Source organism: Paenibacillus alginolyticus DSM 5050 = NBRC 15375, assembly GCF_000422905.1.
Lineage (GTDB): Bacteria > Bacillota > Bacilli > Paenibacillales > NBRC-103111 > Paenibacillus_E > Paenibacillus_E alginolyticus.
This window is the reverse complement of sequence record NZ_AUGY01000009.1, coordinates 57,672-115,342: the sequence shown is the minus strand read 5'-3', so window position 1 is coordinate 115,342 and position 57,671 is coordinate 57,672. Positions and strand designations below refer to the sequence as shown.

The 57,671-nt window shown below is 45.3% G+C and carries 58 protein-coding genes, 3 pseudogenes and 1 riboswitch (2 of these 62 cut by a window edge); of the genes and pseudogenes, 43 read left to right on the top strand and 18 right to left on the bottom strand.

The window, feature by feature from the left end:
- Nucleotides 1-513: the 3' portion of an SDR family oxidoreductase gene (locus G519_RS0104295; protein WP_029193635.1), read on the top strand. The gene continues 330 nt to the left of window position 1, outside the view; 513 of the gene's 843 nt are visible here — the last part of the coding sequence; its start codon lies beyond the left edge, outside the window; it ends in the stop codon at nt 511-513.
- A 47-nt stretch (nt 514-560) separates the two neighbouring features.
- Nucleotides 561-1,070 (top strand): hypothetical protein, encoded by a 510-nt coding sequence (locus tag G519_RS0104290; protein ID WP_029193634.1) that lies wholly within the window; start codon nt 561-563, stop codon nt 1,068-1,070.
- Nucleotides 1,071-1,211: 141 nt separating this feature from the next.
- Here the strand turns inward: G519_RS0104290 and G519_RS0104285 are convergent, their stop codons facing one another.
- The gene (locus tag G519_RS0104285) at nt 1,212-1,523 is read right to left on the bottom strand and encodes a hypothetical protein (protein ID WP_029193633.1); all 312 of its coding nucleotides are present in this window, start codon (nt 1,521-1,523) and stop codon (nt 1,212-1,214) included.
- 173 nt (nt 1,524-1,696) lie between these two features.
- Nucleotides 1,697-2,704, bottom strand: coding sequence for a LacI family DNA-binding transcriptional regulator (locus G519_RS0104280; protein WP_029193632.1), 1,008 nt, complete (start codon nt 2,702-2,704; stop codon nt 1,697-1,699).
- A 123-nt stretch (nt 2,705-2,827) separates the two neighbouring features.
- Here G519_RS0104280 and fucU point away from each other — a divergent pair, with 123 nt between their 5' ends.
- The 9 genes from fucU to G519_RS0104235 all read left to right on the top strand — a co-directional run bounded on the left by fucU (nt 2,828) and on the right by G519_RS0104235 (nt 12,895).
- Nucleotides 2,828-3,253: an L-fucose mutarotase gene (gene fucU, locus G519_RS0104275; protein ID WP_029193631.1), complete on the top strand. Its 426-nt coding sequence runs from the start codon at nt 2,828-2,830 to the stop codon at nt 3,251-3,253.
- Nucleotides 3,254-3,340: 87 nt separating this feature from the next.
- A complete protein-coding gene (locus G519_RS0104270; protein WP_029193630.1) occupies nt 3,341-5,131 on the top strand; it encodes an L-fucose isomerase in 1,791 nt (596 codons plus the stop codon).
- A 29-nt stretch (nt 5,132-5,160) separates the two neighbouring features.
- A complete protein-coding gene (locus G519_RS51235; protein WP_154669532.1) occupies nt 5,161-5,316 on the top strand; it encodes a hypothetical protein in 156 nt (51 codons plus the stop codon).
- A 47-nt stretch (nt 5,317-5,363) separates the two neighbouring features.
- Entirely contained in the window at nt 5,364-6,023 is a 660-nt protein-coding gene (locus G519_RS0104260) for a class II aldolase/adducin family protein (RefSeq protein WP_029193629.1), read from the top strand.
- 241 nt (nt 6,024-6,264) lie between these two features.
- Complete coding sequence (locus G519_RS0104255; protein ID WP_029193628.1) at nt 6,265-7,587, top strand: response regulator; 1,323 nt, start codon at nt 6,265-6,267, stop codon at nt 7,585-7,587.
- Nucleotides 7,588-7,698: 111 nt separating this feature from the next.
- Nucleotides 7,699-9,120 (top strand): ABC transporter substrate-binding protein, encoded by a 1,422-nt coding sequence (locus G519_RS0104250; RefSeq protein ID WP_029193627.1) that lies wholly within the window; start codon nt 7,699-7,701, stop codon nt 9,118-9,120.
- Between the two features lie 63 nt (nt 9,121-9,183).
- Nucleotides 9,184-10,095, top strand: coding sequence for a carbohydrate ABC transporter permease (locus G519_RS0104245; RefSeq protein WP_029193626.1), 912 nt, complete (start codon nt 9,184-9,186; stop codon nt 10,093-10,095).
- Nucleotides 10,092-10,973 carry a carbohydrate ABC transporter permease gene (locus tag G519_RS0104240; protein ID WP_029193625.1) on the top strand — a complete coding sequence of 294 codons (882 nt, stop codon included), beginning with the start codon at nt 10,092-10,094 and terminating at the stop codon, nt 10,971-10,973. The genes G519_RS0104245 and G519_RS0104240 overlap by 4 nt, the downstream gene beginning before the upstream one ends.
- 149 nt (nt 10,974-11,122) lie before the next feature.
- Complete coding sequence (locus tag G519_RS0104235) at nt 11,123-12,895, top strand: sensor histidine kinase (protein WP_029193624.1); 1,773 nt, start codon at nt 11,123-11,125, stop codon at nt 12,893-12,895.
- 5 nt (nt 12,896-12,900) lie between these two features.
- Here the strand turns inward: G519_RS0104235 and G519_RS48395 are convergent, their stop codons facing one another.
- Entirely contained in the window at nt 12,901-13,452 is a 552-nt protein-coding gene (locus tag G519_RS48395; protein WP_051253053.1) for a helix-turn-helix transcriptional regulator, read from the bottom strand.
- Nucleotides 13,424-13,777, bottom strand: coding sequence for an AraC family ligand binding domain-containing protein (locus G519_RS48715; protein WP_051253052.1), 354 nt, complete (start codon nt 13,775-13,777; stop codon nt 13,424-13,426). Before G519_RS48715 ends, G519_RS48395 begins: the two co-directional genes overlap by 29 nt.
- Nucleotides 13,778-13,904: 127 nt before the next feature.
- Between G519_RS48715 and G519_RS51550 the strand changes: the two genes are divergently transcribed.
- Both G519_RS51550 and G519_RS41655 read left to right on the top strand, forming a co-directional pair.
- Entirely contained in the window at nt 13,905-14,123 is a 219-nt protein-coding gene (locus tag G519_RS51550) for a hypothetical protein (RefSeq protein WP_127527856.1), read from the top strand.
- Nucleotides 14,102-14,965: a hypothetical protein gene (locus G519_RS41655; protein WP_244280003.1), complete on the top strand. Its 864-nt coding sequence runs from the start codon at nt 14,102-14,104 to the stop codon at nt 14,963-14,965. The genes G519_RS51550 and G519_RS41655 overlap by 22 nt, the downstream gene beginning before the upstream one ends.
- 154 nt (nt 14,966-15,119) lie before the next feature.
- Here G519_RS41655 and G519_RS0104220 read toward each other — a convergent pair whose 3' ends face one another.
- On the bottom strand, nt 15,120-15,314 hold the full coding sequence (locus tag G519_RS0104220; RefSeq protein ID WP_029193623.1) for a hypothetical protein: 195 nt from the start codon (nt 15,312-15,314) through the stop codon (nt 15,120-15,122).
- A 316-nt stretch (nt 15,315-15,630) separates the two neighbouring features.
- On the opposite strand from G519_RS0104220, the gene G519_RS0104215 reads away from it, so the two are divergent.
- The 8 genes and pseudogenes from G519_RS0104215 to G519_RS0104175 all read left to right on the top strand — a co-directional run bounded on the left by G519_RS0104215 (nt 15,631) and on the right by G519_RS0104175 (nt 23,319).
- Nucleotides 15,631-16,659, top strand: coding sequence for a LacI family DNA-binding transcriptional regulator (locus G519_RS0104215; RefSeq protein ID WP_029193622.1), 1,029 nt, complete (start codon nt 15,631-15,633; stop codon nt 16,657-16,659).
- A 215-nt stretch (nt 16,660-16,874) separates the two neighbouring features.
- Nucleotides 16,875-18,152: an ABC transporter substrate-binding protein gene (locus G519_RS0104205; protein ID WP_029193621.1), complete on the top strand. Its 1,278-nt coding sequence runs from the start codon at nt 16,875-16,877 to the stop codon at nt 18,150-18,152.
- 79 nt (nt 18,153-18,231) lie between these two features.
- On the top strand, nt 18,232-19,101 hold the full coding sequence (locus tag G519_RS0104200) for a carbohydrate ABC transporter permease (protein ID WP_029193620.1): 870 nt from the start codon (nt 18,232-18,234) through the stop codon (nt 19,099-19,101).
- Complete coding sequence (locus G519_RS0104195) at nt 19,098-19,922, top strand: carbohydrate ABC transporter permease (protein ID WP_029193619.1); 825 nt, start codon at nt 19,098-19,100, stop codon at nt 19,920-19,922. The genes G519_RS0104200 and G519_RS0104195 overlap by 4 nt, the downstream gene beginning before the upstream one ends.
- A 1-nt stretch (nt 19,923) precedes the next feature.
- Nucleotides 19,924-21,318, top strand: a complete 1,395-nt coding sequence (locus G519_RS0104190; RefSeq protein ID WP_029193618.1) for a glycoside hydrolase family 32 protein — start codon at nt 19,924-19,926, stop codon at nt 21,316-21,318.
- A gap of 149 nt (nt 21,319-21,467) precedes the next feature.
- Nucleotides 21,468-22,475 (top strand): LLM class flavin-dependent oxidoreductase, encoded by a 1,008-nt coding sequence (locus G519_RS0104185; RefSeq protein ID WP_029193617.1) that lies wholly within the window; start codon nt 21,468-21,470, stop codon nt 22,473-22,475.
- A gap of 48 nt (nt 22,476-22,523) precedes the next feature.
- A pseudogene (locus tag G519_RS41650) lies at nt 22,524-22,985 on the top strand (Ger(x)C family spore germination C-terminal domain-containing protein); the annotation flags it as partial.
- A 112-nt stretch (nt 22,986-23,097) separates the two neighbouring features.
- Nucleotides 23,098-23,319: a hypothetical protein gene (locus G519_RS0104175; RefSeq protein WP_029193616.1), complete on the top strand. Its 222-nt coding sequence runs from the start codon at nt 23,098-23,100 to the stop codon at nt 23,317-23,319.
- Nucleotides 23,320-23,934: 615 nt separating this feature from the next.
- Here the strand turns inward: G519_RS0104175 and G519_RS41645 are convergent.
- Nucleotides 23,935-24,527 (bottom strand): annotated as a pseudogene (locus G519_RS41645) (DJ-1/PfpI family protein).
- Between the two features lie 62 nt (nt 24,528-24,589).
- Nucleotides 24,590-24,668: riboswitch (ZMP/ZTP riboswitch) on the bottom strand.
- Between the two features lie 150 nt (nt 24,669-24,818).
- Here G519_RS41645 and G519_RS0104165 point away from each other — a divergent pair.
- Entirely contained in the window at nt 24,819-25,292 is a 474-nt protein-coding gene (locus tag G519_RS0104165) for a GlcG/HbpS family heme-binding protein (RefSeq protein ID WP_029193615.1), read from the top strand.
- Between the two features lie 61 nt (nt 25,293-25,353).
- Here the strand turns inward: G519_RS0104165 and G519_RS0104160 are convergent, their stop codons facing one another.
- Genes G519_RS0104160 through kduI form a run of 4 tightly spaced genes read right to left on the bottom strand, consistent with a single transcriptional unit; the run spans nt 25,354 to nt 28,579 of the window.
- The gene (locus G519_RS0104160) at nt 25,354-26,184 is read right to left on the bottom strand and encodes a sugar phosphate isomerase/epimerase family protein (RefSeq protein ID WP_029193614.1); all 831 of its coding nucleotides are present in this window, start codon (nt 26,182-26,184) and stop codon (nt 25,354-25,356) included.
- Nucleotides 26,185-26,937 carry a 2-dehydro-3-deoxy-D-gluconate 5-dehydrogenase KduD gene (kduD, locus tag G519_RS0104155; protein ID WP_029193613.1) on the bottom strand — a complete coding sequence of 251 codons (753 nt, stop codon included), beginning with the start codon at nt 26,935-26,937 and terminating at the stop codon, nt 26,185-26,187.
- An 18-nt stretch (nt 26,938-26,955) separates the two neighbouring features.
- Complete coding sequence (locus tag G519_RS0104150) at nt 26,956-27,711, bottom strand: DeoR/GlpR family DNA-binding transcription regulator (RefSeq protein WP_029193612.1); 756 nt, start codon at nt 27,709-27,711, stop codon at nt 26,956-26,958.
- A gap of 34 nt (nt 27,712-27,745) precedes the next feature.
- Complete coding sequence (gene kduI, locus G519_RS0104145; RefSeq protein ID WP_029193611.1) at nt 27,746-28,579, bottom strand: 5-dehydro-4-deoxy-D-glucuronate isomerase; 834 nt, start codon at nt 28,577-28,579, stop codon at nt 27,746-27,748.
- Nucleotides 28,580-28,772: 193 nt separating this feature from the next.
- On the opposite strand from kduI, the gene G519_RS49905 reads away from it, so the two are divergent.
- Nucleotides 28,773-28,937, top strand: coding sequence for a hypothetical protein (locus G519_RS49905; protein WP_154669531.1), 165 nt, complete (start codon nt 28,773-28,775; stop codon nt 28,935-28,937).
- 317 nt (nt 28,938-29,254) lie between these two features.
- On the opposite strand, the gene G519_RS0104135 is transcribed toward G519_RS49905, so the two are convergent.
- The gene (locus G519_RS0104135; protein ID WP_244280008.1) at nt 29,255-30,130 is read right to left on the bottom strand and encodes a helix-turn-helix domain-containing protein; all 876 of its coding nucleotides are present in this window, start codon (nt 30,128-30,130) and stop codon (nt 29,255-29,257) included.
- Between the two features lie 139 nt (nt 30,131-30,269).
- On the opposite strand from G519_RS0104135, the gene G519_RS0104130 reads away from it, so the two are divergent.
- The 7 genes from G519_RS0104130 to G519_RS0104100 all read left to right on the top strand — a co-directional run bounded on the left by G519_RS0104130 (nt 30,270) and on the right by G519_RS0104100 (nt 37,746).
- Nucleotides 30,270-31,106: a phytanoyl-CoA dioxygenase family protein gene (locus G519_RS0104130; protein ID WP_029193609.1), complete on the top strand. Its 837-nt coding sequence runs from the start codon at nt 30,270-30,272 to the stop codon at nt 31,104-31,106.
- 99 nt (nt 31,107-31,205) lie between these two features.
- Nucleotides 31,206-32,021: a helix-turn-helix domain-containing protein gene (locus G519_RS0104125; protein ID WP_127527854.1), complete on the top strand. Its 816-nt coding sequence runs from the start codon at nt 31,206-31,208 to the stop codon at nt 32,019-32,021.
- On the top strand, nt 32,011-32,931 hold the full coding sequence (locus tag G519_RS0104120; protein WP_036632011.1) for an AraC family transcriptional regulator: 921 nt from the start codon (nt 32,011-32,013) through the stop codon (nt 32,929-32,931). The genes G519_RS0104125 and G519_RS0104120 overlap by 11 nt, the downstream gene beginning before the upstream one ends.
- A gap of 97 nt (nt 32,932-33,028) precedes the next feature.
- A complete protein-coding gene (gene melA / locus G519_RS0104115; RefSeq protein ID WP_029193606.1) occupies nt 33,029-34,534 on the top strand; it encodes an alpha-glucosidase/alpha-galactosidase in 1,506 nt (501 codons plus the stop codon).
- Between the two features lie 214 nt (nt 34,535-34,748).
- Nucleotides 34,749-35,066 carry a cupin domain-containing protein gene (locus G519_RS0104110; protein WP_029193605.1) on the top strand — a complete coding sequence of 106 codons (318 nt, stop codon included), beginning with the start codon at nt 34,749-34,751 and terminating at the stop codon, nt 35,064-35,066.
- A gap of 76 nt (nt 35,067-35,142) precedes the next feature.
- Nucleotides 35,143-36,987, top strand: a complete 1,845-nt coding sequence (locus G519_RS41640; RefSeq protein ID WP_051253050.1) for a sensor histidine kinase — start codon at nt 35,143-35,145, stop codon at nt 36,985-36,987.
- A gap of 6 nt (nt 36,988-36,993) precedes the next feature.
- A complete protein-coding gene (locus G519_RS0104100; protein ID WP_029193604.1) occupies nt 36,994-37,746 on the top strand; it encodes a response regulator transcription factor in 753 nt (250 codons plus the stop codon).
- Nucleotides 37,747-37,816: 70 nt separating this feature from the next.
- On the opposite strand, the gene G519_RS0104095 is transcribed toward G519_RS0104100, so the two are convergent.
- The 3 genes from G519_RS0104095 to G519_RS0104085 are packed head-to-tail and all read right to left on the bottom strand — an operon-like array spanning nt 37,817 to nt 40,720.
- On the bottom strand, nt 37,817-38,881 hold the full coding sequence (locus G519_RS0104095) for a TRAP transporter substrate-binding protein (protein ID WP_036632010.1): 1,065 nt from the start codon (nt 38,879-38,881) through the stop codon (nt 37,817-37,819).
- A gap of 43 nt (nt 38,882-38,924) precedes the next feature.
- Complete coding sequence (locus G519_RS0104090; RefSeq protein WP_029193602.1) at nt 38,925-40,217, bottom strand: TRAP transporter large permease; 1,293 nt, start codon at nt 40,215-40,217, stop codon at nt 38,925-38,927.
- A complete protein-coding gene (locus tag G519_RS0104085) occupies nt 40,217-40,720 on the bottom strand; it encodes a TRAP transporter small permease (protein WP_029193601.1) in 504 nt (167 codons plus the stop codon). The genes G519_RS0104090 and G519_RS0104085 overlap by 1 nt, the downstream gene beginning before the upstream one ends.
- A gap of 331 nt (nt 40,721-41,051) precedes the next feature.
- Here G519_RS0104085 and G519_RS0104080 point away from each other — a divergent pair, with 331 nt between their 5' ends.
- Complete coding sequence (locus G519_RS0104080; protein WP_029193600.1) at nt 41,052-41,369, top strand: hypothetical protein; 318 nt, start codon at nt 41,052-41,054, stop codon at nt 41,367-41,369.
- Nucleotides 41,370-41,417: 48 nt separating this feature from the next.
- Here the strand turns inward: G519_RS0104080 and G519_RS0104075 are convergent, their stop codons facing one another.
- Nucleotides 41,418-42,023, bottom strand: a complete 606-nt coding sequence (locus G519_RS0104075) for a LysE/ArgO family amino acid transporter (protein WP_029193599.1) — start codon at nt 42,021-42,023, stop codon at nt 41,418-41,420.
- 129 nt (nt 42,024-42,152) lie between these two features.
- Between G519_RS0104075 and G519_RS0104070 the strand changes: the two genes are divergently transcribed.
- Entirely contained in the window at nt 42,153-43,610 is a 1,458-nt protein-coding gene (locus G519_RS0104070) for an aminotransferase-like domain-containing protein (RefSeq protein ID WP_036632008.1), read from the top strand.
- Nucleotides 43,611-43,626: 16 nt separating this feature from the next.
- Nucleotides 43,627-44,052 (top strand): FosM family fosfomycin resistance protein, encoded by a 426-nt coding sequence (fosM, locus tag G519_RS0104065; RefSeq protein ID WP_029193597.1) that lies wholly within the window; start codon nt 43,627-43,629, stop codon nt 44,050-44,052.
- Between the two features lie 108 nt (nt 44,053-44,160).
- Here fosM and G519_RS0104060 read toward each other — a convergent pair whose 3' ends face one another.
- Nucleotides 44,161-44,505: a DUF1904 family protein gene (locus tag G519_RS0104060; protein ID WP_029193596.1), complete on the bottom strand. Its 345-nt coding sequence runs from the start codon at nt 44,503-44,505 to the stop codon at nt 44,161-44,163.
- Nucleotides 44,506-44,629: 124 nt separating this feature from the next.
- On the opposite strand from G519_RS0104060, the gene G519_RS0104055 reads away from it, so the two are divergent.
- Nucleotides 44,630-45,538, top strand: coding sequence for an aminoglycoside phosphotransferase family protein (locus tag G519_RS0104055; RefSeq protein ID WP_084160008.1), 909 nt, complete (start codon nt 44,630-44,632; stop codon nt 45,536-45,538).
- Between the two features lie 81 nt (nt 45,539-45,619).
- On the opposite strand, the gene uraA is transcribed toward G519_RS0104055, so the two are convergent.
- The gene (gene uraA, locus G519_RS0104050) at nt 45,620-46,888 is read right to left on the bottom strand and encodes a uracil permease (protein ID WP_029193594.1); all 1,269 of its coding nucleotides are present in this window, start codon (nt 46,886-46,888) and stop codon (nt 45,620-45,622) included.
- A gap of 140 nt (nt 46,889-47,028) precedes the next feature.
- Between uraA and G519_RS41635 the strand changes: the two are divergent.
- The 4 genes and pseudogenes from G519_RS41635 to G519_RS0104035 all read left to right on the top strand — a co-directional run.
- A pseudogene (locus G519_RS41635) lies at nt 47,029-48,230 on the top strand (TrkH family potassium uptake protein); the annotation flags it as partial.
- Between the two features lie 34 nt (nt 48,231-48,264).
- Entirely contained in the window at nt 48,265-48,621 is a 357-nt protein-coding gene (locus G519_RS48710; RefSeq protein ID WP_127527949.1) for an exonuclease/endonuclease/phosphatase family protein, read from the top strand.
- Complete coding sequence (locus tag G519_RS48705) at nt 48,618-49,064, top strand: endonuclease/exonuclease/phosphatase family protein (RefSeq protein WP_127527947.1); 447 nt, start codon at nt 48,618-48,620, stop codon at nt 49,062-49,064. The genes G519_RS48710 and G519_RS48705 overlap by 4 nt, the downstream gene beginning before the upstream one ends.
- Nucleotides 49,065-49,288: 224 nt before the next feature.
- Complete coding sequence (locus G519_RS0104035; protein WP_029193593.1) at nt 49,289-50,032, top strand: SDR family oxidoreductase; 744 nt, start codon at nt 49,289-49,291, stop codon at nt 50,030-50,032.
- 86 nt (nt 50,033-50,118) lie between these two features.
- Here G519_RS0104035 and G519_RS0104030 read toward each other — a convergent pair whose 3' ends face one another.
- Nucleotides 50,119-51,123 carry a LacI family DNA-binding transcriptional regulator gene (locus G519_RS0104030; RefSeq protein WP_029193592.1) on the bottom strand — a complete coding sequence of 335 codons (1,005 nt, stop codon included), beginning with the start codon at nt 51,121-51,123 and terminating at the stop codon, nt 50,119-50,121.
- 416 nt (nt 51,124-51,539) lie between these two features.
- Here G519_RS0104030 and G519_RS0104025 point away from each other — a divergent pair, with 416 nt between their 5' ends.
- The 5 genes from G519_RS0104025 to G519_RS0104005 all read left to right on the top strand — a co-directional run.
- Nucleotides 51,540-52,808 (top strand): ABC transporter substrate-binding protein, encoded by a 1,269-nt coding sequence (locus G519_RS0104025; RefSeq protein ID WP_029193591.1) that lies wholly within the window; start codon nt 51,540-51,542, stop codon nt 52,806-52,808.
- Between the two features lie 72 nt (nt 52,809-52,880).
- Nucleotides 52,881-53,774: a carbohydrate ABC transporter permease gene (locus G519_RS0104020; protein WP_029193590.1), complete on the top strand. Its 894-nt coding sequence runs from the start codon at nt 52,881-52,883 to the stop codon at nt 53,772-53,774.
- An 18-nt stretch (nt 53,775-53,792) separates the two neighbouring features.
- On the top strand, nt 53,793-54,665 hold the full coding sequence (locus G519_RS0104015; protein WP_051253046.1) for a carbohydrate ABC transporter permease: 873 nt from the start codon (nt 53,793-53,795) through the stop codon (nt 54,663-54,665).
- A 50-nt stretch (nt 54,666-54,715) separates the two neighbouring features.
- The gene (locus G519_RS0104010) at nt 54,716-57,343 is read left to right on the top strand and encodes a GH116 family glycosyl-hydrolase (RefSeq protein WP_127527945.1); all 2,628 of its coding nucleotides are present in this window, start codon (nt 54,716-54,718) and stop codon (nt 57,341-57,343) included.
- Nucleotides 57,344-57,412: 69 nt separating this feature from the next.
- Nucleotides 57,413-57,671, top strand: partial view of a nucleotidyltransferase domain-containing protein gene (locus G519_RS0104005; protein WP_029193587.1) — the 5' portion only. 575 nt of this gene lie beyond the right edge of the window; 259 of the gene's 834 nt are visible here — the first part of the coding sequence; it begins with the start codon at nt 57,413-57,415; its stop codon lies beyond the right edge, outside the window.

Sequence of the window (57,671 nt, the reverse complement as noted above, 5' to 3'; positions counted from 1 at the left end):
CAGCTGGAAACGAATGTATTTGGTGTCATTGCGACAACGAGAGCTGTCCTGCCGCACATGCGCACACAGCAATCGGGTTGTATCGTTAATGTAAGCAGTGTGAGTGGGTTATCCGCATTTCCTGGCTATGCGCCATATAGCACTTCGAAGTTTGCCATTGAGGGCTTTAGTGAATCGCTTCGTTTGGAGATGATGCCGCTAGGTGTGCGTGTCGTGCTCGTTGAGCCAGGTGCCTATAAGACAGAGATTTGGCGAAAAGGCTTCGAGGCGATCCATACTGCGGAAGCGTCTCCTTATTGGAAACGGCTTAGCAAAATGCTTGACTATTCAAGGAAAGCCTCAGCTACAGCACCCGATCCGCAGGAAGTAGCAGACCAAATTGCGCGAATTGTAGCCAACCCGCGGCCAAAGCTGCGTTATCCAATGGGACGCGGTGTGAAGGCGGGACTTTGGGCGAGAAGTCTGTTGCCATGGAGATGGTATGAAGGCGTTTTGAATCGAATATTAAAATGAAGAGGGATGTACTTGTATAAGTACGAATAAACCAAGGAGTGAAATGAATGTCTCGTAAGTGGGAAAGAATGGTAAGTAAAAATACGAAAACCGTAAACAAGAATCGCTCCAAACAGGGAATGGCTCCGATTTCTTCGGACCCGGATCGATCGGAAGTATTCAAGGGCAGAAGCATAATGTTAGCTTTATTCTTTGTTCTAATTTCCATCTTATTATTGGCTACTTTGACCAAAACAGAAGGGGACAAGATGTACTGGTATACGACACTCAGTTATCTGGCGGTTGGTCTGTTCGTTTATTTTATTCGCCGTCCGTATTTGAAGGTTAGTAAAACGAGTCTTTCGAAAAGAGGATTCGCTAGAGAGCTTGTTCTGAACGCCGATAAAATCAAAGAAATCGTATATTCTCCTGGTCAGGTCGTCATTGATCTGAATGGGAAGTCACCTCGCTGGGTGTACAACAAATCTCTGAATCGATTCGACGTAGCGGCTATGGCAGCTAGATTGAAAAAATTTGCTGAACAAAACCATATTACGTTTGTGGATAAAACGGTTTAAGTGCGGATGCACGATCTGAAGCTATAAAACGATGAAAAAGCCCAATTCGACATTGGGCTTTTTTTGCTGCTTGGGCATGATGAGCCAACTGAGATTAGACTGTTGAGTTAGAGAGGCGACATATTGTAATTATGGGACATTTTAATCATATTTATCGTCGTCGATTCTAACCACATTATCCATGATGAGCTCAACTTCCGTCTCGAAGTTCAAATGAAGAGGTGCTGGCAGTGCATCGAAGATTTCCTGCATCAACTCCATCTCTAATAACACATCGATGGTTTGAGGTCGCGGTTCTAACTCATCAACCCATTCACGGACAGCATCAATAAATAAATAGAAAGATGATTGGAATTGATCGGCAACAGCTTCCTGCTCATCACCACGGGATGCCGACATGGCATTCCAGTTTTTTAGCGTGGTTTGTAAGGCTTGTTTTACGTTTGGGTTCATTAGTAATCTCCTAAAAGCATACGGTGAAGGTGGAATGGTCATCTTCCTTAACTTTAAGCATGTTTTACATCGCTAAAGTGGCAAACTCCCGCATTTCTCATCAATTAACGATGAAAAACATCGTCTCGGGTAATAGAGTGAGTAGAATGGCCAACTCCATGTGTAATCAACCATCACTTCAACGCCCGCGTGGAAGCTCGGATAATCAACTCCGAAGGCAGAATGATCTTCCGATTCTCGTGAACGGCTTCGCCTTCGATGCGTTCGATCAACAGCTGCATGCCTAATAAGCCGAATTGATAGGCAGGCTGTGAAGCCAAGGTTAGAAAAGGGTTAATCGCACCTGCTGGGCCAAAATCATCAAAACAGACGACCGAGAGATCATCTGGCACCTGCAAGCCGCGCTGTCTCAGCGATTGAATGACGCCGACGGCGAGCATGTTGTTAGCCGCAAAGATCGCTGTTGGCGGATCTTCTAGATTGAGTAGTGCGTCTAACGCGGATTCATCGTGGAAATCACGATAGTTCAGATGTGCGACGAGCGAGTCATCTACGGTTAATCCGCTAAGCAAATGCGCCTCGCAGTACCCTGTGTGACGCAAGCGGGCCGTAGAGACATCCTGGGAACCGTTAATCATCGCGATACGGCGATGCCCCAGTTCAATTAAATGCTCAACAAGCTTCCGCGCGCCTTCCTTGCTGTCCCCGAGTACCACATCCGCCTCGATTCCCGGAATTTCACGGTCAAGCACAACGAAGGGGATATTATGCTTTTGCAATTGCCCAAGACTCTGGGCAGAATGATCACCCGTCGGGGCGAATAGAACGCCATCCACACGGGTTGATAGAATCATATCAACGTAGTCTTTCTCTTTCGCATAATCCTCGTCGCTATTCGCAAACAGAAGCCGATACCCAGCACGTTTAGCAGCATCTTCTGCGCCGCGTGCAAGCGTAGTATAGAACGGATTTGTAATATCCGTAATGAGGAGTGAAAGAATCTTGGTCTTCTGAAGTACCAGACTGCGTGCCATCGAGTTCGGAATATAGTGGAGATCTTCCATCACTTTACTTACCCGTTTGCGCGTTGCTTCGCTGATACGACCTGTATTATTGATAACCCGTGAAACGGTCATTGCCGAAACACCGGCTTTTTCAGCGATATCATAAATTGTAATCACGTTGAGTCACCTTTTCATCTCATCCTATTCGTCTATTGTATAGAAATTAAGGATTGACAGCAAGGCTTGAAATTGATATTTTTGAGTTATCGGTAACATTCATTTTTAGAGGAGGTTTTGAATATGCTAAAAGGTATTCCTTCCATCCTGTCGCCGGAGCTTTTGAAGGTGTTGATGGAAATGGGGCATGGGGATGAAATTATTCTAGCGGATGGCAATTTCCCTGCTGCCAGTCATGCGAATCGTTTGCTGCGCAGCGATGGCCATGGCGTACCGGAATTGTTGGAAGCGGTTTTATCGTTATTCCCACTGGATACTTACAGTGAATACCCTGTAGCGTTAATGGCCAAAGTACCAGGGGATCAGGTGGATACACCAATCTGGGAAGTATACGAAGAAATCATTCGTACCCATGCACTGCCACAAATTGAGCATGTGGAGCGATTCGCTTTTTATGAGCGAGCGAAGAAGGCCTATGCAATCGTGGCAACGAGTGAAAAAGCTTTATACGCGAATATTATTTTGAAAAAAGGTGTCATTAGCGAGTAGTTTGAATTATCGATAACCCTAAAATCAACCCTGTTTAAAGGCATAATTCCTATTATTCCCATACATAACAAGGAGGATGAAATAAAAATGGCAAACAGTGATTACAGATGGAACCAAGAATTCCCGAAGATTGGGATCCGACCAACGATTGACGGCAGAAGAAAAGGTATTCGTGAATCACTTGAAGATCAAACGATGAATATGGCTAAAGCTGTAGCCGCTTTACTGAGTGAAACACTGAAATATCCAAACGGCGAGCCTGTAGAGTGCGTAATTGCTGACACCTGCATCGGAGGTGTAGCAGAAGCTGCAGCAGCAGCGGATAAATTCACGAAATCCGGAGTAGGCGTTTCCATCACTGTTACTCCTTGTTGGTGTTACGGAACGGAAACGATGGATATGGACCCATCCACACCGAAAGCCATTTGGGGCTTTAACGGTACGGAGCGTCCGGGTGCGGTTTACTTGGCGGCTGTTTTATCGGGTCATGCACAGAAAGGCATTCCGGCATTTGGTATTTACGGCAAAGATGTTCAAGATGCAGGTACAACAGATATACCGCAGGACGTTCATGAGAAGCTGATTCGTTTTGCTAAGGCAGGACTTGCTGCCGCTTACATGAAAGGGAAATCATACCTCTCAATCGGCTCTGTATCCATGGGGATTGCAGGATCAATTGTGAATGAGGAACTGTTCCAGAACTATTTGGGAATGCGCAACGAATATGTCGATATGTCCGAATTAGTGCGTCGGATTGATGAAGAGATTTTCGATCCTGAAGAGTATCAATTGGCGCTGAACTGGGTCAAAGAGAACTGTACGGAAGGCCCGGATAAGAATCCGCCTGAGATTCAAACAAGCCGTGAAAAGAAAGATAAAGATTGGGAAACCGTTGTGAAAATGTCCTTGATTGTCAGGGACCTAATGGTTGGCAACCCGCGTCTGGCTGACATCGAGTTCGGAGAAGAAGCGCTTGGCCACAACGCGATTCTCTCTGGTTTCCAAGGACAGCGTCATTGGACGGATCACTTCCCGAACGGGGATTTCATGGAAGCCATCCTGAACACTTCCTTTGACTGGAATGGCAAACGCGCACCTTATTTGGTTGCCACGGAGAACGATAGTCTGAATGGTGTTGCGATGTTATTTGGTAATCTGTTGACGAATACAGCGCAAATCTTCGCTGATGTAAGAACATACTGGAGCCCAGATGCGGTGAAACGAGTAACAGGGCACACGCTTAGCGGTGCAGCCAAAGACGGAATTCTTCACTTGATTAACTCCGGACCCGCAGCGCTGGATGGCACAGGCGAACAAAGCCGCAACGGCAAGCCAGTCATGAAGCCTTACTGGGAAATCACGGATGAAGAAGTGACCAAGTGCCTGGAAGCAACTTCTTGGCGTCCTGCATCCGTTGAATATTTCCGCGGAGGCGGATATTCCACGGACTTCCTTACCAAAGGTGGAATGCCGGTCACGATGTCTCGCATCAACTTAGTAAGAGGCTTAGGTCCCGTGCTTCAGTTAGCAGAAGGCTACTCCGTTGATCTGCCTGAGAATGTGCATCAACAGCTGGATGATCGCACAGATTCAACATGGCCGACGACTTGGTTTGCTCCTATTTTGACAGGTGAAGGCTCATTTACCGATGTTTATTCCGTTATGGATAACTGGGGTTCCAATCATGGCTCGATCAGTTATGGTCACATCGGTGCTGACTTGATTACACTTGCTGCTATTTTAAGAATTCCTGTGTCTATGCATAACGTAGCGAAAGAACACATTTTCCGTCCTCGGGTTTGGAGTAATTTCGGCACATCAGATCCAGAGGGCGCTGATTTCAGAGCTTGCAGCAGCTTCGGGCCTTTATATAAATAGTTGCAATTGCACGAATTGAGGTGACTCTGGTGGGGACTAACCATTTGAATATGCTAGCCGTAGATTTCGGAGCTAGCAGCGGCAGAACTATTTTGGGGCGTTGGAGTGGTTCTACACTTACCGTTGAAGACATTCATCGCTTCTCGAATGATCCTGTTGAGCTTGGCGGTGGAGACCGGTTATAGCTGGCCCTGTGGAAGCGACGGCGATCGGCAATATTACGATGCAGGTCATGTCCGAGCAGCAAACAAGAGAAGAATTGACGAAGTATGCCCGTAAAAGTGTAGCCAAAGGCCTGGTTGTAGGACCTGGCGGGAATATTAGCGCAAGATTTGAAGATACGATGTACCTTTCTCCAAGCGGTTTCGCACTAGAAGATATTGAGCCTGAGCAATGGGTGCCGGTCGATATCCCAACGGGGAACATTCTGGACTCAACCTACCGTCCTTCTTCCGAGGTACTCATGCATTTATTTTGTTATCGCGTGAATCTCATCATGAAGGCGATCGTGCACACGCATCCGGCTTACTGTATCGCATTGACACTCGTTGATAATGAGCTTCCAATGCTGTTTCCAGACCAAGCCGCGCTTGTTGGCGACGTAGCCTTCGTTCCATATGTCGTTCCAACAACGGATAAACTAGCCAACCTAGTGGCTGAGAAGGCTGACCGTTATAGCTCGATTTTGCTAAACAATCATGGACTCGTGACAACGGGTAAAAATTTGCGTGAAGCCTACTACCGCACGGAAGTCATGGAAGAGAGCGCGAAGATTTACCTCATCGCAAAATCCGTTGGTCAACCCAGAAGGCTGACGGAGGAAGAGTACAAAGAAATCCAAGGTTTAGAAAGCGAAGCTTACCGCGTGAATTTATTGCAGCAAATGAAATAATAGAGTTGTCTGGAATATCCGCTCTCATCACATTCGATGGGGGCGGTTTTTTTAGGGAAAAAGAGAACTAGAAGGAAATACAACAATACTTGCACCCCGGTGCTATTAAGCTCTAACTCATAAGCCGTTACTCCTCACTATTCGGAACATTAGACACAATAACCGTAATACAACACATGTTCATACTATTTGTTGTACAATAAAATGGAATTGATGCATAAAAGGATAGCGAGGTGGCCGCATGGTTAATATTTTGGTTGTTGATGACGAGCCGATGATTTGTAAAGGTGTGGCTGCCATTTTGAAACAGTCGAACCTGGACATCGCTGAGGTGTTTATCGCATATAACGGTTTTGAAGCATTGGATTTTATACATTTGGAGAAAATCGATCTTGTTTTTACGGATATTCAAATGGAAAAGATGAATGGGATTGAATTGATTGAAAATATATTCATGGAAGATCCAACGATTCCAATCGTCATTTTATCCGCTCATGGCGAGTTTGAATACGCCCAGAAAGCGATCCGTTTCGGAGCCAAGGAATATTTGGTCAAGCCGATAACGCCGCCCCATCTCATTTCGGTAGCAGCTAAGTTGTTGGGAGAAAAGGAAGAGAAGCAGCGGCATTTCTCGAATTGGGAGAGCAGCCGAACCCTGTCTGAGCATACGTCGCTCGAGATGAACTATTACTTGAATGAACTTGTCACAGGAACGGTTCATGAGTCCGAAGTACCGGCTATCATGGAGAAGCTGGGAAGCCGAATGAAGGGTACGCATTACAGCATGTTAGTGATCAAATTATCTCTAGAGCGAGGCGGCATTCATGATCAGGAAATATCGACATTGAAGGACCGTAGTCTTCTGAAGTACGCCGCTTTGAATATTATTGAGGAGACCGCGATTCAGTGGTGCCATCTCGTATTTAATACGCATAATTCTACCTTTTCCTTGCTGCTGCAAATTCCGGAAGAGGAGATTAGGGGTTCTCAGAGCATTAACCAATTGTTGATGGTGGCCCAGATGATTCATACGAATTTGCAAAAATACGTCAATGTCAAATGTCAGATTGGGATTAGCCGCATTCGGGAGAGTGTCATACAGCTGCCTGTTATTTATCAAGAAGCTCTGGAGAGCTTGGCTTGGAGCGAGACGCACAAAGGGCATCACATGTTCTACATTGAGGATATCGGCAAAACGACGAACGAACAAAATTTGACAAATACGCAGGTTGACGAAGCTAATAACCGAATTGTATATGAGACGAAAACCTACATTGAAGGACATTTTAGTGATAAAGGCCTAAAGCTACAAGATATCGCCGATGCTGTGCATTTGAGCCCTAATTATTTGAGTTATTTGTTTAAAAAAGTGATGGGAATCAACATTTGGGACTATGTGACCAAGCTTCGTATGGAAAAAGGGAAGCAGTTGATTTTGACTACGGACAAACGCAGGTACGAAATTTCGGAAGAAATCGGTTACGAATCTCCAGAGCATTTTAGTAAAATATTTAAAAAACATTTCGGGTTGAATATTTCGGAGTTAAAACATACGGGTCCGTAACATGCGACATGATTAGCGTAACAGGACACATCGTCGCTCCTGGCGGTTCCCTTTATAATCGAAAGTGTAGAAACTAACATTTGATGAAACGATTCGAAAGGGGAACCAAACATGAAAGCTAAAAAGGCTTCAGCCATCAGTGCGATTGCACTGACCGTTTTACTCGCAGGATGCGGTACGAACAGTACCACGACATCAAGCACTCCTGCCCCAGCAAAGGAAACAGCAGCGCCTGCTGCCACAGCGACGCCTGCAGCCAAAAAAGTGACAATTACAGCCCAAGGCTTCAAGCCTGACCAGAAGGAAAAGAATGATCAGCTTGACCAGCGGATCAGCCGTTTTAAGGCGAAAACCCCGAATGTTGAATTCAAGAAGGACGACTGGCAGTACAACCCGCTGGAAATTGGGATCAAAATGGCTTCGAATAGCGCGCCAACTGAATATACGACGTATGCAACAGAAGGAAAAGTGCTCGTCGACAAGAAATGGGTCGCTGACATTACCGATTCGATTAATGCTTGGGAGCATGCCAAGGATATGAATGATCTCCTTTCCAAACCGTTTGTGGTCAATGGGAAAACGTATGGAGTACCTATCGACGGTTATGTGATGACCATTACGTTGAACAAGAAGCTTTTCAAAGAGAAAGGCGTCGAGCTGCCACCGATGGATTGGACGTGGGATGATCTGTTAACGGCTGCGAGAAAAATTAATGATCCTGCCAAAGGCATCGCGGGCTTTATTCCAATGGGTAAAGGACCGGAAGCAGGCTGGAACTGGACGAATTTCCTTTACGCAGCTGGCGGTGATGTACAGAAGCTCGATAACGGTAAAGTCGTAAGCGTATTCAATTCTGATGCTGGTGTGAAGGCGCTTGAATTTTATAAAAAGCTAAAAGACGAGAACTTAATTCCACAGAACTGGGCCTTAGGTTATGGCGACGCATTGAGTGCATTCTCCCAAGGACGCGGTGCGATGGTGATGTGCGGAAGCGGCAACGCAGCAGATGCTGCGATCAATGAGGGCGGTATTAGCAAAGAGGACATGGTCGTATATCCAATGCCTTCGATCACGAAAGGCGGCAAGCATACGGGCGTTCTTGGCGGTAACTATCGCGTTATCAATCCGAAGAGTGACAAGGAACAACAGCAAATAGCTTTCAAATGGATTACGGATGAGTATTTCACAGACGATTTCTTAAATTCCACGAAAAAAGAAATCGAAGACCGTAAAGGTAAAAACCGTGTCTACATTCCACAACCGATTAACTATTGGAAGGATTCCTCAGATTTCGGTAAAAAGTATACCGATTTACTGGCCAAATATGACAACGTGTTTAAATACGACCCACAATTGCTAAGCCTATGGGACGGCAAGCCTGAAGCGCAGTATGAAGCACAGAAATATTATACTGAGATGGCCAATGTGATCCAAAAAGTGTTCACAACCAAAGATGTTGATTTGAAAAAGACGTTGGCGGATGCATCGAATAAAGTACAAACGGAAGTATTTGACAAAGTGAAAGTCGAATAGCACCGAAACATCGGATCTAAGCCGTTTATCGGTTTAGGTCCGATTTTATAAGGAGTGTTCAAAATGGATGCAGAATTGCGTGTACGACCTGTCGCAGCGAGTAGAACGGTGAAGAAGAAAATCAACTGGTATTTGTGGGGGACGCTGTTTGTCCTTCCAGAAATCGTGTTATTTATAGTTTTTTTATGGGTGCCGATTTTTAAAGGGATTTTCTACAGCTTTTACAATATTGATTTTGTTGATGGCAATCATTTCATTGGCTTGGCTAACTATGTAAGCATTTTTCAAGATGGACTGCTGCTCACCTCGATTAAAAATACGCTGTATTATATGGGCTTAGGTGTCTTACTCGGTTTCTGGGTACCGCCGCTTATCGCAATCGTCGTTTCCGAATTGAAATGGTTTCAGGGGGCAGCCCGTATAATTGGCTATTTGCCAAGTGCTGTTCCAGCCATCGTTCTTTATGGGATGTGGCAGTGGTTTTTTGATGCCGTGGGCCCGATTAACAGCCTTTTACAAACGCTCGGTATCCCCAAAGTGGAGTTCTTCAGTCCGAAGATGGCCATGGGCTCGATCGTTTTGCTTGAAACGTGGCAAAGCTTTGGCGCAGCCACTCTCATCTATATCGCAGCTGTCGTGGGTATTCCTAGGGACATTTACGAAGCCGCTGAGATCGATGGCGCCAGTGTCTGGCAGCGTATTCGCCATATCACCTTGCCAAGTATCAAGACATTGATGCTGCTACTGCTTCTCTTGCAGTTGATCACCACTTCACAGGGCTTTCAAGCGCAATTATCGATGACCGACGGGGGACCGAATAATGCGACGCTTACGTACTTGTTGTGGATGAATCATACGGCGTTCCGTGATCTTGATTTTGGGAAAGCGAATGCAATGGGCAGCTTAATGTTTTTCGTTTTAATTTTACTTTCCGTGTTATACAATCTGTTGCAGCGTAGAGGTGAGAAGGCATGAAGCGGGATGAACGTGGCATTATTTCGCCCTATGATATGAAAAAAGGCTCTGTGAAAGCTGGTTACACCTTCATGGTGCTGCTGATGATCGTCATTGGCATTACGACGTTATACCCGTTTTTCAATACTTTTTTTGGTTCACTCAAAACACGGGAGGAATTCTTTGCCTTTCCACCGACTTTTTTTCCGAAAAGCTGGATTTGGACCAATTACAATGATGCGTGGAACGGGTTCGATTTGCCCTTACTGACTTTCTTGAAGAATACCCTATTCATCTACATGGGAAATGTCGTGTGTTCACTGCTGCTAATTGGTTTAGCGGCTTACGCGCTGTCACATTTGAGGGTACCGTTCAAGAGATGGGTGACGCTCTTCTTCTTGGCTACTCTGTTGATACCGCCTGCCACTTACATTGTTCCTAACTTTATGAACCTGAAAAGCTTGGGCATGATCAATACGTACTGGGCTTTCTGGCTGCCGGCTGCAGCGAATGCTTATTTCATGCTTCTGCTCAAAAACTTCTTCGATGGCATCCACGAAGAAATTCTGGAAGCAGCGAGAATCGATGGAGCGAGTGAATTCAAATCATTCATTAAAATTGCTGTTCCACTCTCTACACCCATAATTGGGACCCTGCTGATTCTATCCTTCTCGACAACATGGAACGATTTCTACTGGCCTAGTATTGTGATGACAGAAAAGGAGATGTACCCGCTTGCCACAGGGATTTATCGGTATGTGGTGTACTCAACATCGGTTATTCCATGGAGTGTGCGGTTCGCTATCTTGACGATGGCGATGCTGCCGCCGGTTGTGTTTTTTCTCATTTTCCAAAAATTTATCATACGTGGGTTAACCGTTTCCAGCGTCAAAGGTTAGGTCAAAGAACGCCCCTCAGAATGCTTATTCTGAAGGCGTTTTCTTTTGCTTAAAGGAGATTGCGGCCGTTGTAGCGAAGCTAAGTGTGCAGTGAGACGGTTAGGAGGAATAATCTCCGAGGATACGGCTTGAAAGGAAGGAATGTCGGCATGCGAAAAATGCTGAGTAATATGAATTTGATGAAAAAGTTGATCGTACTGCTCATCTTATTCGTCGTCATCCCGATTTTGGTATTGGATTTATTTGTAGCCAAGAAGCTGGAGTCCATTACGGAAGAGCAAGTGGGGAACGCGCTGCTTCAGTTAGTGCGAGGAAGTCACTTGACGCTAGACAGAGAGAGCAGTGATTTTGAGGAAAAGACAGAGAAAATCATGATATCTCAAGAAATACAACAGCTTGCCAGCATCCCTTCCTCGTCGGAGTACGAACGATTTGAAATTTTTAAAGCCCTAGATAAATATTTGAACAACTATTCGACGAGTGCGGTTCGATATTCGCTGTTTTTTTCGGACACAGATAAGCAGTATTCGTTCGTCCCTAATCCCGATCTTCTGAACAATGGTATTTTTTATGCAACAGATTTGAATGCGCTATCTTGGTATAAAGATGTAAGTCAGGCCAGAGGGAAAGGGGTTATTCGTGTTATTGATAAATTCGGATACAACCCTAATAATTTGCAAACCGTTGCGTATATGCGCCAGTTAAATAGCATTTATAACGGGGAAAGTGTGATTGGTTATTTGGTTGTGTCTGGCATTGAGACACCGCTGCAGTTGGATTTTTCGCCTTTTGACAAGTATGCGGGTGCGGAATTAATGCTGCTAAACCAAGACAATACGGTGCTCGCGACGAATACAACCAGCTTTGAGATCGGATCCTCGGTACATGTTCCTGCGAATCAAGTAGAAGGTGTTTATAAGCTGAAAGAGGCTGGACAAGAGTTCATGTGCGTTCTTCACACAAGTGACTATACGAAGACGAAATTGCTCATGCGAGTTCCTGTTCAGTCGATTATTATCGATCATATTAGTGTGCAGCGATTGGTTGATTGGATCATGGTTATTTATTTCTTTATCTTGATTTTGGCGAGTATATACTTTATCCAGTCGATCTTGAAACCGATCTCTCGATTAGCCCGTATCACGAATTCCTATCATCCAGGTAGACCCTTGGCTATTTCCTTACACTCGGATAGCAAGAATGAGATTGTTTTGCTCAATAATCATTTTATACGCATGACCGATCGCTTGAATCAAACCATTTATGATCAATATGAACTCGAACTAAAGCATAAGGAGATTGAATTATCCATTCTGCATACACAAATTAATCCGCATTTACTTTACAACACCTTGGAATCTGTGTATTGGCATACGTTAATGGAAGGGGCAGCAGAGTCTGCTGAAATGATCAAAGATTTATCGCTTATTATGCGAATTGGGCTGAGCAAAGGGAAGCTGTTAATTCCAGTTATGGAGGAAATTAATCATGCGGAGGCTTATGTTCGCTTGCAGCTATTCCGCTATGAATATGCCTTTCAAGTCCACTGGGATATTGAAGAGGGAGCGAAGCGGTTTATAGTGCCGAAGGTCGTTCTTCAGCCAATTATTGAGAATGCGATTCTGCACGGCATTAAAAACATGAGCCAAGATGGGGAATTATGGATTTCGGTGAAAAGCGCGGAGGATAAAGTCATCATCAGTGTGGAAGATAACGGTTATCGGCAGGCGGATATCGAGATGATGAATAGTATCCTGCAGGGGAAGGAAAGTAATCGAGGCTTCGGTATTATTAATGTTCAGAAGCGGATCCAGCTGCATTTTGGCGGAAACTACGGTTTACATTACAGCCTTAGAGAAGGTCAAGGTGTACGAGCTTGGATCGAGCTCCCAGCTGTTCTTGACGAGAATGAATTGAAATAGCCCCATCATTTGGGGCGCTGCCATTTCTTCCGATAAGCTAGCGGCGTATCTCCAGCACGGTCTTTGAACAAATTTATGAAATGACTGACATTGTCAATACCGACCCTGGCGGCTACTTCGGATACAGGCATATCGGAGTATTTCAAACGTTCCTTGGCGTGTGTCATACGAATTAATATGAGATATTCATGGGGCGAATAGCCTGTATATCGTTTGAATTGTTTGGCCAAATGGTACTTGCTTACAGCATGCTCATGGTCCAGCTGGTCCAGCGAAATCGATTCGATGAATCTATGTTCCAGCGTTTGGCAAATGTCTTCGATGTAGCTGGGTTTCTCGGCATCGGGCATGGATAAATTTTGCGCTGCCAGCAAGAGCTCCGTCAGGAGATCTACAAGCAGCTTGGACGAGATGAGCTCAGTGCGGGCACTTCGTTGCTGCTGGTAATGTAAGATTTGCCGCAGTACAGTGGGAATGATGGATTCAGGGTTCAGCTGCAGGACTGGCTCATCATTAGAAGTGAACTGCTCATAGTAACCAAGATGTCGAGCTGCCATGCAGATGCACCCATAGAATTTCCCAAGGCTCGAGTGGATCAGTTTCATAGTAATGATAATCTTCACAATGTATGAAGAACACCTGTTGAGGCTGAAGGTTATATCTCTTACCTTGATATTTCAAGCGGCCTTTGCCTTTGATCGTGTAAACGATAAGGTAGGAGTCCAGCTGTTCACGTTCTGTAAAGTAACCGGGCAACGTACGGAAATGGCCAATTTCTTGCACATAATAGAGGGTGGATTTGGCGAAAACAGAGGGGCTGGATATGAAGCGTATCGAGTCTTCTGACCAAGCTGTCGTGAAATTTTCTTTATAAGTTGTCATGCTGCATCACCTGCACAAGATTCTATTATTTTCAAACAATTTAATTGGATGTTTTCTGTGTTGTAAGCCATTACAATGAGTTTATAAAGGTATTATTTTTATCTTATAAATGAATAGAGTGGTAGGGATGTCTGTTTACCCAGCTATAAAAGCAAGCCAAAAACTGCGAATCGGACTTTATTCGGTGGGGCTCCGTGCCTATTGGGAACAGTTCCCTGGCTTAAAGGAACGGCTTGAGGAATACGGTCGATTCATTGAGAAGCGAATCTCTGAATGGGCTGAAATCTATTATTACGGGCTGGTAGATACGGCGGTATGTTCGATATGTACAGCGACTTTACGATGATTTCGGCGCAGACAGGGCTGGACGTTGAGGTGCTTGAAATGTGTGATTTGGATCGCATGCTGCGGGAGGTGACACCGCAGGTGGTGAGAGCGAAGCTGGCTGAGGTTCACGAGATGTTCCAGATCAGCGGCGACTCGCCTTCTGATCCGATCGCGAAGAAGCCTACGGATGAGCAGCTGGAGTGGTCTTGCAAAGTGGCGGCAGCACAGGAGAAGCTCGTTAGAGCTTACGATCTGGACGCCTTGTCCTACTACTACCACGGTGCGCCGGGTGGCGACTATGAGAAGCTGCAAGGCGGCTTCATCGTTGGCCATTCGCTGCTTACCGCGCGCGGTATCCCCTGTTCCGGAGAAGGGGATCTCAAGACGGCCGTCGCGATGAAAATCAGCGACATCCTTGGCGTCGGTGGCAGCTTCTCCGAAATCGTCGTCGTGGATTATATCGACGAGACGATCTTGCTGGGCCATGACGGACCGTTCCATATCGCGCTTTCCGAAGGAAAGCCGATTTTGCGCGGCATGGGGCTTTATCACGGGAAGCAAGGCACGGGCGTATCCGTCGAGGCGAAGGTGAAGACGGGAGCGATCACGACGCTGAACGTGACGCAGACCGGCGATGGACGGCTGAAGCTGATCTCCAGCGAAGGCGAGTCCACGAGCGGGCCGATCATGAAGATCGGCAACGCGCAGACGCCGGTGAAGTTCCGCGACCATCCAGACGCGTATATGACGCGCTGGTTCGCCGAAGCGCCGACGCACCACTGTGCGATGTCCATTGGTAATAATGCTTCCATGTTCCAGAAGGTCGCGGAGCTGATGAATGTGAAGCATGTGATTCTATAGAAAAGGATCTTACGCTGCAATAAGAACTACGATCCGTATATATCCAAATAACTACTTTTTGAGCTTTAAGGGAATATGGAAAGGAGCATACCAAAGAACCTAGTGGTTTACTGACCCCTAGGTTTTTATTTGGTAATCAGGACATGTTCAAGTGTTAATTTTGCGGCATACCGGACTCCATATCCGCTCCCGAGTTGTTATCTGTAATTTCCACATAATGATCGACTGTATCTAGGACCTGGCTTAATTGCCACTTGCTAAAGATGATCCGATCTGAAGAAATAGCATTATATGTACTTTCTTGTTTACTAATTTTAAACCCTCGGTAATTCTCATAAATGGTTCTCATTATGATCTCTCCCTCGCTTTGATGTATATCTTAAATTATCATCAAACGAGCATTTTTGGTAGAGGTGTAAATTGATAGAAAATGTCTTTTTCTGACTAATTGCATTTAAATATGATTAAATGCTATGAAAATATGAAAATGTCCGTATATGAAAAGATGAAAACGTAGTGATTATCACTGGAAGTTCTGGAGTCGGGCTGCTTTAAGGTGAATATTTTTACTTGCGCATAGAAATGAAAGGGATTGCAGAAAAATATAGCAACTGATATAATTAATAAAATTAGTAAATTTATTAACTAAATAAGGTGTGGTGTGAATGGCGACCATTAAAGATATAGCTGAACAAGCCAATGTATCTTCCGCAACCGTTTCACGCGTATTAAATAATGACCTCAGTCTGTCTGTGAGTGATGAAACGCGGGATCGAATCTTTTTAGTTGCAGAAGAAATAGGATATAAGCCTAGCCGTGTTAAACGGTTGAAAAAAGAAAACGAACTATCGAACAAACAGATTGGTTTACTTCTTTGGATCTCATCTGATGATGAGAAAGAAGATCCGTATTTCTCATCCGTGCGACTCAGTGTTGAGAAGCGGTGTGAAGAATTGGGCATCGCCATCGGCAAGGTAGTTAGAGGGAACAATGTCGATCCTTCAGCTTTTCATCAGATGGATGGTCTTATTGTTGTGGGTTCTGTGGACATGGAGGATATTGAAAAAATATATCCGAATCGAGCTGCGGTTGTTTTAGTTAATCATTTACTAAATAATTCGAATTACGATTCCGTCAAACTTGATTTTCAACAAGCAGTGGAAGATGTTCTCGGACATTTGTTTCACTTGGGTCATCAGAAGATCGGAATGATAGGCGGGTTCGAATATGTATATAAACTTGGACCGAACAAAAAAGGACCAACCGCTGTTGATATACGACAACTTCATTTTGAACGCGTCATGAAAGATAAAGGATGGTATAACCCCGAGTACATGTATACCGGTGAATGGAATACAGCAAGCGGATACGAATTAATGAAGGAAATGCTGGGCAAATCTGATCGTCCAACCGCCTGTTTCATCAGTAATGATCCGATGGCGATCGGCACCCTTCGAGCTTTACATGAGAATGGGGTGGACGTGCCAAGTGAAATGGCTATTATTGGGTTTGATGATATTGATGTTTCCGCCTACGTGAATCCACCTCTAACTAGTGTGAAAGTATTTCCAGAACAAATTGGCAGGTCGGCCGTACAGCTTCTTGTAGAACGATTTGAGGGGCGAGAACCAGTCCTGCATGTCACGATTGGAACGAACTTGGTAGTTAGGGAGAGTTGTGGAGGAAAGAAATAATCGTAGCCTTGTTGAACGAGTATTTATATTTTATTAAGGAGGTGATTATGAAAAGGGACCCTGTCAATTGTCGCACGCAGAACAAAGTCGGAAAAAAGCCAAAAAAAGAACCCAAGCCAATAAGGCTATGGGCAAAAAGTAAAACAAACCATTTTAATTGTATCTAAAACAGAGAGACATTACAAACAAAATTTGTGAGTTGGGGGATTTATTGAATGAAAAATATCCTTAAAGTTGTTACCGTTTCGTTGACCGCTATTTCTCTCTTAAGTGCTTGCGGGGCGAAAAGTGAAACCCAAACTAGTACTACACCAAATGCATCGCAGTCCAGCCCGGCTGCAACAGCCAGTGGCAAGAAAGTAGAACTGCAATTCCTTCAATATAAACCAGAAGCGCGCGACACGTTTGATCAATTGATTGCAAAGTTTGAACAGCAAAATCCGAATATCCATATCGTGCAAGATAATCCGCCGGATGCATCCACTGCGCTCAAAACAAAAGTTGCTGCCGGTGAAGTGCCGGATATCATTGCAAACGGAGGAGACAATGTTTATGCGACTTTAGTCCAAGCAGGTGTCTTGGCTGATTTCACCAACGCTCCTGAACTGAAAAATATTCCTGATGCTTATATCAAGACCCTGCACGACATTTCCAAAACCGATAAAACGTATGCGATTCCTTACGGCGTTAACGCAAACGGCGTCATTTACAACAAGAAATTGTTTAAAGATATGAACTTAACGGTTCCAACAACGTGGGATGAGTTCGTAGCTCTCTCCAAAAAAATCCAAGATGCCGGTAAGCTTCCTTTCTACTTCACTTTCAAAGATTCCTGGACAACGCTGCCGTCCTATAATGCATTCGCAGCAAGCACACAAGGTGACGATTTCTACTCGAAACATGAAGCAAAGCAAGCGAATTATTCAAGCAATTATAAAGAGGCTACAGAAAAGTACCTTCAATTTATTACATTTGGCCAAAAGGACACCTTCGGAAAAGCTTACAATGATGGCAATGTTGCTTTCGCGAACGGTGAATCTTTCATGTATGCACAAGGCGTTTGGGCAATCGCGGATATCAAGAAAGCAAATCCAAACGTCGAAGTCGGGGTATTCCCTTACCCAGTCACCAACGATCCGAACAAAAACAAGCTCATTTCTGGCGTAGATCAACTTCTAGCGATGTCGGCGAAAACAAAGTATCCGAACGAGTCCAAGAAATTTATTAACTTCCTACTTGATCCCGAGAACGCGAAGGTTTATGTCAAGGGAGTCAATACGTTCTCCGCAATCAAAGGGGTTGTGCAGAATGATCCATCTGTAAGTGACCTTAAGCCTATATTCGAAAAAGGCCTGACTGCTGACTTCATTGACCACTATGTTCCAAGCAGCATGAAACTGGATCAATTGCTTCAGGAAGTCATCATGAAAAAAGACATTCCGGCTTTATTGAAGACAATGGATGACGAGTGGACGAAAGCAAGTAACCGATAATAAGCTAAAGTGACGGGGATGAAATTGAGGGCATTGCTCTTTTCGTTTCATCCCTTTTTCTTTACAAAGGAGCTTTTACATGCGAAAAAATAGGAGTACGTTTTATTTGATGGTCATTCCGGCCGTCATTCTTTTCTTTACCTTTCATACGTTTCCTGTTCTTATGGGGGTATTTTATAGTTTCACTAACTGGAACGGTTTATCGCAAACCTATCATTTGGTGGGATTTAAAAATTACGTGAATGTATTTAAAGATAGCAACGTTTATCACGCATATTGGTTTACCTTTAAGTTTGCTATACTAACAACGATTATCGTGAACATTATCAGCCTTTCGGTGGCTATGGGACTAAATTCTCGCATCAAGCTGAAAAATACATTTCGAGCGGTTTATTTTCTTCCTAATATCCTAAGTATTCTAATTGTTGGTTTTATTTTCAATTATTTTTTTTCCAATATATTGCCGGATATGTTCACCAAAATTGGCATGAGCAGCATGGCATTTAATATTTTAGGTCGACAGGAATGGGCTTGGGTAGGGATTGTCATTGTCACAGTTTGGCAAGCGACTGCTTTTAACATTATTTTGTATTTGGCGGGACTGCAGACCATTCCTGCAGATCTATACGAGGCGTCGAGTTTAGACGGTGCGGGAAAATGGAAAGAGTTCTGGCATATTACGTTTCCGATGATTGCTCCCTTTTTCACCATCAATATGGTGTTGGCCATGAAAAGTTTTCTGCAGGCTTTCGATCAAATCGTAGCGCTCACCCAAGGTGGTCCCGCGAAGGCAACGATGTCGATCTCTTACTTAATTTTCACAGATGGATTTCAAGGCGGTTCCTTTGCTTATCAGTCGGCGAATGCCGTCCTCTATTTTATCGTTATTGTGGTCATTTCAATCATCCAGCTCAAGATCCTGCAAAGAAGGGAGATGAGCTTACAATGAGTGAAAACCGTACAAATTGGACTGTCACTTTCTTAATTGCATTGGGCTCGCTTATTGTCATATTTCCACTTTATATGACCATAATGATCGCCGTAAAAAGCCCGCAGCAAATGGCCTCTTCCGTATTGGCTTGGCCTACAGTGTGGCATTGGAGTAACTTCACAGAAGCTTACAAGATGACCAACTTCTCACATGCTTTTACGAACAGTGCTATAGTGACAGTAGGTGCAGTAGTATTTACTCTTCTAACGAATTCATTAGTGGCCTATGCGGTGTCTCGTAATATGGAAAAGCGGTTTTTCAAAATTCTGTACTACTATTTCATAAGTGCATTGTTTGTTCCTTTTCCCATTATTATGCTGCCAATTGTTAAAGAAATGTCAAATCTACACTTGAATAATCAATATGGTCTTATCATTTTGTATGTCGTTTACGGGATCTCATTTAATATGTTTTTGTATGTTGGTTATTTAAAAAGTCTCCCAATTGAGTTGGAAGAAGCAGCTGTGATGGACGGCGCCAGTGTTTGGGGCACGTTTTGGAAAGTCATCTTTCCACTCCTTAGCCCAATCAATTCGACGGTAGCCATCTTGACTTGTATTTGGGCCTGGAACGACTTTTTGCTGCCGCTTATTATCCTTAGCAAACCGTCCATGGCCACGCTGCCGCTGGTTCAATATGTGTTCCAGTCCAAATTCAGTGTCAATTATAACTATGCCTTCGCTTCGTATCTCATGGCCTTACTTCCGATGATTGTCGTCTATTTAATTGCGCAGCGTTGGATTATTAGCGGCGTCATTCGAGGAGCAGTGAAATCCTGATATGAATACAAATAAACCTACGTATCATTTTACAGCGAAAAGTGGATGGATCAATGATCCGAATGGGCCTATTCACGTAAATGGGGAGTATCATGTTTTTTACCAGCACAACCCGTTTGGAGATGAATGGGGGACTATTCACTGGGGTCATTCGAAGAGTAAAGATCTCGTGCATTGGGAGCATTTGCCGCTTGCGCTATACCCCTCTCTTGAACAGGGAGAGGAGCATTGCTTTTCAGGATGTACCGTTATGGCTGGAGGTAAACCTGCGATCCTTTATACCAGCATTGGTGGGGGAGAGCGGAATTCCAAAACTGGTGCTCAGCAATGGTTGGCTTTCGGCAGCGATGATCTCATTCATTGGGAGAAATCACCGGCTAATCCGATTCTGAAGTCGGAAATTCATGGGGACATGGTTATCGAGGAATGGCGGGATCCTTACGTCTGGGAAATGGACGGATCATGGTTCATGGTCTGCGGAGGAACTCATAACAACAGAGGATGCGCGGTTCTTTACCGTTCGAACGACTTGCTGTCATGGGAATTCTTGGGCATTACGGCTGATGGACCGGAGAGAGTCTGGGAGTGTCCTAATCTATTCCAACTAGGCAGTAAATGGGTTCTTACTTATTCTCCGGATGAAGAAGATAATAGGGTAAGATACAAAATTGGGGTCTTAACAAAGGAGTACCGTTTTATAGAGGAGTATACAGGCATTTTGGACTATGGCGGTCGAGAGGGATTCTATGCTGCGACTACTTGTAAAGACGAAAACGGTAGAAGAATCTTGTTCAGTTGGATGCCGGACAGTGCAAGAGGAAGCAGTAAGGAGATAAGTGGCTGGTCGGGAGCTCATAATGTCCCTCGATTGTTGTCTTTGAATGAGGAAACCCAACGACTTCATATTGAGCCTATCCCAGAACTTCAATCTTTGCATGGTGAGCATTGGTCACTTGGTTCTGGATGGATTGAAGGCGACATGGTAAAAGGGATAAAAGGCAAAGCGTTGGAGCTCTCCGTTATTATTGATCGACAGCAAAGCAGTGGGATCTTCGGTATGTCATTATTCGGTTCACCGGGTAGCGAGGAAGAAACTTTGCTTGAAATCGACTTCAAAAGTCTAAAGGTCGTGTTGGACCGTTCGAGATCAAGCAAGGACCTAGATGTACACCGGCATGAAGTGACTGCGGACTTGTCTCAGGTCAATGGCGATGATCTATTGCTACGCGTGTTTATCGATCATTCAACGATCGAGGTATTTATTCAGAATGAGATTGCCATGTCTGCACGTGTATATCCGACACGTCACGATAGCGAGCATGTACGCATTTATGCGAATGACGGAAATATGTATTTAAAATCTTTAGATGCTTGGCATATGAAATCATCATGTTAGAAGGTAGCCTGTCATTCTGAATGGAATGGTGAGCATCCTTTCGAGCAGGCTTGTCTTGTTCAATAAATTTGAAGACAGTCGGGAGTAATCACGACTGTCTTTGCTATTCTGTGCATAAATATGTTACAGTTAAAAGGAGGTGATCGAGCATGTTAAAATTGGGGATTTTGGACCAATCACAAATAGGAGAAGGTCGCAACGCCGCGCAAACACTGGTTGAAACGACCGAGCTGGCGCAAGAGGCTGATAAACTTGGTTATACACGTTACTGGGTGTCGGAGCATCATGCTTCTGAGGCGCTTGCTCATTCAAGCCCAGAAGTACTTATCGCACATTTAGCTGCAAAAACGAATCGGATCCGCTTAGGGTCAGGCGGTATTATGATGCCGCATTACAGTGCATACAAAGTAGCTGAAAATTTCCGTTTGTTGGAGGCGCTGCATCCGGGAAGGATTGACGTTGGTCTTGGACGTGCACCAGGCGGCATGCCCATCTCGACGCGAGCGCTGCAAGAGGGGAAATACACGAGCGTAGATCAATATCCGCAGCAAGTTGCTGACTTGACGGGGTATTTATATGATTCGCTGCCTGCGAACCATCGCTTTGCTGCGCTGCATGCATCTCCAATTATTCCGACAGCACCGGAAATTTGGCTGCTCGGTTCTTCCTACGACAGTGCCAGTATTGCCGCTAAACAAGGGGCTGCATTTGGTTTTGCTCAGTTTTTTGGCAATGCCGATTGTGAACAAGCGCTGCAGATTTACCGCGAGGAATTCAAACCGTCTATTTTGAATGATAAGCCACATTCGCTTGCAGCGGTTTTAGTCGTTTGCGCCGATACGGAAGAAGAGGCGAACCGATTGGCAACGAGTACGGATTTATTCTTCCTCTCCCTTGGCCGCGGCGCGCTGTTGCCCTCATTCCCTTCCGTTGAAACGGCTATGAATTATCCGTATACAGAATCGGATTTGGCCCTAATACGTGGTCGCCAGCACAAGCGTATTGTGGGTACGCCTCAGCAAGTAAAAGCGGAGATTCTCAAACTGAACGAAGCGTATAAAGCTGACGAGTTTATGGTCGTTTCGCCGATTCATGAAGTGGATGCGCGCATTCATTCTTATCGTTTGTTAGCCAAGGCGTTTGAGCTGCAAGGGTAATGTTAGCGTAAAGTTTGACCGTATGGACATAAGCTCGATGAAACCTGTTTACTTCAAATATTGAATAAAAACACCAAGAAATCTGTAAGCGTTACACTTCTGATTCCTGGTGAAAAGAAGAGCGGTCCATTCCAAACAGACCATTTAAGTATATCGGTTCAAGGAATGAAAACAAAAATAAAAACCTCGTATAAGCAGAACAAGTTTCGGTTCGATATCAACATTAAAATGCCAGCCGGTCTTACTGAACGTTTATTCCCTTTTGATGTACGAAAGAATGGAAAAGAGTTAGAAAAAATGATTTCTGAACATATGAAAAAGCAGTTCGAGAACCTAATCAAAAACACACAGAAGCATCAAATCGATCCGATCGGGCTTGGTCTGTATGCACGCGTCCACGAATATAGTCAATACAAGAAAGTGGAGGATCATTGGGGAGAAGCGCTGTCAAAGGCTGACATTCATGTTTCCGTTAAGGTGACCAAAGGAAATATGGGGCCCGTGAAGTGATTGGTTTTGGAGCAGGTCCCCCTTTTTGACAAAAAGTAGATAAGGTTTTGAAGTAAAAATTTGCGTTTTTTTCCTCGTGCCTTTACACTTAAAACAAAAATGGAGTGGTGAAATGAGTAAAGGCAGAGTTTGGAACAAGGGTAAACGCAACGGGGGTGGCGGACCAGCGGCTGGAACAGGTTATAAGGAAAAGCTAGCGGCCACACTGCAAGCGGAAGGTAAAACTGTCGAGATTATCGATCTTAAGAATCCGATTAATCAGGTTCAACGTATGAATCGTGAGAATTGGGTCGAGAGACCCGTTCGTGTTAACCGTGAACAACCTAAAAAATAACACAGATGAGCCTATCCAGACACTTTATGTGTGCTGGGTAGGCTTATTTAATTGCTTCGGGTCAAGCGGGAGTGGAGCTTACCCATTGCTCGGGAGGGGGAGATACGGACTCGGCTCGAGTGAGAGTGTGGATACAGGATACAGGATACAGGCATAAATAGTTGGGAAATGATTGTGTTTGCTTGGTAATTTGGTCTTCTAGTTTATGGTTTTCAGATTTATAGTTGATTTGGGCAATAAGGGAGGAAATTGTTGTACGGCGTACAACAATTTCTATCATTTTGGCTGGGCAAAGGTGAAGATGTTGTATTTTGTGCAACAATTTAGCCTAATTTCCTGCTAAAATGCTACTTTCGGCTGGAATAGTTATATTTTATGCAACAATCGCGAGGAAAACGCGGATTCGCTAGCGTAATGTTGTATAAAATGCAACAACATTACATGGGTGAGCGAGTAAGCAAATAAATATTTGAACATATACGTCTTGGCTACAGACATACACGTTCACTCAAACTCACTCACTCACTCACTCACTCACTCACTCACACCCACCACCCAAACACACTCTCTCGCCCAAAACAAGTGTAAGTCGTTTATCCTTATTGGGAAGGTTAATCAATCCAAATTCACTTTAAACAACTGTCCCGCTTGATAGTAAGGGTAATCCATCTTTTGTTGAACTTGCTGTACGAAATGAGAATCAGTAAGCGATTCAATCACGAATAATCCTAAGTCAATGGAGGCCGAAACGCCGCCACCGGTAAAGAGATTTCCGTCTCTGACGATTCGTTCTTTCATGACTTCGGAACAGTATGGCGTCAATAAATCATAGGCGGACGGATTTGTGGTTGCTTTTTTTTATGTAGAAATCCGGCTGCACCCAGTAACAACGCACCTGTACACACGGAAACCTTGTAAGTCACATTACCGGCAGTTTGGAGCCAAGCGATGAAGGCAGTGTCGAATCTAAGGCTTCTCGTTGAAAATCCGCCAGGTACAAACAGGAGATCATAACCCGATAGATCAGGATAAACATGTGTTACTTTAACGGTTAAGCCTCGGTCGTCGGTAATTTCGTCCTTATTGGAGCAGAAATCCCAAGAGACGTTCTCTTTAGCTCCCAAAATCCCTATCCATGTAATAGCTTCATAGAAGCCGGCAAAGTCTAATGCGGTCATCCCATCGAATAAGACGAATGCCATTTTCATTAACAACCACCTAACCTTTCAATTGTCATAAAAGAACAAAAAAGCACTTGATCAAGGATCAAATACTTTGCCCAGGCGTACGGCTGTTTGCAATGTGCTCCCTCAGGGTTATCCATGTTTACGCCAGTCACACATCGAATAATTTTCTGTAATCTTACAATTTCCTTCCCCGAAATTCAATATCTTTTTTCAAGTGACGACTATGACTTAAACCCTTTACGTCCCCATATGAATGGAAGAGGCGTTCGTTGCTCACATCATAATGGTCGACAAGCAGGGGGGAATTGACTTATGAAATCAGTATTTAAGCTTGAATTAGAGGAAGCGAGAGTTATGATCGCTGCAGGCATACAAGCGGCAGTAGAAGCGAATGCAGCCGAAACCATATGTATCGTAGACGATGGCGGATATCTCATTGCGTTAGAAAGAATGAATGGCGCTCGCAATACGAGCCCGGAAATCGCCATAGCTAAGGCGTTTACAGCTAGCGGTCACAGGCGCTCTACACATTTGTTCAATCAACCCGGTGGTCCAGCAACTATCCATGGTGAGGCATTTGGGATTCATGCCATGATGCCTGGTAAATTTGCTATTTTCGTCGGGGGGCTACCGATTGTGGTGAACGGGAGTGTCATAGGCGGAGTCGGTGTAAGTGGAGGGAATGGCGAGGATGACATTGCGGTGGGGGTTGCGGCGTTGAAGGCGCTGCAAACATATTTGGGTAACGCCTATGATGTCATGACAGTTCCAGATATTAAGAAATAGGCGTCCATTCAAATAAGAAGGCCCCAGTTCCTCTAATGAAAGAGAGAATGGGGCCTATGTATTAATTCAAAAGGCTTCTTACGTATTGAACGGTTTCGTCAATCGTATCATCCGTTAGCTGCTCTAATGAGATGTCGATCCCTGGTTTTACCCGATGCAGCTTGTCCAAAAACGATTTCGTTTGGAAAATACCTTTGCCGGATCGCACCTCTTTCCGCTTACCATTCTGGATGACAACATCCTTAAGATGGGCGAGGACAATCCGGTCACCAAAAGCAGCAAAGGCCTGATCAAGGAAAACATCTTGTGAATCTATTTCTGTTGGCGGGAGCAGATTAACTGGATCAAACACAACCCCCAGATTACTGGTAGGAATCTCATCCAAGAGCCGAACCATTTTATCACAGCTAGATAATGTGTGAGTGAATACGGGTTCGAGTCCGACAAAGACACCCCAACGTTCCGCTTCCTCAGCCAATTCTTCAACTGTTTGTTTGAGGGTATCCCAACCAATAGCTTCATATCGTTCAGAATCCTGCGCGAGGTACGTCGTTAAGTCAGCCGTTTCCGTCGCGACGATAGAAGTACCAAAGTCTCTGGCGAAACGCAAATGCTCTTTGAACCGATTGATTTCATGACGCCGCTTCTGCGGATCTGGATGAATCGGGTTGATATAACAGCCAAGGACGCCAATCTGGATGCCAGCACGGTGAAATTGCTCGCCAATGTGGTTGGCCAGAGCAGGGCTGAGCCTGCCGAGGCTCGTGTCATAATCACTGATTGCTTTGCTGAGTGCAAGTTGAACGAAGTCAATGCCTCGTCCGCTAAGCTTCTCTGTTAATTGCTTCAACGGAAGATGTCCTACGGTATGGGCTAATGTACCGATTCCCATCTATCTAGCCATCCATCCGCCGTCCACGCAAAGTACGTGTCCGTTCATATAATCCGAGGCATGCGATGACAAGAACACAACTGGACCTTTCAAATCCTCTGGTGAGCCCCAACGGCCTGCCGGAATTCGATCCGTAATGGATTGTGTGCGTTTTTCATCTTTTAAAATAGGAGCTGTGTTATTAGTCGTCATATAACCAGGAGCGATCGCATTGATCTGGATGCCTTTCCCAGCCCATTCATTGGCTAATGCTTTGGTAACACCAGCGATAGCGTGTTTACTCGCTGTGTAGCCAGGCACATTAATGCCTCCTTGGTAGGTCAGCATGGAAGCGATGTTGACGATTTTGCCGCTGCCGCGCTCAATCATGTGACGGCCAATCAGTTGGCACAAGAAGAAGGCGGAGTTCAAGTTCAGGTCAATCACATCGTGCCAATCTTGACGCGCATGCTCGACAGCCGGCGTACGACGGATGATTCCAGCATTATTCACGAGAATATCGATGCTGCCGTAGATGCCGATGGCTTTATTCACAACATCTTCAAGGATGTCTTCGTTGCTAAGATCAGCTGCGATCAGCTCGGCTTTGCCGCCAAGTGCGCGGATGGCTTCGACCGTTTGCACGCTTTCAGATGAGGATACAGCTATGACGTTAGCGCCTGCTTCAGCAAGGCCAATGGCCATCGCTTGACCAAGACCGCCGGAAGCGCCGGTTACGAAGGCTGTTTTGCCTGATAAATTAAAAAGTGTCATGAAGGATACTCCTTTTCACTATTGAGTTACGATCTGGATGCCAGCATCACGGTACTGCTTGGCAATATCAGCGGGGAGGGCACTGTCTGTTAGGATCATAGCCACCTCGGACAAGGAAGCGAACGTTCGTAAGGCACACTGGCCGAATTTGTAATGATCGGCAACACCGTAAACCGTTGCGCTGGATCTAATCAACGCACGTTTGTAATCGGCATGATCACTCGTGTAGATGGTAAAACCGTGCTGCAAATGAACACCAGTGGCAGAAATGAACGATTTCTGGATGTTGAGCTTACTCACATATTCCACGGCTTCAGGTCCTGCGAGCATGTTGCGCAGACGGTAGCCGCCTGGAACAACCAGCCGAATTTCTTCCTTATGCAAGAGCTCGGAGATTATAAATAAATCGTTCGTTACAACAGTAAGCGGCTGATTTTCCAGCCGCCTAGCAATTTCAAGTGTTGTACTGCCGCCATCGAGGGCAATAATATCCCGTGGCTGAATGTATCGTAGAGCAATCGTTGCGATTTCGGATTTCTGATCGGCATGCTTAATGATCGGCTCTTTCGTAGAAAGTATGCCAAGCTGATCACTTTGAGCGAGCACCGCTCCGCCATGAATGCGGACGAGCAGCCCTTTTTCTTCGAGTTTGGCCAAATCTTCACGAATCGTTTTGCCCGTAACGTCCAGCCGTTCGCTAAGCTCGTTAACGGTTACTTCTTTCTGCGCCAGGAGTATTTCCATAATGGTTTCATATCTGCGTAGAGGATTCATCGGTTGTCATCCATTTCTAAATAGAGGTTACCGACTATTTTAAATCTTTCATGGCCACGGCGTCCATATCATCAAACATTTGATTTTCGCCAGCCATGCCCCAAATGAAGGTGTAGTTGTTCGTGCCAACACCGCTATGAATGGACCAGCTTGGGGAAATGACAGCTTGCTCATTGCGCATAACGACGTGACGAGTTTGCTGCGGTTCACCCATCATGTGGAACACAACTGCATCTTCCGGCATGTCAAAGTAGAAGTAAACTTCGGAACGACGATTGTGTGTATGGGATGGCATTGTGTTCCACATGTTGCCTGGTTTCAGAAGCGTCATACCCATTACGAGTTGACAGCTTTTTACGCCGCCAGTGTGAATGTATTTGTAAATCGTACGCTCATTGGATGTATTAATGCTGCCTAAGTGAGTAGGAGTAGCTTCGCTGATGGCGACTTTCACTGTTGGATATGTTTGGTGAGCAGGTGTTGAATTAAAGTAGAATTTCGCTGGCTCGGCAGCGTTATCACTAGCAAACGTAATATCCTTCGCGCCGAGACCAATATAAATACAATCCTTGGAATCCATGTTGTAAACCGTTCCATCAACGGTGATCGTGCCTCTGCCGCCAACATTAATAATACCGATTTCGCGGCGCTCTAAGAAATAATCTGCAGCCATTTCTTTCTTGTCAGCTTGCAATTGAAGTGTGCCTGTAATAGGAAGCACGCCGCCAATGATGAAGCGGTCAACGTGAGAGTACACTAATTTAATTTCATTAGGTGAGAACAAAGAATTAATTTGAAACTCAGCTTGCAGGCGTTCCGTGTCAAATTGTTTAACTTCATTCGGGTGTGATGCGTAGCGGATATCCATCGGTTAATCTCTCCTCGAAATTGGTTTATTTATGTTGATATTCGTTCATATAGGTTTAATTTACTCCATAAAGGGGGTTTAGGCAAGGGTTTTTGGACCTATGTTTCAAAAGTTTCTGTTTGGGGTGAATAAAGGATGCAGAATAAGTAAACAACAAACAAACGAGACTGGTTTACAATTAGGAGGTTAGCGCATGGATAAAAGTCATTATTTCGACCGCGTATGTAACGACACGATTCCCACTCAACCTGAGGAAGAGGCTACAACACCAACAGATATGCTGAGTGAGGCTGTCGAGGAAATCATGGATAATGTGAAAAAGGTGTTCTCAAGTGGCGATCCCGATGATCGGGATTAGAAAGCGGAAGGCTGAAAAGGACCTTGTTGTCTACAAATTGTAGATACCAAGGTCCTTTTTTCATTTTGGGATTAGGGATAAGGCGACGATGCTTTCCTTATTTAGAGTAGTTCGCAACGGATTTTTGCTAGGCTAAGTGAGGCTGTGGATAGGCATGATCATTCGATAAGTAACTATTCCTCACAGCTGATAGACCTAACTCCAAAATCCGATTTTAGAGTCATTCAGCTTTCGTGAGGGTAGATGGGCAATCGTGGTTACCATAAAAATTGAGAATCTCCCTAGCTCTGTTGCTGTGGGAGCATTCGGACTACCCGCTACAGTGAATCATTCCGGTCAGTTTGAAATTTCCTCCATTGGATCGGTGTCATGCCTGTAATACGTTTAAACACAGTGGCGAAATGTTGACTGGACGCGTAACCCAACTCATTAGCAACCTCTGTGACCGTATCTGTGCCTTCAACCAGCAGGCCACAAGCTTTCTTAATTCGTGCACGTTCAATAAATACCATAGGCGGGAGCCCTGTGTATTCCTGGAAGGTGCGAAAGAAGTGGGAGGGACTGATTCGGACCAAATCAGCCATTTCTTCGATAGCGGGGCGCCATTGCGGTTCTTCCGTAATCCGGCCAATCAATGCATCCAATTGATGTAATAGATCGTCAGCGAGTGAGACTATTTGTTGATTAGGCTGAAGAATTAGAAGCAGCAACCCAAGCAGCGCTTGTCGGGTAGCGGAGGTTCGTAATGGACTGTTGGAATTTAGCGCATTTCGCAACTTTCTAATGTCGTCAACGGCCTGCAGTCCTGTGTGGGTAACTCTGGGCAGCGCCTCTAATGCAACTCTGAAGCCTTCACTTTCATCTTGCGGCAAGCGCAACCAGCCTTCCGAATGCGGTGGTGTGACGATGAACCACCAGAATCGGCTAGGCTCAATCACGTTGAAGCCGCCGCGATGAATCTCGCCTGGACTTGTGTGAAACACGTCACCTGCTTTTGTCTCATAGACGTGCCCGTCGAGCTCCCAGCTGGCTTTACCCCGTTCAACCAAAACGAATTCGTATCCGGCATGCTGATGATAGGAAAGGGGCATTGCTGACCTAATCTCATCAAAACCGAATAGGAGCAGCTCCGGAACTCCTAATAGGCGATTTTCCTTATTGATATCGTAAGTCCAACGTGGACTTTTTTCCACAGGCAAAGGGAGGGCCTCCTCTTTGTTCAAATGTTCTTATTTGTCTTATATGTTTCTCATACTACTTTGTAGCCCTGTGAACGTCAATCAGCTTGGGATTAAGTATGATGAAAGCAAGACATAGAAGGAGGAATTTACGATGACTTTGCAAGCAGAGAGAACGTACAAGATTACAGCTCAGGATAAGGATACATTCAATCGTGACGGTTATTGGATATCTCCGAAGCTGCTGGACGATGATCAAATCGCGCGGTTGCGACATGCGCATGAACGGGTTTGGACGGGCGATTACGATGGCGATGGGCTTCCGATGAATCATTACCGTGCGAACTCGAACCCTGATTCATTACGCAAGCTGGATAATGGATGGTGGATTAATGACGAGATCCGAAAAACCGTCACAGATCCATTTATCGGTGAGCTTACAGCCGATCTGCTAGAAACCGATGAAATTCGGCTGTGGCACGATCAAGTTATTTATAAGCCAGGTGTCGGCGACAAGGAGACGCAATCAGGCAATGTAGGCTGGCATCAGGATTACGGCTACTGGCAATGCTCCAGCAATCCGAATATGGTGACCGTATGGATCGCACTGCAGGACACGGATCTAACCAACGGTGGGATGATGACCATTCTCGGCTCTCACAAGTGGGGATTGATCCCTGATAGCAACACGTTCTTCGATCCGAACATGGAGGAGCTTAGGAACAAATTTGCGGCAGGCCGCGAATGGGTCGAGGAGCCCTGCATTCTGAAGGCAGGTCAGGCGAGCTTCCATCACGCTCTTACGTTCCACGGGTCCGGTGCGAATAAGACGAATGAGCCTCGTATGTCTGTCGTCGCGCATCTGATGCCGGGTGGCACAAGCTACCGTGCTGGCGTGCAGCGTCATGATAATTCCCGTTTGTTAGGGCCACGTCCTTACCACGGCCAAGCTTTTGCCAATGAGTACTTTCCAGTTTTATTTAAACGATAATTCAGGTGCAAAATCCCTTCCCATCGAAGGGATTTTCTTTTTACCTACAGGCGGTTACAATTGCCTTAATGATGACACAGCTTTCTGGAGATGAAGCACATGGCGAATCCGCTCGGACATCTTAGTTTTAATCATATCGATTCCGCTACGGTCGGTACGATTGTATATCCACCTGGCGGCAGGTATGGTCCCCGCATCCAACAAGATATTCAGCTCGTTTTATTACATACTGGTGCTATGGAAGTGACCATTGATGGCGTTCCCTTCCGACTGGAGCCCGGCAATGTTGCACTTCTGAAGCCTGGACACATCGAGCATTTTACATTTGCGGATGAGCAGGAGAGCTGGCATCGTTGGATTGCGGTCCAACCATTATCTGTGGATGAAGTGAAAGCATTAGAGCAGGTTCCGTTTAGCCTCCCAATCTCTGAACACTTGAACCGAATAACAGACCTTATGCTATCGATCCGATCCGAGCATGCAGATACGGGGCCTGTGATGCGAAGTCTCGGTCACACAGCGATTCAGTTGTTCCTATCCGAGTTGTCCAAGGCACAGCTGCAGCAAGACATTCATCCATCTGTTTTACGTGCGAAAGCTTACATTCATCAAACATTTAAAGAAAACTTGAGTCTGCCTCTAATTGCCGCGCACGCAGGAGTTTCGGATGAACATTTGGTCCGGCTTTTCCGTAAGTACGAGCAAACGACGCCGATTAAATATGTGTGGCACTATCGTGTACTGCGTGCTGTTGAGTTACTTTCCCAAACAGGTTTATCGATATCGGAAATTGCTCAACGAAGCGGGTTCCAAACCAGCTACCACTTCGCACGACAGGTGAAACAGCAAACAGGTAAAACGCCTTCAGAAATAAGGACCTCATCTTGGGGGAAAGGAGATATCTATGCCGAATAACGGTGGCCTTTTCCCAGCTTTTTTGACCGAGCATCACTGCCGTCCTCAGGTGATGGCGTATTATTTTAAACAATGGCAAGGCTTCTATATGCCCTTTCATCGCCATGATGCTGTAGAAATTATGTATACCATACAAGGTTCCTGCGACGTTGAAATCCAAACACTGCCTACACAATCCGAAAGTGTTAGTCTCAAAAAGGGAGAGTTCATTATTATGGACGCCAATGTCTCCCATCGATTGATCGTTGACGAGACTGCCCCCTGCAGAATGCTAAATGTAGAGTTCCGTTTTACCTACCAAAAGGGTGTATTTCCATCTATTCATCAACTGGCTGCAGAAGACAAGCTGTTGGCTTCTTTACTAGAGGTCAAATCTCCTTATTTGGTACTGCGCGACCCCGATGAGGTTTATCATATTATGAAAGGCTTGGTGCTTGAACTGGATAAAGCAGCCGCCAAAAGTGAAACGATGGTTCAATTGCTCATCGCTCAACTGCTCATTCGAATTGCGCGTCTTAGGCAAGAAGCAGCAAGCAGCGGCATGGCGCAAAGTGAGTGGTATGTGAAACAGAGCATGGATTATTTGCATCAGAACTATGACCGCGACATTCAAGTGAAGGATATTGCTGGAGCAGTAAATTTACATCCCGGGTACTTACAGCGGATTTTCAAATCGTTAACGGGGCAAACGCTTATGGCTTATTTAACCGTGATTCGAATGGAAAAAGCCAAAATGCTGCTGCTCGAAACAGATGTGCCGATTTCTGAAATATGCGATTATATCGGGGTTGGGAGCCGTCAGTATTTTCATATGCTTTTCAAAGACTATACGGATTTAACCCCAACGGAATTTCGTAAATCAATGGATACTCAGAAGTGGGATTATCCAGAAAAAAGTGAGAATTTTTGACAAACTAGCTGCAATGAAGTTAGGAATTTGATAACGTTTTCTCTTTCGTGCTTGATACAATGTGAATTGTAGATTAACGACGGAGAGGATGATAGATATGTCATTTAAAGTAGCTTTTATTGGAGCAGGGAGTATTGGATTTACACGCGGACTACTACGAGATTTGTTAGCAGTATCTGAATTTCACGATATTCAAGTCGCTTTTACAGACATCAATCAACATAATTTAGATATGGTTACGGAGCTGTGCCAACGAGATATTCGCGAAAATGGATTGAAAATTGAGATTCAAGCAACTACGGATCGTAGAGAAGCTTTGAAAGATGCGAAGTATGTCTTATGTACGATTCGTGTGGGTGGTCTGGAGGCTTTTGCCACTGATGTGGATATTCCGTTGAAATACGGCGTTGACCAATGTGTGGGCGACACGCTATGTGCTGGCGGCATTATGTATGGTCAGCGCGGCATTTCAGAAATGCTTCGCATTTGCCAAGATATCCGAGAAGTGGCGGCGCCTGATGTACTGCTGCTCAATTATGCAAATCCGATGGCCATGCTGACTTGGGCTTGCAACAAATACGGCGGTGTGCGGACGATTGGTCTCTGTCACGGCGTTCAGCATGGGCATAAACAAATCGCGGAAGTATTCGGTTTGGAGAAAAAGGAAGTAGACATTATTTGCGCAGGCATCAATCACCAAACTTGGTATGTGCAGATCCGTCACAACGGTCAAGATTTGACAGGCGGTCTGCTTGAAGCTTTCGAGAACCATCCGGAGTTCACGCGTACGGAGAAAGTGCGTATCGACATGCTGCGCCGGTTTGGCTTCTATAGTACAGAATCCAACGGACATCTGAGCGAGTATGTGCCTTGGTACCGAAAGCGTGCTAGCGAAATCCAAGATTGGATCGACATGGGCAGCTGGATAAATGGAGAAACAGGCGGCTATCTGCGTGTTTGCACGGAGGGACGCAACTGGTTCGAAACGGAGTTTCCGAACTGGATGAAGGATAAGCCATTCGTGTACGCAGCAGAGAAACGCAGTGAAGAGCATGGCTCCTATATTATAGAGGGTCTTGAGACAGGACGCGTGTATCGCGGACATTTCAACTTAGTCAATAACGGTGTCATCTCGAATCTGCCTGATGATGCGATTATCGAAGCACCAGGCTATGTAGATCGCAACGGCATCTCGATGCCGCATGTAGGAGATTTGCCGCTTGGACCGGCAGCGGTATGCAATGTGAGTATTTCCGTGCAGCGTCTTGCTGTAGAAGCTGCTGTGCATGGCGATGATAAGCTGCTACGTCAAGCATTCATGATGGATCCGCTAGTAGGAGCCGTGTGCAATCCCAAAGAAATATGGCAGATGGTCGATGAAATGTTGGTCTCCCAGGAGGCATGGCTGCCTCAGTATGGCGCGGCTATTGCAGAAGCAAAACAACGTCTAGCAGCTGGGAATCTCGTTCCTACGCGCAGCTATGAAGGTGCAGCGCGTTTGAAGGTGAAAACGGTGGAAGAAATGCAGCAGGATCGTGAAGCTGCGAATAAAAATGCGGGTGAAGCGGACAAAGGGAAGGATCGCGCAGCGGTTAACTCTTAATGTTCGTTTAGATTCAAGTATGTTCATTTAGGTGCTTTTCAGATATAATTAAAAAGTAAGTGAAGGACCGCTTACGGTCCTTTTATTCGTAGATAAGAAAGTATAAGTTTTATACTTTTGCTTCGCATCTACCTTGACAAACGCGCTCGTCCTGTAGGACGACGGAGTCGTTTATCCTTGGTTAGAGCGTTTAATTAGGAAAGGGGAAAGCCAGATGTCTAATATTGGTGTATGGGAAGCAGCCGAGCCAGGCGTTCAGCGCTGCATTCTGAAAGCTGAGGTTGGTTTAATGATGATGGAGGTTCACTTTGAGCCAGGTGCCATTGGTTACCAACATAGCCATGTTCATGAACAAATGTCCTATTGCTTAAAAGGGAAAATTGAGTTTACCATAGATGGTGTGGCAACCGTTATCGAGCAAGGCCAGACGATATACATACCAAGTAACGCTAAGCATGGTGTTACAGCATTAGAAGAATCCGCATTGTTAGATGTTTTCACACCGATTCGCGAAGATCTTGTAAAACGGTAACCAGTTGCGCTTGCAGCTGGTTTTTCTTTCCTAAACATTGAATGCGCTTACAAATTCGGCGGAAAGGAGGTTGCATATGAGTAGAAGAGGTCGTAGAGCTTGGATCTGGTTCTACAGAAGCTTGTTTTTGCGTGATCGTCCACTGACAGTGAAACTGCTCGTCTATTCAGCCATGCTGGTTGTCATTCCGCTGCTTGTGGTGGGGCTGATTTCTTATCAGAAATCATCGGAAGTGCTGCGCGAGGAAGCCAACTTGAGCAACAAGCAAATCATTGAGCAAGTCAAGCTGCATATTGAATATTATATTCGGGATTTCGAGATCGACTCCATTCGCATGCAGAATCATCCTTCGATGCAGCAGTTTCTAAGGATGACAAGCGAACAGGAAGTGAAGAGTTCAGGTATCCGCGAGCCCATGATGCAGCTTTTGAACGATACGGCTTACTCCCGATCTGATATCTCTCGGATCATGCTTGTTATGGAAAATCAGACGGTCTTGGATACAAGCATGAACAAAAATGTGACCCCTGCTCTTCAACTAATTCAGGAGCCATGGTTTGCCAGTGTCCCCTCCAACAGCGATATTATGTTGATCATCAGACCGCCTTCTCAGCGCTACGAGCTGGAATATGTGCCTGTTCTCTCCATCGTGAAGCGCTTAGTGAGTCCACTTACCTTAGAGCCCGTTGCAACGTTAATTATGGAAGTCAACTTCAAGCGGATTCAAGAGATTGCTGAACGGGTTACCATTGGACGAACAGGGTATTTATCCATTCTCGACCCCTACGGGCGCTATATTTATTCACCTGAATACACGGAAATCGGTCATTTGGCGAATTGGGACCAGTTAGAGTGGATTTTGCAGCAGGAAAGCGGGTCTTACCAAGCGCAAACAGGAGATAAGCCTTTCTACACCTTTAGCCTGTCATCCTATTTGAATTGGCGGTTGGTGACGACGATCCCTGAAGAAGAATTGACGCGTGGAACCGAGTATATTCGGCGTACGATGTGGTGGACGGTCCTTGCCACATTACTGATTGCCTATTTGATTGGGATTGGTTTTGCTACGAGTATCGTTCGACCTGTGAGGGCGCTGCAATTTTTCATGAAAAGAGTGAAAGAGGGCGACTTTCAGGCTCGCGTGGACATCGAATCCAAGGATGAGATTGGGCAGTTAACGAACGATTTTAATAAAATGGTCGAAAAGCTCCAGGTGCTGCTCGATGAAATTTACTACTCTCAGCTCCGAGAGAAGGATCTTCAGCTCCGTCAAAAAGAGACAGAACTAAAAGTGCTGCAATCGCAGGTGAATCCGCACTTTCTCATGAACGCATTAGAGACAGTGCGTGGGATGGCGCTGGAAAAGGATATGACCGACATCTCGGTGCTTGTTGCATCTCTTGCTCGTCTGCTGCGCTACAATTTGAATCATGCTGGGGCAACGATCTCCTTGCAGCAGGAAATTCAGATTTGCGATATGTATTTACGAATTCAGAAATATAGGTTTGACGATAAACTCACCTATGAATTCCAGATCCCTGAATGGGCAGAAGGACAAATCATCGCGAAGTTCGCTTTGCAGCCCTTGGTTGAAAATTGTGTCATTCATGGCATTGAAACGAGTGCACAGCCTGTTCATATTGTCATTTCATCTGCTCAAGTAAATGATCATCAATTTGTTGTGGAGATTCAGGATAGCGGTGTAGGTATTCCGGCTGACAAACTCCTTGCATTACAGCTCGATTTGCTGCAAAAGGACATGATTACGGCCGTATCACAGATCGGCATCGTCAATGTACATCGGCGTATCTCTTATCTGTTTGGTGACGATTATGGTCTGGAGCTTGATAGTGAGGCAGATGCAGGAACTCTAGTGAGAATCAAGCTGCCGCTGAAGCCTTACGGAGAGGAATGGAGGTAGGAGGTCATGTACAAAGTCATTCTCGTGGACGATGAAAGATGGGTTCGTGTCGTGCTTCGCAAAGCCGTGGAACAAACGAAGCTTCCTTTCGAAATCGTGCAGGAATGCGCGAATGGTTTGGAGGCGATTGATGCACTGCAAAAGCATCACGCTGATTTGGTCATCTCCGATGTAAAGATGCCGATCATGGACGGTATTGCTCTAGCGGAGCAGATGACACAAGTTTCAGCCAATTTAATCCTAGTAAGCGGATATGACGATTTTCAGTTAGCTCAGAAAGCGATACGCTATGGGGTAAAGGACTATCTGCTGAAGCCTGTGGAAATGGAGGCAATGGCAGATTGTTTGGGCCGATGGATGCAAGACAGGACAACGAAATCTGCGAGGCGGTTGGCGGATTCCCCGCTAATCGGAACGAATGAATTGTCAGCCATTGAACAAGTGCAGCAGTTTATCAGCTCCAACTTATCGAAAGATATCAGCTTAACCGATGCCGCAGCCTTGGTACATTTGAACCCCAGCTACTTAAGCCAGCTCTTTAAGCAGCAAACGGGAGGCAAATTCGTCGATTATGTCATTGAAATGCGCATGGAGGAAGCGAAGAAGCTGCTGATTAAAACGTCTTTGCGAGTGTCTGAGATCGCGGAACGGCTTGGTTATGGGGATATTTCTTACTTCAGCAGTACTTTCAAAAAGCTGATAGGCTGCTCCCCTTTGGAATATAGGAAATGTGGCGGAAGGCTGGATGAAGCCAAATGAAGTCAAATGAAAAAGGACACTTGAGGGGGTGCACCCCTTAGAATGTCCTTTTTTAGTTTGTTTTGAATGGCTATTTTCTAGCTTTCTCGATAGCTTCTAACGTTTCTTTGTAGTCGTTGCGATACTTTTCGATAACAGGCTTTACAGCATCCTGCCATGGCTTAAGGTCGGATACGTCCGTAATCGTAACTCCCGCCGCTTTCACTTTGGCTTCGGAATCCTTCTCGAATTTATCCCATTCTGCTTTTTGTGTTTTGACGGATTCTAAGGCAGCCTTTTTAATAAGCGCTTTATCATCAGCAGACAGCTTATCCCATGCTACTTTAGAAATCAAAAGAACTTCAGGCACCCGTTGGTGCTGGTCAAGAATGAGATTTTTGGCTTGTTGAAAATGGTTGGAAGAGAAGTAGCTCGGATAGTTATTCTCAGCGGCATCGATGACACCTGTTTGCAAAGCATTGAAGACATCTCCATAAGGCATTGGGGTTGCATTCGCGCCAAGTGCGTTCATGAGATCAATGTTGACCTTGTTTTGAATGACGCGTATTTTGAGTCCTTTCAGATCGGCGATGCTTTTAATCGGTTTCTTGGAATAGAAATGACGAGCTCCTGAGCTGTAATACGCCAGTCCTTTCATACGAGAAGACTCTAAGCTATCCAGCAGTTTCGTTCCTTGCTCGCTTTCTAGAAATTTCCATTGGTGATTATCGTTATCGAAAATGTAGGGCAAGCTGAAGACCTCATACTGCTTGTTGAATCCGCCAAGTGCTCCTGTACTAACTCGTGTGAATTCAATAGCGCCGAGCTGCACTTGCTCGATGACGGCCTTCTCCTCACCGAGCTGGGAGGCAGGGAACACATCGATTTTGATGCGCCCATCCGATGCTTGATTGACGAGTTCGGCGAATTTCTTATCGCCTAGTGTGGTTGGGTAGTCCGCTGGGTGTGTTTCAGCCAGACGGAAATTTAATTTAGGACCATCGGCTTTCTTCGCTGCTGCTGCAGGGCTCGCGGCTCCAGGAGTCGTTGTTGAACCGCTATTCGTCGGTGTACTGCCGCCACCGCAAGCTGCAAGCAAGAGACTAGTACCAATCACTGTACTTAGAGCTATGATGTATTTTCTTTTTATTTTCATCTCGAATATTCACCCTTTTTATCGTAGTAGTTGAGTTATTTCCTTATTTCATTAAGTTTGGAAGCCACATGACGAGACCAGGTATATAGGTAAGTATCATGAGCACAACGCACATGACATAAAAGAACGGCATCATGGCTTTGGTGCCTTCAGAAATCGAAATATTTCCAATCGCAGAGCCTACGAAGAGGACGGTTCCGACGGGCGGTGTAAGCAATCCAATACCTAAGTTTAACATCATAATAATGCCGAAGTGAACAGGATCCATGCCAAGCGCTGTCACAACTGGGAGTAAAATAGGCGTCATGATTAAGATGAGTGGAGCCATATCCATCGGTGCGCCAAGTAAGAGCAGCAAGACGTTGATGATCAGCAAAATGACAATGGGGCTGTCTGTGATGCCCAGCATCCAATCCGTTAACATGCCGGGAACTTTGAGAAAGGCTAATACCCAACTGAAGGTAGCGGAGGCAGCAATCAGGAAGAGCACCATGGCTACGGTTCGAAATGTACGTTGGAGAATAATCCACATCCGACTTACGGGAATATCTCGGTACACGAGAAAGGTGAGAATAAAGGCGTATAGACAAGCTAACGCGCCGCTTTCTGTAGCCGTAAACCATCCCGTGAATATACCGCCTAGAATGATGACGGCTGTCAGAAGGGAAAGCAGGCCATCGCGTACAATCTTTGGAATTTCTCGCACGGGAACAGCTTCGCTCTTCGTATAACCGCGCTTGATGGCGATGATATAACTCGTGATCATCAGCGATACACATAGAATCAAGCCCGGGACTATGCCCGCTAGAAAAAGCGATGCGATAGAGATTCCACCGCCTGCCGCTAGGGAATAAAGCACGAGGTTGTGGCTTGGCGGCACCACAACGCCTTGAATGGCGGCAGAGACTGTAACACCAACGGCGTAATCGGTGTCATAACCCTTTTTCTTCATCATCGGGATCATGACCGAGCCGATGGAGGAGACGTCGGCAATGGCTGACCCGGAGATGTTCCCGAAGAACATACAAGCGACGCAGTTGACCATGGCTAAACCTCCGCGGATGCCACCAACAAGAACTTGCGCGAGATTGATAAGCCGCAATGCCATCTGGCCTTCACTCATAATTTGCCCGGCCAGGATAAAGAAAGGGATGGTCAGGAGGGAGTAAGAGTTCATCCCTTGAATCATCGTTTGGCCCACAGTGGCCAGAGGGACTTTCAAGTAAAGTAAGGTGAGCAGGGAAGAACCTGCCAAAGCGAGCGAGATCGGAAAGCGGAGAACGATCAGACCAACGAAGGTGATAGTTAGGATAATAATAGCGATGGTCGGATCCATTATTCGGGACCTCCTTCTTTGATATGTTGATGCCGCTTCGTCTCGATACCAAACAACTGGAGGAGGGCATAGGCACAGGTCATGACGCCGGTTATCGGCATGATGACATACAGTGTGCTGTTAGGCAGACCCGTCGCCGGTAACTCTGATTCATTCATCATGACGGTGAAGTCCCAACCAAAATATACGAGATAGCAACCGAAAGCGAGAATGACAAGCTCGATGACTTTATCAAGCGCTTTATTGATGGAAGCTGGAAGCTTGTGGGTGAAGGAATCGATGCCCAAATGCAGCTTCTCACGAAAGCCAATCGCAATTCCCATGAAGGAAAACCAGATAAGAAGCAGCATGGTCACTTCCTCCGACCAGAAGAATACGAAGTTAAACAGCTTGCGGGTCATGACCTGTACGGTGACGATGATGATCATACTAAGCAAACCGATGAGGGCAGCAGACTCGATACATGAATCGATACCGAGAGCAATTTTTCGAAGTATTCTCATCGTAAAGCGGACCTCCTCTCGCTACCTTTGTAAGTGCTTTCATTTGATGTGACTTAAGTATAGCGCTCCTATCTACCCACAGGTATGCCAGTGTTTTTAGTTTTTTTTGTAGTTTTTTTAGATTTTTGGGTGGAATGAAACAAATAATGAGCAGGTGTCGGAGGACAACCTGCTCATTTAAGACGAGCTTTTGCATTAAGCACGGTTCCCGCGCTTTCACAGGGCGGACACGCGGGTCAGGCTGCTGAGAAGTCGATTTTCGACTTCTCAGACGCTGCCGACGAGCTTCGGCTCGCGGAGCTCTTGCTGAAAGCGCGTTTTTCGCGCTTATTTGTTCGAGCGCTCCACATTAAGCGCGGTTTACGCGCTTTCGCAGGACGGACGCGCGGGTCAGGCTGCTGAGAAGTCGATTTTCGACTTCTCAGACGCTGTCGACGAGCTTCTGCTCGCGGAGCTCTCGCTGAAAGCGCGTTTTTCGCGCTTATTTGTTCGAGCGCTCCACATTAAGCGCGGTTTCCGCGCTTTCGCAGGACGGACGCGCGGATCAGACGCTACCGACGTAGCGATTGTTGTAGTAATTGTAATTTTCTACAAATTTTCTACAACATCACTCGGCCGAGGATTAAGATCCATTCATCCGAGAACCTAAAGTGAGCATAGAGTGATGCTCAAAGTATTCAACAAATCCTCCGTTCCTCTATAAGAATTGCATGCCCATATAGACCGCTACAGCCCATATCAAACAAGCAGAAACCTTGTTTAATTTGGCAATGAATTTACCGCTAGGATCACGCTTGCCAACAAGGCGTCCTGCGAACGCTAAACCGAAGAACCAGAGCCAGGAAACTAGCATAACGGTGACGGTGAACACCCATTTTTCTCCGCCAACATAGTGTAAGGAATTTGTGCCTATAACTCCAATCGTATCGAGTATAGCGTGGGGATTCATTAACGAGACAGATGCTGCAAACAGGATTTGTTTTTTGGGTTCATTTTCCCGGTGTGATGTTACTGAGCCAGGTTTACTTTTCCAAAGTACCCATCCCATATACAACAGGAAAAAGAATCCAAGTCCATAGAGCGCTGCTTGAAGCCAGGCGAAGGTGAGTACGACGAACGAAACACCTAAGACGGCTAATAAAATTAGGATCGTGTCACAAACCGACGCCGTAAGGATGACAGGCAGTGCTTTAAGATAAGATGACCCACGGGCTCCTTGGTTGAAAACGAAAACATTTTGTACCCCTATGGGCAGAATGAGCCCAAAACCCAAAATAAGCCCATGTAAAACAATTTCCAACAAAACGATCTCTCCCATCAATTAGACTATTCTTCACAAGTATAGAGAAAATCTAGCGGATGTCTCCCTCCAAATGGATGGCGATTCACCCAACCAAATGTTATATTTGAATGGTTAGGAGAGGATCATAGCATGGACTGGAAGCCGGACTTATCGTCGGAAACCCCTTTATATAGTCAGATTAAAGATTTTATAAAAAATAAAATATCGCTAGGCGAATGGGCGATTGGGACCAAAATTCCCTCACAGCGCGCGCTGGCTGAACGCTTTGATGTCAATCGTAGTACGGTTGTGACCGCACTGAGCGATTTGATTGCCGAGGGGTTACTGGAGGGGAACACCAAAGGAGGGACTAGAGTCATCAATAACTCTTGGAACCTTTTAGCTGCTTCGCCTCCTCCAGACTGGAGCTCTTATGTGCAAGCCGGCACTTATTATCCAAACCAGCCTGCCATACAGCACATTAACCGTGCGGAATTTCAAGATGGCATTATCCGCTTGGGTACTGGAGAGCTTTCACCAGATTTGCTTCCTTCTGTCCAAATGAAACAGATTTTTGAAGAGTCTTCAGTGAATCCTTTCACTATCGGCTATGAAGAACCTAAAGGAAATCCGTATTTGCGGGAACAGATAGCTGCTTACTTGCATGGCATTGGCGTTCAAACTTCGCCCTCCAACATTCTAATCGTATCTGGCTCACTCCAAGCGTTACAACTCATATCCATCGGGTTGCTGCAGCGAGGTTCTTCCATCCTTCTGGAAAAGCCATCCTATTTGTATTCTATCCATGTGTTTCAATCTAGTGCAATTAAGCTGGTTGGTCTACCCATGGATGAAGAAGGCATTCAAACGAATCAGATTAGCCGTTATAAAGAAGGCTACAACGCCTCGCTGCTCTATACGATACCTACTTTTCATAATCCTACTGGCACGCTGATGTCAGAGCCAAGACGTCAAGAGCTGATGAGAATCTGTGCGGATGAGGGACTTCCCATCATTGAGGACGATGCCTATAGGGAGCTTTGGTTTGAAATTCCGCCTCCACTTCCATTAAAGGCAAGGGATCCTAATGCATTGGTCCTCTATTTGGGGAGTTTGTCGAAGACTTTAAGTCCGGGACTTCGAATTGGTTGGGTGGTCGCCCCAGAACCGGTTATTGAACGTTTGGCTGATATCAAAATGCAGAACGATTACGGCTCGAGCTCGATATCCCAGTGGGCAGCAGCCGAATGGCTGGGTAGAGGCTTATATCAAGAGCATCTTGTCTATGTTAGGGAACAACTAAAGAGAAGAAGGGATTTCACTGTTCAGTTGTTGAAGACCAATTTTATGGAGATTGCTACATGGGCAGTGCCAGCAGGCGGTTTCTACATTTGGGTTCGCCTCACTGTGGATGTATCCATGCAAATGCTTTTTGAGCGTGCTTTGAAAGCAGGAATTTTGCTGAACCCGGGTTCAATTTATGATAGAAATGCGGGAAATTATCTGCGGATTTCCTATGCCTACGCCAAGCTTCATGAGCTTGAATGGGGTATTGTGCATTTAGCTGAAATGATTAAGGAGCTAGCTATGGTTAGTAAAAATAAATAAATTCCGGGGTGGTTACGTGTCTATAAAGGGTTTGAATCATTTATTATTTTCGGTCTCAAATTTAGAGAATTCGATTTCATTTTATCAACAGGTTTTTGATGCAAAGTTGTTGGTCAAAGGAAGAAGTACGGCCTATTTTGACCTGAATGGCATGTGGATTGCCTTGAATGTCGAAAAGCATATTCCTCGAAATGAAATAAACCTTTCCTACACTCACATTGCATTTTCAATTGAAGAAGCTGAATTTGATGATCTGTATGAGAAACTAAAGAAATTGCAGGTTAACATCCTGCCAGGCCGTCCAAGAGATGAGAAAGATAAGAAGTCTATTTACTTCACAGACCCAGATGGTCATAAATTCGAATTTCATACAGGTACTTTAGAGGATAGATTAGATTATTACAAACAGGAGAAAAAGCATATGGAGTTTAACGTTGAATAAGTGGGAAGAGACGTACAAATATTTCGGCTTTATTCGATTTGGTATTAATAGAGAAAAGGCACGCAAAATGCATGACTTTTCTTGTTCTTGTAACACCGTATACGTACTTCATGTTATTAAGAAAGGTTCTGAATGATTGGATACTAAGGGTTGTCCTTCTTTATAGTACAATTGAGGAGATAGCAGGATAAAAAAGATATGAACATCGCGAAAGCCATGCTCACATAGAATCGAATAGAGTTCTTTAACAATGCTATCATGCAATTCCTGATCTCTCGGGAACATATATATTTCTAATGAGAGGGGAGAATTATTTAATTGTTCCACAAGAAGAAGTTCGATTTTTATTTTTTCTTGGACGACGCCCGTTAATTTCGAAAATTGTTGGATGACCGTACTTGAAATCGAAGAAATGAATTCCTTCTGAAAACCTTTAAATCTGAGAAAAGGCATATGTTGTTCCTTCTTTGCAAAATGGTTAGCGAATTTATATATTTTAATAAAAAATTCAGGTAAAAACAAATCCTATATTAGATGAAACCATTCTCATTTATAGATAAGTGCCGTAGGGGGAAAAATGATGAGCAGCTTACCAAAACAATTCGTTCAAACCTTAAGAGACGTCCATAAGGATAAAGCTGATGAATGGTTGAGAGATTTTGACAAGCTTATTAATGATTGCGAAAAGCGTTGGCAAATCAAAATCATGACCCCGTTTGATTTATCTTTTAATTTTGTGGCTCCTGCCATACGGAAAGACGGAACTGAAGTTGTGATAAAGCTCGTCATTCCAGGTGATGAATTCGAATCTGAAGTCGATGCCCTTACACTTTTTAATGGGAATGGCATTGTCAAAATCATTGATGTTGATATCGCAAGAGGAATTCTTATTCTTGAACGATTAATTCCTGGGAAAACGCTAGCCTCCTTAGAAAATGAGGAGGAAGCTGCTCAGACAGCCTCACAAGTGATGAAGAAATTATGGATTCATGCACCTACCCATTCAACTAACATTCCAACAACTAAACATATGGAAAAGAAATTATTAAATATTAGCAAGAGAAATACAGAAGGTCTCGGTCCTATAACAAAGGAAATACTTCAAGAAGCAGTGAACACATATATTACAATGAATGCTATGCCGGATAAACCATATTTACTTCATGGCGATTTACATCATTACAATATTTTAATGGCTGCTAGGGAACCTTGGTTGGCGATTGACCCTAAAGGGTTGATTGGCGACAGAGAATACGATGTTATTCAATATTTATTAAATAAATTGCCTAATGGAGATTCAACACATGTTATTGAGAAGCGTATTGATATATTTGTAAAAGAGTTGAACTTAGACAAGAAAAGAATGTTATCGTGGGGGTTTGCACATTCTGTTTTAGCAACCTGTTGGACAGTTCAGGAGGATGGCAGCTATAGCGAGCCTTTTTTTGATGCTATCCATGTTTTTAGGAGTTTGAAGCAGAGATAGCGGTTACTAATATTTAAAAAATGGCTATCCCACAGGTCTGTTAAGACATTAGGGGTAGCCATTCTTTATACCATTTGAAAATTAGTCGTTAGAAAGCTTGAGAACCTCCAGCAGTTTGAAGAACAAACTGAGCAGTATGGCAACGATGGTGGCCAGGGCCATGCCTTTCAGTTCAAAATGGCTTAATTTCAGCGTTGCTCCGCTAAGCCCAATGACAAGAACAACGGTTGTTAGAACCAGATTGACCGGTTTGGAATAATCAACTTTCGTTTCTACCAGCATGCGGATCCCCGAAGCGGCGATGATACCAAACAGCAGCAAGGAAACGCCGCCCATGACAGGAGTTGGAATGGTTTGAATCAAGGCTGATATTTTCCCGACAAAGGAGAGCACAATCGCCAGGATCGCTGCTCCTCCGATAACCCAAACCGAATATACGCGGCTAATCGCCATGACACCGATGTTTTCACCGTAAGTTGTATTTGGCGTAGAACCTACTAAGGATGACAGCATGGTAGAGATGCCGTTTCCGAGTAAGGATCTGCTTAATCCAGGGTCTTTGGATAAATCTTTTCCAACCATATTCCCCGTTACAATCAAGTGGCCAATATGCTCCGCTATGACAACTAAAGCAGCTGGAGCGATGATTAAAATACTCGCGAGGTCGAATGTTGGGCTGTAGAATGTAGGAAGTCTGATCCACTGAGCAGCTCCAACTATTTCTCCAATATGTACCAAACCTAGTAATGCTGCGAGCAGATAACCGGCAACAATGGCTACCAAAATCGGAATGACCTTCAAAAGTCCGCGAAAGACAATGGAACCTACGACTCCTACCAAAAAAGTAAAAATAGAAACCGATATAACGATAGGATCGGGAACCCAGGCTTCTTTTAAATTAGCCGGCTGAATAATGCCTGCCATAGCGGCGGCTGTAGGCACCAATTCTAAACCGATAACAGCAACGATCGCTCCCATCGCAGCAGGTGGAAATACAACGTCAATCCAGCGTGTCCCCACGACACGAATCAACAAGGCTATGAAGGTGAAAATCAATCCGACCACCAGAAATCCACCTAACGCCGAACTATATCCTTTGGAATCGAGAACGAAGAAAACGGGGGAGAGGAAGGCGAAGCTGGACCCCAAGAAAGCGGGGATCTTTCCTTTTGTAATGAAAATATAAAGCAAAGTGCCTATCCCGTTCATCAACAGAATAGTGGCTGGATCGACATGAAACAAAATAGGGACCAGCACGGTGGAGCCAAACATAGCAAATAAATGCTGTAAACTAAGGGGAATACTTTCGCCTATGGAGGGGCGTTCATCAACTTGAATAATACGAGACACGGTAGGACTCCCTTCTTAAAGTTATCGTACGATATCTTACCATAATTTGAATGGGAAAAAGAAATAATTATCAAAAATTCTATAAGTCAATTTAAAGGCGTGCCAATTGGTCATGCTGTCTTTACATTGTTATTGGCAGATTAGCATTTATTGACGCCTTATTTATGGCGACTTCCGCTACTTGTGTTACCGGGTTGACCGTGATTAATACAGGAGCGCATCTATCGGCTTTTGGGGAGATTGTTCTTATTTTGCTAGTCCAAATTGGCGGTCTCGGCTTCATGACGATGTCCACACTCATTGCACTCGTGCTCCGCCGACGTATTTCTTTTCAGAACGTCTCATCTTACAGGAAGCGATGAACCATGATTCGACGGAAGGGATAGTCCGTCTTATACGCAAGGTATTAATCTATGCGCTGTATATTGAATTCGCAGGCGCGTTGTTATTCGCACTTCGCTGGTCATTTGAAATGCCCGTAGGCCAAGCGCTGTATTTTGGCATTTTTCATAGTATCTCAATATTCAACAGCGCGGGATTCGATCTGTTTGGCAGTTTGCCTAATAGAATGGGAAGCCTGATGCATTATGTAGAGGACCCGTACATTAACATCGTCTCCATGCTGCTTATTATTTTAGGCGGAATTGGATTTATCGTTATTTCTGACTTGCTTACATACCCTAAGAATAAAAAATTAACGCTGCATAGCAAGGTTGTCCTAACCGCGTCCGCCGCTCTTATATGGATACGTACACTTGTCATCTTTGTGTTTGAGTTCACCAATTCCCTCACACTGCAGCCGTTGTCCACCATAGGCAAAACACTCAGTGCAATGCTGCAATCCGTGTCATCACGTTCAGCAGGTGTAAATACAGTCGATATTGCTTCGATGAGGCAGGCTACGCAGTTTTTTATCATTCTCAGGATGTTTATCGGTGCCGCGCCCGGTTCCTCCGGTGGAGGAATTAAGGTGACTACCTTCGTGATCCTTATTGGCGCGGTTTATGCCATGGTTCGAGGCAGGGACGAAATTGTACTTTTCCACCGCAGAATATCAAAGGATCGGATTTATAAATCTATTACATTAGCTCTTTCGACAATGATCCTATCGATCACAGAGAACTTCCATTTCTTAGGCATATTGTTCGAGGTTACTTCGGCGTATGCTACGGCTGGAATGTCGGTGGGATTATCGTCACAGCTCACGGGATTCGGTAAGGTGTTTATCATCATTTTAATGTTTGTCGGACGACTGGGTCCTGTCACATTGGCCTATACCTTGTCGCCGTTGCCGAAAAAAGAGCCTTATCGTTACCCGGAGGGGAAGATCACGATTGGCTGATTGGGGTTGGCAGGGGATTCAGAATAGTTAACGAATGGTGTATAGGGAAGGATTCTGTAGTTGGAGGGTAACCATGGATATTACCGTGATGACGTTTAACTTGCGGGTAAATGTCAGGCAGGATAGCGACAATGCGTGGCCGAACCGTATCACTGAAGTGACCGAGGCCATAAAAAAAGCGGGGGCAGCGATTGTTTGCACGCAGGAGGGAACGCACGCTATGCTGCAGGATCTACAGCCGCTGCTGCCGGATTACGCCTGGCTCGGTGATGGCCGGCAGGGTGGGAATGAAGACGAGCATTGCGCTGTCTTCTATCATCGCGGTCTGCTGAAACCAGTCGAGAGCGGGATTTCGGTCTATCCGAATTTCCTGAACAGCTCGGTTATTTGAGCTGGAACACAGGCTGCCCGCGAATATGCACCTGGGTAAGGCTGAGGCAGCAAGATGGACAGGATTATTATGTGTACAATACTCACTTGGATCATATGAGTGAGGTAGCTAGAACGAATGGCATCCAGCTTATTCTAGATCGAATCCGCACCATGAACAGCCGAGACGGGATTCCGGCAATTTTGACGGGTGATTTTAACTGTGGCCCAAGCAGCGATGTGATCGAAATTCTGACACAGGCGGGGCTTTGTGACACTTATGGCGAGGACAAGGATGTAGGCTGCACTTGGCATGACTTTAAAGGCGGCGATATGGGAGAGCCGATAGATTACATTTTCGTGACGCCCGACATTCAAGTTAATTCAATTAACATCGATCGAAGCATGTACAATGGTCGCTATCCGTCAGACCATTATCCTGTCGTGGCGAGTGTTCGATTGTAGCTTAGAAAAGCTTGCACTGCCTATTACAGGGAATCGGCAATAAACAAAGGGAAAGAACTCTGATGTTTATCCATCAGGAGGGCTTTCCCTTTGTTCTATTCAGAACTTATCAAATCAAGTGACAAAAATATAAAAATGTAACTTGATTTTTGTTTTGTGTTACAATATAATCATATCAACAAGCAGGAATCAACCGAATACGAATTGATCGGAGGAGTATCATAATGGGAAATAAACTAACTGGAAAAGTAGCTTTAGTAACCGGAGCATCAAGGGGAATAGGACGCGAAATTGCTGAGGAGTTTGCTCGGAACGGAGCAAAGGTTATAGTTAATTACGCAAGCAGCCCGGCTAAAGCAGAAGAGGTCGTAAGTGGGATAAAGAACAATGGTGGAGATGCCATAGCAATCCTAGCTGATATTAGCAGCGTGGCAGAAGTAGAGAAACTATTTCAGGAGACTTTAAAGGCGTTTGGACGAATTGATATTCTAGTTAATAATGCAGGTATTATGATCACCAAACCGATTGCTAGCATTACTGAAGAGGATTTTGACAAGCAATTTGCAATAAATGTGAAGGGAACTTTCTTTGCTTGCCAGCAAGCTGCAAAATATATGGAACAGAACGGTCGTATCATTAACTTCTCTACTTCAGTTGTCGGTCAAATGTTCCCAACTTACAGTGTGTACGCAGGAACAAAGGGAGCAGTGGAGCAGTTTACGCGCCAATTGGCCAAAGAGTTTGGTCCGAAGGGGATCACCATCAATGCAATTGCACCTGGTCCGGTTAACACGGAGCTATTCACAGTTGGAAAAACAGAGGAGCAAATTGAAGGTCTTCGTAAAATGAATGCGTTCGGACGTCTAGGAGAACCTAACGATATTGCCAGTGTTGCGCTATTTTTGGCCAGCGAGGAATCTCAGTGGATTACGGGTCAAACCATTCGTAGTAATGGAGGATTTGTGTAGAAATATATATCAAAGAAGAGCTGCCGCGGCGGCTCTTTTTTGATTATTGCGTTGCATCAACCTTAATAATCACTCTCACAGAGACCCTATAAATCTCTGTCTAGCGTGACGGATTCACCTTGGAGGACATGATGAGCGATAAGTGTCTCGGCAGGAACTTCATCATTGTTAATTTGACTAATTAGTACGTCAGCCAGTTTAGTGCCGATTTCATTCACATTGTAATCTACTGTTGTTAGTGAGGGATTAATGTATTTCAATACTTGAATGTTATCGAAACCCATGAGGCCAATTTGTTCAGGTACTCGGATTTTGCGGGATTTCAACCACTTCAGAACCTCAAGGGCATACACGTCACTAGAGCATAAGATCGCGCTTTTGCCGTCCGTTTTCTCTATCAATTGCTCCAATTCGGCCAAATAATTTTTCTGTGCGATGACGCTATGCCGCATATCTGAGATCTCTTCACATGCCTCGATAAAACCAAGATATCGTTGTTCGGGCACATATATATTTTCTTTTCCCTTTCGCATCAGAGGCGGACTTAAATAGATCAAATGCCGATAGCCTTGGCTGGAAAGAAAGGCGACTGAGTCTCGGATCGCTTGCTTGTCGTCAATCCAAACATAAGGAAACGGGCCAGAAAGGCGATTGCCGAAGGTCACGATAGGTGTCCGCGAGCGAGTCAAAAGTGATTCGAATTTTTTGTTGAAATTAGCTGGCAGCAAGGCAATTCCATCGACTCTACGATCTAACAAGTTGTTGATATACTCTAGTTCTAGGTCCTTGTCGCGATTAGAAAGGACAAGATAAACGATATAGCCCCGTTTCCTTGCTTCGGCTTCGAACGCGTGGAATAACTGGGAGAAAATTTGATTATGAATGTCAAACAGCACGATACCTAACGTTTTGGTATGTCCTTTGACAAGGCTTTGAGCTAAAAAATGGGGGCGGTAGCCGAGCTCCTCTGCGACCCGCAGTATTTTCACACGAGTTTCCGGATTAATACCGGGACGGTTGTTTAGCGCCCGATCCACCGTTCCCCGTGTAACTCCGCACAGCTCGGCGATTTGTTTACTGGTAATGTTCATGCGGCCTCCGTGAGAATGGAATCTAGTGGTCTAATCGTAGCCTAACTGAGCGGGCTGGTCAATACCTCGTGCTCGTGAACGATAAAGGGGAGTTAGGCATAGGAAAGATGAACTAATTTGCAATAAAAGCGTTTACAAAATTGAGGGCATTTGTTAAGATGAAATCGTTCACGTGCACGAAATTAGATATTGGAGCTCACATTGTTTATTTGCCAATCAGAAGTAGGAACGGTGGCAAGGGGGGACGCCCCTATCGGTAATATGATCTTTGCTTCAAATTTTTTTTAGCCACTTCCGTGCACGTGCACGGAAGTGAATTTCGACCATGATTCAACAGCATAGACAGACATCTGGATGCACCGGGTTCGCTGTTCCGGCAGTGCGTCCCACAATCTGTTAAGGATGGTGTCTCGCATATGAAAAAGGCTTGGGTCCTATTATTGATTCTTTCTCTTGGGTGGTCGCTAGTCGCATGCAGCTCAGAAAGCAAACCTACTGCATCCAAATCAGGTAAAGCCGAACTTACGTTAGTTTGGAGCAAAAATGAAGCATCCGATGAACAGCTTACGAATATTTTGGCCGAGTTCAATAAGCTTAACCCCGATATCACTGTGAAAAGGGTCGAAGTGGTCAGCAACGGTTGGGCAGATTATTTTAATAAAATTCAGACAATGATTGCTGGCGGCAAATCACCTGACGTTATTCGCGTAGCGATCGAAGGCATCCAGATGTTTGCCAAACAGAACCTGCTTCTCCCGCTGGATCCCTATATGAAAACAGATCCCGGTGCTTTGGATAACTATAGTGATCTGCATCCAAAGCTTCAATCGCCTTTCGTTATTGACAATAAAACGTACGGCTTTGTTTGGGACTGGAATAACGTCGTTATGCACTTCAATACCGATCTCCTCAAGAAAGCCGGGCTATCTGTTCCAAATAAAGGCTGGACGAAGGATGACTTTCTTCAGTACGCTCAAAAGTTGACCTCAGAGAAGGATGGGAAGAAAACTTTCGGCTTTGCAATTCCCAATTATTATTTTGGAGCGTCGGCATGGTTGTTTAACAACAATGCGAGTGTACTGAATGACGATATGACCACTAGTAAATTAGATGATCCTAATGCCATCGAGATGATGCAATTTTTTCAGGATCTCATCTATAAATACAAAGTTGCGCCGGTTCCTGACCCTAAGGATAACCAAATCCAGATGTTGATCAATGGTCAAATTGCTATGATATCAGCTGGTAAATGGCCATTTGGTACCTATGACAAAAATAAATTCACGAACATTGACGTACAGTATTTGCCAACGTTCAAGACGAACAAAGTTATTTTCGGGTCAGGGGCGTTCCCTGTGCTCAAATCAACGAAATACCCGGAAGCGGCATATAAACTTACTGCTTTCCTAAGCGGCGCCTATTCGCAGAAAACGACGCTTTCCAACACGTCAATTCCAACCCGCATCTCTGTTATGAATGAAGTCTTGCCGAAGACACCAGCTCAGAATTGGAAGGTATACGCAGAAAGCGCCGATATTGCCAAAGCGGTAGAAGCTCCGATGCAATATGGTGAAATCCAAGGAGTATTCGATCGGCATGTATCGGAGATCCTGTCTAACCAGTCCGATGCAGCGACAGCCATGAAGAAAGCCAAACAAGAAATTGATGCCATCCTGAAAAAATGATGTTGACTCGCGGTATGCCGTCGGCGATCCAATCGGATCGCCCGGCGCCCCGGTTCATGGGAGGGATCTAGCGTGGCAGTTAATCGTAAAATGTCCAACATCCTCGTCGGGTTCTTATTTCTGTCACCGGCTTTGCTATTTTTCATTATATTTATCGGCGAACCGGTTGTGGCAACCATTTATCTCAGTTTCACGAAGTACAACATAATCACACCAGTCAAATGGATCGGTTTTGACAACATTACACATTTATTTGTTGATGATCGGTTATGGCTTACTTACGGCAATACCATCAAATTTATTGCAATATTAACGCCGATGCACGTTATTCTCGGGCTGTTCATTGCGTTAGCGGTTAACCGGAATATAGGAAAATGTTGGAAATATCTGTACCGTACGATTTTCTATTTCCCGGTATTAGCGACTTCTGCTGCGGTCGCCGTCGCATGGCAATTCATTTTCAGCAAGGATTTCGGCATTTTGAATTACTTTCTTAGCAAGTTTGGAGTCGATCCGATTCCTTGGATGCAGTCGCCGCAGTGGGTATATCTGGCCGTTGCGATTTACAGTTTTTGGAAATTTATAGGTAATGCATTTCTTTATTATTTGATCGGCCTCCAAAGCATTCCAGAGCCTCTCTATGAAGCAGCTGAAATTGATGGTGCAAGCAAAATGCAGCGATTCTTCTTCATCACACTGCCGATGCTTTCCCCTACCATATTCTTCGTTTTGGTGACTACGCTGATTGGTGCGACGCAAATATTCGATGAACCGTACCTTATCACTGGGGGAGGTCCTGGCGATGCTTCGCGTTCAGTGAACATGTATATCTATGAGGTCGCCTTCCAGCATCATGAGATGGGGTATGCATCTACGCTCTCACTCAGTCTGTTCTTGATTATTTTGTGCGTGACGATTTTGCAATTTTCCGTTAGCCATAAGTGGGTAAATTACGATCGGGACTAAAAGAGGAGTTGATTACTTGTGGAGGTTACCAAGTTGCGGATTGCAGGTACGGCTGCAAGAACCGTGAGGCGGATCAAACTAGAACGCATCTTATTGGATGGCGCTTTGCTTGTGTTCTCTTTTCTGATGCTCACCCCTTTCCTATGGATTTTCTCCACCTCGCTGCGTCTGCCAAAAGATTCGTTCTCACTGCCGCCGGCCATTTTCCCGACAGCGTGGCACATCAGCAACTATGCAGAGGTGTTTGCAAAAGTACCGTTTTCCGACTTTATCTCCAATAGCCTGAAAATTTGCTTGATCATCGTGATTGGGCATATATTCATCTCAAGCATGGCCGCTTTTGCCTTCTCTCGTATTGCTTTTCCAGGACGCAACGTCCTCTTTCTCATCTTTCTTTCAGGACTTATGATTCCAGGGCAGGTAACCATCATTCCTCAGTTCATTTTGATGTCGAAATTAGGCTTGGTCGATACACACTTAGCGCTCATTTTGCCGGGCCTAATCAACCCATTCGGAATATTCATGATTCGGCAAACGATGATGTCCATATCTTATACCTATGACGAAGCCGCTTATATGGACGGTGCTAGCCGATTATGGGTTTTCCTTAAAGTCATCCTTCCCATGTCGTTTCCGGCGGTTGCCGTAACTTCGGTCATAAGTTTCATTGCGCATTGGAACGACTTTTTCCGCCCTTTAATTTTTCTGAATTCCTTCGAAAAAATGACGCTGCCGATCGGAATGACGGCATTAACCGGAGCGTTCGGAACAGGGAACTTGTCTGCTATCCTGGCAGGGGTGACATTGTCGCTTATCGTTCCGCTGCTCTTTTACATTTTCGGACAAAAGTACTTGCTGGATGGCATTACGGCGGGTGGACTTAAACTGTGAGTGCCTGTCAGGATTCATGAAATCAGTTAGGAACTTAAGGAGGCCAAGATATGAGCAACAATATAGTAAACAAACAGTTTCGTATGGACAAAGACTTTATGTATACAGGAGCCAAGACGAGCCAAATCTCTTTTCCGCTTGGCGGGATTGGAACGGGAAGTATCGGTCTCGCTGGCAACGGACGGCTGATTGATTGGGAAATTTTCAACCGGCCCAACAAGTTGAGCTTTAACGGGTTCTCATTCTTTGCCGTTAAGGCAGAGTGCAAGGGTGAGGTCAGGCTGACCAAAGTACTCAATGGCGATATGCAAGCCCCGTATACTGGAGAAGGGAAAGGCAAATTCGAAGGTTATGGGTACGGACCCAGACGGGAAAACATGGCTGGATTTCCGCACTTTACAAATACATCGTTCCGTGGACAATTCCCTTTCGCAGAAATGACGTTCGACGATGTCGATGACCCAATCACGGTCAAACTGACAGCCTTCAATCCATTCATTCCTCTGAATGATCGGGATTCATCTATACCCTGTGCCATTTTCGAATATGAGGTGACTAATCGGTCTTCGGATGAGTTGGACATCAGTGTGGTTGGCAATGTGTCGAATCCGTTTCGTCAGGGTGCTGTCAATGAAGCAGTTGAATTCGACGGGCGACGAGCCATCCGTATGTCATCCACACAGTATGAAATGGACGAAGCGGAATTCGGCGATATGACGTTGATGACTGACAATGATGACGTCAGCTATCAATCGTATTGGTATCGTGGTGGATGGTTCGATAACCTTACCGTGTTCTGGAAGGATTTTCGTCGACCCGGCCGCTTTCAGGAGCGAAGATATGAAGGACCGCGTGAGCTGGATGCGAAAAGGCTGCATGAAAAGCATCAGGATGTTGGTCTGCTGAGCGGGCATCGTACGGTAGCGGCTGGTGGGAAGGCTAGATTCCGGTTTGTGCTTGCCTGGAATTTTCCGAATTGCGTTAACTTCTGGAATCCAGGCAGTGGTGATGAAAGCGGGCGTCAACCTTCATGGAAAAACTACTACTCAACTTTGTTTCGTGATTCCACTGATACGGCAAATTACATCATGAAACATTATGATCGATTGAATAAGGAAACGCGGTTATTCCAAGAGACGCTGTTCCGGTCTACACTACCCGACATTGTGATTGATGCTATTAGCGGCAACATTTCGATCCTGAAATCTCCTACAGTGCTGCGTTTGACCGACGGGACACTTTACGGCTTCGAGGGTGTTCATACGAACGAAGGCTCGTGTGAAGGTTCCTGCACCCATGTGTGGAATTACGAGCAGGCGACAGCTTTCTTGTTCCCGGCACTTGCTCGTTCGATGCGAAACATCGAGTACAAACACGCCCAATTCGAGAATGGAAAAATGGCGTTCCGCCTCATGCTGCCGGCTGAGCGAACGACTCGTGATAACACGTTCAGGGCGGCTGCCGACGGTCAGATGGGAGGCGTGATTAAGTCCTATCGGGAATGGAAAATTTCAGGCGATACCGAGTGGCTGCGCTCGATTTGGCCAAATGTTCGCAAAGCTCTCGAATATGCCTGGGATCCTACCAACGAAGACCAATGGGATGCCGACAAGGACGGTGTCATGGAAGGGCGCCAGCATCATACGCTGGACATGGAATTGTTCGGCCCCAATTCTTGGCTGACGAGCATGTACTTGACTGCGTTGAAGGCGGCAGCAGAGATGGCGGAGGCTCTCGGGGAACAGGAGATTGCGGTAGAGTACGACTCCATTTACACCAAAGGATCCGCATGGACGAACGAGCATATGTTCAATGGCCGGTACTTCCATCAGTTGGTCGATCTCAAAGACCGATCAATCCTAGAGAAATATGGAGCGGAAGAAGTATACTGGAATGACGAGGCAGGTGAGCACAAGTATCAGATAGGTGAAGGCTGCGGTATTGATCAAGTACTCGGTCAATGGTTTGCTCATCTGGTTGGTCTCGGTTATGTCCTTGATCCTGTGAAAGTGAAACGAGCGGTTCAATCGATTTATGATCATAATTATATCGAGAATTTGCGTGATTTTCCAAATGCCTGCCGTATCTATGGATTGAATGACGAGTCTGGCCTGATGATCTGTACTTGGCCTGATGAGAACAGTCCGATCGTGCCGGTTCCTTATGCAGACGAATGCATGAATGGGTTCGAATATCAATCTGCTTGCCATATGATTTATGAAGGACTCGTGATGGAAGGGCTGAGTGCCGTTAAGTCCATCCGGGACCGATATGATGGAGAGCGCCGCAACCCATGGAACGAGTTCGAGTGCGGAAGCAATTATGCCCGTTCCATGGCGTCCTATGGCCTGCTTCTTGCTTTAAGCGGATTCGAATATGATATGGTAGCAGGACATGTTGGCTTTAGCCCGAGATGGCAAGCTGATGATTTTCGTTGTTTCTGGAGCTTGAACGAAGGTTGGGGCGAGTTCCGCAGCAGCGATGGACAGCTCGAGTTAGAGGTAATGATGGGGGAATTAAGGTTATCCAGCTTTGGAAGCAGACTCTTGGTTGGGCGAGCTGTGAAGAGCGTAATGATTGGCGGCAAAAGCGTCTCCTTTGAACAGGCAGAGGGAAATTTAATATGGAAAGAAAAAATAGTTCTTGAACCGCAAACCAAACTTGTCCTACAGTTTTAAATCATAGGTGATAGAGCTCGCCCTTCATCTTGTTGGGCTGGCTTTCATCTGGAATGGAGGCTATGGAACATGGATGCAAACGTTGTAATGGAATCAGCTGTTCGGCAATTACGTCATATCCCGGGAATCAAAGCGGTCGTGTTAGGCGGATCTCGGGCCTGTGGTACTGAAACATCGGAATCCGACATTGACATTGGACTCTACTATCAATCTGGATACCCGATCGACACGGAGGCTCTCGAAAGTTTAGCATCGGCACTAGACGACGAACATCGTAATGGACTAATTACGCCGATAGGCGGCTGGTGGCCATGGATTAACGGTGGAG

Bases quoted from the DNA above. Each gene is read 5' to 3' on its own strand.
- G519_RS0104290 (WP_029193634.1), top strand. From the start codon at position 561: ATGTCTCGTAAGTGGGAAAGAATGGTAAGTAAAAATACGAAAACCGTA.
- G519_RS0104285 (WP_029193633.1), bottom strand. From the start codon at position 1,523: ATGAACCCAAACGTAAAACAAGCCTTACAAACCACGCTAAAAAACTGG.
- fucU (WP_029193631.1), top strand. From the start codon at position 2,828: ATGCTAAAAGGTATTCCTTCCATCCTGTCGCCGGAGCTTTTGAAGGTG.
- G519_RS0104270 (WP_029193630.1), top strand. From the start codon at position 3,341: ATGGCAAACAGTGATTACAGATGGAACCAAGAATTCCCGAAGATTGGG.
- G519_RS0104260 (WP_029193629.1), top strand. From the start codon at position 5,364: ATGTCCGAGCAGCAAACAAGAGAAGAATTGACGAAGTATGCCCGTAAA.
- G519_RS0104255 (WP_029193628.1), top strand. From the start codon at position 6,265: ATGGTTAATATTTTGGTTGTTGATGACGAGCCGATGATTTGTAAAGGT.
- G519_RS0104250 (WP_029193627.1), top strand. From the start codon at position 7,699: ATGAAAGCTAAAAAGGCTTCAGCCATCAGTGCGATTGCACTGACCGTT.
- G519_RS0104245 (WP_029193626.1), top strand. From the start codon at position 9,184: ATGGATGCAGAATTGCGTGTACGACCTGTCGCAGCGAGTAGAACGGTG.
- G519_RS0104240 (WP_029193625.1), top strand. From the start codon at position 10,092: ATGAAGCGGGATGAACGTGGCATTATTTCGCCCTATGATATGAAAAAA.
- G519_RS0104235 (WP_029193624.1), top strand. From the start codon at position 11,123: ATGCGAAAAATGCTGAGTAATATGAATTTGATGAAAAAGTTGATCGTA.
- G519_RS48395 (WP_051253053.1), bottom strand. From the start codon at position 13,452: ATGGCAGCTCGACATCTTGGTTACTATGAGCAGTTCACTTCTAATGAT.
- G519_RS48715 (WP_051253052.1), bottom strand. From the start codon at position 13,777: ATGACAACTTATAAAGAAAATTTCACGACAGCTTGGTCAGAAGACTCG.
- G519_RS51550 (WP_127527856.1), top strand. From the start codon at position 13,905: ATGTCTGTTTACCCAGCTATAAAAGCAAGCCAAAAACTGCGAATCGGA.
- G519_RS41655 (WP_244280003.1), top strand. From the start codon at position 14,102: ATGTACAGCGACTTTACGATGATTTCGGCGCAGACAGGGCTGGACGTT.
- G519_RS0104220 (WP_029193623.1), bottom strand. From the start codon at position 15,314: ATGAGAACCATTTATGAGAATTACCGAGGGTTTAAAATTAGTAAACAA.
- G519_RS0104215 (WP_029193622.1), top strand. From the start codon at position 15,631: ATGGCGACCATTAAAGATATAGCTGAACAAGCCAATGTATCTTCCGCA.
- G519_RS0104205 (WP_029193621.1), top strand. From the start codon at position 16,875: ATGAAAAATATCCTTAAAGTTGTTACCGTTTCGTTGACCGCTATTTCT.
- G519_RS0104200 (WP_029193620.1), top strand. From the start codon at position 18,232: ATGCGAAAAAATAGGAGTACGTTTTATTTGATGGTCATTCCGGCCGTC.
- G519_RS0104195 (WP_029193619.1), top strand. From the start codon at position 19,098: ATGAGTGAAAACCGTACAAATTGGACTGTCACTTTCTTAATTGCATTG.
- G519_RS0104190 (WP_029193618.1), top strand. From the start codon at position 19,924: ATGAATACAAATAAACCTACGTATCATTTTACAGCGAAAAGTGGATGG.
- G519_RS0104185 (WP_029193617.1), top strand. From the start codon at position 21,468: ATGTTAAAATTGGGGATTTTGGACCAATCACAAATAGGAGAAGGTCGC.
- G519_RS0104175 (WP_029193616.1), top strand. From the start codon at position 23,098: ATGAGTAAAGGCAGAGTTTGGAACAAGGGTAAACGCAACGGGGGTGGC.
- G519_RS0104165 (WP_029193615.1), top strand. From the start codon at position 24,819: ATGAAATCAGTATTTAAGCTTGAATTAGAGGAAGCGAGAGTTATGATC.
- G519_RS0104160 (WP_029193614.1), bottom strand. From the start codon at position 26,184: ATGGGAATCGGTACATTAGCCCATACCGTAGGACATCTTCCGTTGAAG.
- kduD (WP_029193613.1), bottom strand. From the start codon at position 26,937: ATGACACTTTTTAATTTATCAGGCAAAACAGCCTTCGTAACCGGCGCT.
- G519_RS0104150 (WP_029193612.1), bottom strand. From the start codon at position 27,711: ATGAATCCTCTACGCAGATATGAAACCATTATGGAAATACTCCTGGCG.
- kduI (WP_029193611.1), bottom strand. From the start codon at position 28,579: ATGGATATCCGCTACGCATCACACCCGAATGAAGTTAAACAATTTGAC.
- G519_RS49905 (WP_154669531.1), top strand. From the start codon at position 28,773: ATGGATAAAAGTCATTATTTCGACCGCGTATGTAACGACACGATTCCC.
- G519_RS0104130 (WP_029193609.1), top strand. From the start codon at position 30,270: ATGACTTTGCAAGCAGAGAGAACGTACAAGATTACAGCTCAGGATAAG.
- G519_RS0104125 (WP_127527854.1), top strand. From the start codon at position 31,206: ATGGCGAATCCGCTCGGACATCTTAGTTTTAATCATATCGATTCCGCT.
- G519_RS0104120 (WP_036632011.1), top strand. From the start codon at position 32,011: ATGCCGAATAACGGTGGCCTTTTCCCAGCTTTTTTGACCGAGCATCAC.
- melA (WP_029193606.1), top strand. From the start codon at position 33,029: ATGTCATTTAAAGTAGCTTTTATTGGAGCAGGGAGTATTGGATTTACA.
- G519_RS0104110 (WP_029193605.1), top strand. From the start codon at position 34,749: ATGTCTAATATTGGTGTATGGGAAGCAGCCGAGCCAGGCGTTCAGCGC.
- G519_RS41640 (WP_051253050.1), top strand. From the start codon at position 35,143: ATGAGTAGAAGAGGTCGTAGAGCTTGGATCTGGTTCTACAGAAGCTTG.
- G519_RS0104100 (WP_029193604.1), top strand. From the start codon at position 36,994: ATGTACAAAGTCATTCTCGTGGACGATGAAAGATGGGTTCGTGTCGTG.
- G519_RS0104095 (WP_036632010.1), bottom strand. From the start codon at position 38,881: ATGAAAATAAAAAGAAAATACATCATAGCTCTAAGTACAGTGATTGGT.
- G519_RS0104090 (WP_029193602.1), bottom strand. From the start codon at position 40,217: ATGGATCCGACCATCGCTATTATTATCCTAACTATCACCTTCGTTGGT.
- G519_RS0104085 (WP_029193601.1), bottom strand. From the start codon at position 40,720: ATGAGAATACTTCGAAAAATTGCTCTCGGTATCGATTCATGTATCGAG.
- G519_RS0104070 (WP_036632008.1), top strand. From the start codon at position 42,153: ATGGACTGGAAGCCGGACTTATCGTCGGAAACCCCTTTATATAGTCAG.
- G519_RS0104060 (WP_029193596.1), bottom strand. From the start codon at position 44,505: ATGCCTTTTCTCAGATTTAAAGGTTTTCAGAAGGAATTCATTTCTTCG.
- G519_RS0104055 (WP_084160008.1), top strand. From the start codon at position 44,630: ATGATGAGCAGCTTACCAAAACAATTCGTTCAAACCTTAAGAGACGTC.
- G519_RS48710 (WP_127527949.1), top strand. From the start codon at position 48,265: ATGGTGTATAGGGAAGGATTCTGTAGTTGGAGGGTAACCATGGATATT.
- G519_RS0104035 (WP_029193593.1), top strand. From the start codon at position 49,289: ATGGGAAATAAACTAACTGGAAAAGTAGCTTTAGTAACCGGAGCATCA.
- G519_RS0104030 (WP_029193592.1), bottom strand. From the start codon at position 51,123: ATGAACATTACCAGTAAACAAATCGCCGAGCTGTGCGGAGTTACACGG.
- G519_RS0104025 (WP_029193591.1), top strand. From the start codon at position 51,540: ATGAAAAAGGCTTGGGTCCTATTATTGATTCTTTCTCTTGGGTGGTCG.
- G519_RS0104010 (WP_127527945.1), top strand. From the start codon at position 54,716: ATGAGCAACAATATAGTAAACAAACAGTTTCGTATGGACAAAGACTTT.